The 55567-nt window shown below is 64.3% G+C and carries 56 protein-coding genes (2 of these 56 cut by a window edge); 29 read left to right on the forward strand and 27 right to left on the reverse strand.

From position 1 onward, the window contains the following. From I3J27_RS31115 to I3J27_RS31130, 4 genes are all read right to left on the reverse strand, one after another. Nucleotides 1-299 carry the beginning of a sulfonate ABC transporter substrate-binding protein gene (locus I3J27_RS31115; protein WP_270162678.1) on the reverse strand. 655 nt of this gene lie to the left of the window's left edge, so only the first 299 of its 954 coding nucleotides appear in the window; it begins with the start codon at nt 297-299; its stop codon lies off the left edge, out of view. Between the two features lie 38 nt (nt 300-337). After that, nucleotides 338-1288 carry an aliphatic sulfonate ABC transporter substrate-binding protein gene (locus I3J27_RS31120; protein WP_270162679.1) on the reverse strand — a complete coding sequence of 317 codons (951 nt, stop codon included), beginning with the start codon at nt 1286-1288 and terminating at the stop codon, nt 338-340. Nucleotides 1289-1806: 518 nt separating this feature from the next. After that, the gene (locus I3J27_RS31125; protein ID WP_270162680.1) at nt 1807-2973 is read right to left on the reverse strand and encodes a cytochrome P450; all 1167 of its coding nucleotides are present in this window, start codon (nt 2971-2973) and stop codon (nt 1807-1809) included. A gap of 133 nt (nt 2974-3106) precedes the next feature. Further along, nucleotides 3107-5860, reverse strand: coding sequence for an ATP-binding protein (locus I3J27_RS31130; protein ID WP_270162681.1), 2754 nt, complete (start codon nt 5858-5860; stop codon nt 3107-3109). A 497-nt stretch (nt 5861-6357) separates the two neighbouring features. Between I3J27_RS31130 and I3J27_RS31135 the strand changes: the two genes are divergently transcribed. Next, nucleotides 6358-7116, forward strand: a complete 759-nt coding sequence (locus tag I3J27_RS31135; RefSeq protein ID WP_270162682.1) for an alpha/beta hydrolase — start codon at nt 6358-6360, stop codon at nt 7114-7116. A gap of 143 nt (nt 7117-7259) precedes the next feature. Here the strand turns inward: I3J27_RS31135 and I3J27_RS31140 are convergent, their stop codons facing one another. Both I3J27_RS31140 and I3J27_RS31145 read right to left on the reverse strand, forming a co-directional pair. Further along, on the reverse strand, nt 7260-7832 hold the full coding sequence (locus I3J27_RS31140) for a hypothetical protein (RefSeq protein WP_270162683.1): 573 nt from the start codon (nt 7830-7832) through the stop codon (nt 7260-7262). A gap of 359 nt (nt 7833-8191) precedes the next feature. Next, nucleotides 8192-9064 carry a L,D-transpeptidase gene (locus tag I3J27_RS31145; RefSeq protein WP_270162684.1) on the reverse strand — a complete coding sequence of 291 codons (873 nt, stop codon included), beginning with the start codon at nt 9062-9064 and terminating at the stop codon, nt 8192-8194. A 392-nt stretch (nt 9065-9456) separates the two neighbouring features. On the opposite strand from I3J27_RS31145, the gene I3J27_RS31150 reads away from it, so the two are divergent. Next, complete coding sequence (locus I3J27_RS31150) at nt 9457-9780, forward strand: DoxX family protein (RefSeq protein WP_270162685.1); 324 nt, start codon at nt 9457-9459, stop codon at nt 9778-9780. On the opposite strand, the gene I3J27_RS31155 is transcribed toward I3J27_RS31150, so the two are convergent. Next, nucleotides 9728-10195 (reverse strand): DoxX family protein, encoded by a 468-nt coding sequence (locus tag I3J27_RS31155; protein WP_270162686.1) that lies wholly within the window; start codon nt 10193-10195, stop codon nt 9728-9730. The genes I3J27_RS31150 and I3J27_RS31155 overlap by 53 nt on opposite strands. Nucleotides 10196-10663: 468 nt before the next feature. On the opposite strand from I3J27_RS31155, the gene I3J27_RS31160 reads away from it, so the two are divergent. Then, a complete protein-coding gene (locus tag I3J27_RS31160) occupies nt 10664-10957 on the forward strand; it encodes a hypothetical protein (RefSeq protein WP_270162687.1) in 294 nt (97 codons plus the stop codon). Nucleotides 10958-11247: 290 nt separating this feature from the next. Here the strand turns inward: I3J27_RS31160 and I3J27_RS31165 are convergent, their stop codons facing one another. The 3 genes from I3J27_RS31165 to I3J27_RS31175 form a co-directional block, all read right to left on the reverse strand. Then, a complete protein-coding gene (locus I3J27_RS31165) occupies nt 11248-12030 on the reverse strand; it encodes a helix-turn-helix transcriptional regulator (protein WP_270162688.1) in 783 nt (260 codons plus the stop codon). Nucleotides 12031-12607: 577 nt separating this feature from the next. Further along, the gene (locus tag I3J27_RS31170) at nt 12608-13102 is read right to left on the reverse strand and encodes a septal ring lytic transglycosylase RlpA family protein (protein WP_306417076.1); all 495 of its coding nucleotides are present in this window, start codon (nt 13100-13102) and stop codon (nt 12608-12610) included. Between the two features lie 213 nt (nt 13103-13315). After that, nucleotides 13316-14521, reverse strand: a complete 1206-nt coding sequence (locus tag I3J27_RS31175) for an LLM class flavin-dependent oxidoreductase (RefSeq protein ID WP_270162690.1) — start codon at nt 14519-14521, stop codon at nt 13316-13318. A 267-nt stretch (nt 14522-14788) separates the two neighbouring features. On the opposite strand from I3J27_RS31175, the gene napE reads away from it, so the two are divergent. The 6 genes from napE (at nt 14789) to I3J27_RS31205 (ending at nt 20348) form a co-directional block, all read left to right on the forward strand. After that, entirely contained in the window at nt 14789-14974 is a 186-nt protein-coding gene (napE, locus tag I3J27_RS31180) for a periplasmic nitrate reductase, NapE protein (protein ID WP_027532529.1), read from the forward strand. 26 nt (nt 14975-15000) lie between these two features. Continuing rightward, nucleotides 15001-15315, forward strand: a complete 315-nt coding sequence (locus tag I3J27_RS31185) for a chaperone NapD (RefSeq protein ID WP_270162691.1) — start codon at nt 15001-15003, stop codon at nt 15313-15315. A 17-nt stretch (nt 15316-15332) separates the two neighbouring features. Continuing rightward, the gene (napA, locus tag I3J27_RS31190) at nt 15333-17846 is read left to right on the forward strand and encodes a nitrate reductase catalytic subunit NapA (RefSeq protein WP_270162692.1); all 2514 of its coding nucleotides are present in this window, start codon (nt 15333-15335) and stop codon (nt 17844-17846) included. Next, a complete protein-coding gene (locus I3J27_RS31195) occupies nt 17843-18313 on the forward strand; it encodes a nitrate reductase cytochrome c-type subunit (protein ID WP_270162693.1) in 471 nt (156 codons plus the stop codon). The genes napA and I3J27_RS31195 overlap by 4 nt, the downstream gene beginning before the upstream one ends. After that, nucleotides 18310-18963, forward strand: coding sequence for a NapC/NirT family cytochrome c (locus I3J27_RS31200; protein WP_270162694.1), 654 nt, complete (start codon nt 18310-18312; stop codon nt 18961-18963). The genes I3J27_RS31195 and I3J27_RS31200 overlap by 4 nt, the downstream gene beginning before the upstream one ends. A 269-nt stretch (nt 18964-19232) precedes the next feature. Further along, nucleotides 19233-20348, forward strand: a complete 1116-nt coding sequence (locus I3J27_RS31205; protein WP_270162695.1) for an ATP-dependent DNA helicase — start codon at nt 19233-19235, stop codon at nt 20346-20348. 117 nt (nt 20349-20465) lie between these two features. Here I3J27_RS31205 and I3J27_RS31210 read toward each other — a convergent pair whose 3' ends face one another. Then, nucleotides 20466-22151, reverse strand: a complete 1686-nt coding sequence (locus tag I3J27_RS31210; protein ID WP_270162696.1) for a tetratricopeptide repeat protein — start codon at nt 22149-22151, stop codon at nt 20466-20468. 260 nt (nt 22152-22411) lie between these two features. On the opposite strand from I3J27_RS31210, the gene msrA reads away from it, so the two are divergent. The 4 genes from msrA (at nt 22412) to I3J27_RS31230 (ending at nt 24349) form a co-directional block, all read left to right on the forward strand. Further along, a complete protein-coding gene (gene msrA / locus I3J27_RS31215) occupies nt 22412-23122 on the forward strand; it encodes a peptide-methionine (S)-S-oxide reductase MsrA (RefSeq protein WP_270162697.1) in 711 nt (236 codons plus the stop codon). 30 nt (nt 23123-23152) lie between these two features. Further along, nucleotides 23153-23572 (forward strand): peptide-methionine (R)-S-oxide reductase MsrB, encoded by a 420-nt coding sequence (msrB, locus tag I3J27_RS31220; protein ID WP_270162698.1) that lies wholly within the window; start codon nt 23153-23155, stop codon nt 23570-23572. Between the two features lie 107 nt (nt 23573-23679). Continuing rightward, nucleotides 23680-23844, forward strand: coding sequence for a DUF3309 family protein (locus I3J27_RS31225; RefSeq protein ID WP_270162699.1), 165 nt, complete (start codon nt 23680-23682; stop codon nt 23842-23844). Between the two features lie 211 nt (nt 23845-24055). After that, nucleotides 24056-24349: a hypothetical protein gene (locus I3J27_RS31230; RefSeq protein ID WP_129275288.1), complete on the forward strand. Its 294-nt coding sequence runs from the start codon at nt 24056-24058 to the stop codon at nt 24347-24349. Between the two features lie 91 nt (nt 24350-24440). Here I3J27_RS31230 and I3J27_RS31235 read toward each other — a convergent pair whose 3' ends face one another. Both I3J27_RS31235 and I3J27_RS31240 read right to left on the reverse strand, forming a co-directional pair. After that, on the reverse strand, nt 24441-24977 hold the full coding sequence (locus I3J27_RS31235; RefSeq protein WP_270162700.1) for a DUF4112 domain-containing protein: 537 nt from the start codon (nt 24975-24977) through the stop codon (nt 24441-24443). Between the two features lie 62 nt (nt 24978-25039). Next, nucleotides 25040-25465 (reverse strand): DUF5413 family protein, encoded by a 426-nt coding sequence (locus I3J27_RS31240; protein ID WP_270162701.1) that lies wholly within the window; start codon nt 25463-25465, stop codon nt 25040-25042. A gap of 164 nt (nt 25466-25629) precedes the next feature. Here I3J27_RS31240 and I3J27_RS31245 point away from each other — a divergent pair, with 164 nt between their 5' ends. Both I3J27_RS31245 and I3J27_RS31250 read left to right on the forward strand, forming a co-directional pair. Further along, complete coding sequence (locus tag I3J27_RS31245; protein WP_270162702.1) at nt 25630-25869, forward strand: hypothetical protein; 240 nt, start codon at nt 25630-25632, stop codon at nt 25867-25869. A 274-nt stretch (nt 25870-26143) separates the two neighbouring features. Then, nucleotides 26144-26440, forward strand: coding sequence for a hypothetical protein (locus I3J27_RS31250; RefSeq protein ID WP_270162703.1), 297 nt, complete (start codon nt 26144-26146; stop codon nt 26438-26440). Nucleotides 26441-26620: 180 nt separating this feature from the next. Here the strand turns inward: I3J27_RS31250 and I3J27_RS31255 are convergent, their stop codons facing one another. Together I3J27_RS31255 and I3J27_RS31260 are read right to left on the reverse strand one after the other, a co-directional pair. Continuing rightward, nucleotides 26621-28255 (reverse strand): hypothetical protein, encoded by a 1635-nt coding sequence (locus I3J27_RS31255; RefSeq protein ID WP_270162704.1) that lies wholly within the window; start codon nt 28253-28255, stop codon nt 26621-26623. A gap of 37 nt (nt 28256-28292) precedes the next feature. Then, the gene (locus I3J27_RS31260; RefSeq protein WP_270162705.1) at nt 28293-29585 is read right to left on the reverse strand and encodes an adenylosuccinate synthase; all 1293 of its coding nucleotides are present in this window, start codon (nt 29583-29585) and stop codon (nt 28293-28295) included. Between the two features lie 368 nt (nt 29586-29953). Here I3J27_RS31260 and I3J27_RS31265 point away from each other — a divergent pair, with 368 nt between their 5' ends. After that, nucleotides 29954-30886 (forward strand): DMT family transporter, encoded by a 933-nt coding sequence (locus tag I3J27_RS31265; RefSeq protein WP_270162706.1) that lies wholly within the window; start codon nt 29954-29956, stop codon nt 30884-30886. 52 nt (nt 30887-30938) lie between these two features. Here the strand turns inward: I3J27_RS31265 and I3J27_RS31270 are convergent, their stop codons facing one another. Continuing rightward, on the reverse strand, nt 30939-31343 hold the full coding sequence (locus I3J27_RS31270; protein WP_270162707.1) for a VOC family protein: 405 nt from the start codon (nt 31341-31343) through the stop codon (nt 30939-30941). A 116-nt stretch (nt 31344-31459) separates the two neighbouring features. Next, on the reverse strand, nt 31460-31864 hold the full coding sequence (locus I3J27_RS31275; RefSeq protein ID WP_270162708.1) for a hypothetical protein: 405 nt from the start codon (nt 31862-31864) through the stop codon (nt 31460-31462). Between the two features lie 73 nt (nt 31865-31937). Here I3J27_RS31275 and I3J27_RS31280 point away from each other — a divergent pair, with 73 nt between their 5' ends. After that, a complete protein-coding gene (locus tag I3J27_RS31280) occupies nt 31938-32561 on the forward strand; it encodes a TetR/AcrR family transcriptional regulator (protein WP_270162709.1) in 624 nt (207 codons plus the stop codon). Nucleotides 32562-32597: 36 nt separating this feature from the next. On the opposite strand, the gene I3J27_RS31285 is transcribed toward I3J27_RS31280, so the two are convergent. Beyond that, entirely contained in the window at nt 32598-32987 is a 390-nt protein-coding gene (locus tag I3J27_RS31285; protein ID WP_270162710.1) for a DUF1330 domain-containing protein, read from the reverse strand. A gap of 103 nt (nt 32988-33090) precedes the next feature. Between I3J27_RS31285 and I3J27_RS31290 the strand changes: the two genes are divergently transcribed. Further along, nucleotides 33091-34026, forward strand: a complete 936-nt coding sequence (locus I3J27_RS31290; protein WP_270162711.1) for a DMT family transporter — start codon at nt 33091-33093, stop codon at nt 34024-34026. 90 nt (nt 34027-34116) lie between these two features. After that, on the forward strand, nt 34117-35109 hold the full coding sequence (locus I3J27_RS31295; RefSeq protein WP_270162712.1) for a Bug family tripartite tricarboxylate transporter substrate binding protein: 993 nt from the start codon (nt 34117-34119) through the stop codon (nt 35107-35109). Nucleotides 35110-35254: 145 nt separating this feature from the next. Here the strand turns inward: I3J27_RS31295 and I3J27_RS31300 are convergent, their stop codons facing one another. Further along, on the reverse strand, nt 35255-36940 hold the full coding sequence (locus I3J27_RS31300; protein WP_270162713.1) for a methyl-accepting chemotaxis protein: 1686 nt from the start codon (nt 36938-36940) through the stop codon (nt 35255-35257). A 254-nt stretch (nt 36941-37194) separates the two neighbouring features. Between I3J27_RS31300 and I3J27_RS31305 the strand changes: the two genes are divergently transcribed. From I3J27_RS31305 to I3J27_RS31325, 5 genes are all read left to right on the forward strand, one after another. After that, on the forward strand, nt 37195-38238 hold the full coding sequence (locus tag I3J27_RS31305; protein ID WP_270162714.1) for a C-terminal binding protein: 1044 nt from the start codon (nt 37195-37197) through the stop codon (nt 38236-38238). A 99-nt stretch (nt 38239-38337) separates the two neighbouring features. Then, the gene (locus I3J27_RS31310) at nt 38338-39678 is read left to right on the forward strand and encodes an ABC transporter substrate-binding protein (protein ID WP_270162715.1); all 1341 of its coding nucleotides are present in this window, start codon (nt 38338-38340) and stop codon (nt 39676-39678) included. 172 nt (nt 39679-39850) lie between these two features. Continuing rightward, nucleotides 39851-40807 (forward strand): carbohydrate ABC transporter permease, encoded by a 957-nt coding sequence (locus I3J27_RS31315; RefSeq protein ID WP_270162716.1) that lies wholly within the window; start codon nt 39851-39853, stop codon nt 40805-40807. Next, a complete protein-coding gene (locus tag I3J27_RS31320; RefSeq protein ID WP_270162717.1) occupies nt 40800-41699 on the forward strand; it encodes a carbohydrate ABC transporter permease in 900 nt (299 codons plus the stop codon). Before I3J27_RS31315 ends, I3J27_RS31320 begins: the two co-directional genes overlap by 8 nt. Before the next feature lie 85 nt (nt 41700-41784). Beyond that, entirely contained in the window at nt 41785-43140 is a 1356-nt protein-coding gene (locus I3J27_RS31325; protein ID WP_270162718.1) for an esterase-like activity of phytase family protein, read from the forward strand. A 40-nt stretch (nt 43141-43180) separates the two neighbouring features. Here the strand turns inward: I3J27_RS31325 and I3J27_RS31330 are convergent, their stop codons facing one another. The 6 genes from I3J27_RS31330 to I3J27_RS31355 all read right to left on the reverse strand — a co-directional run bounded on the left by I3J27_RS31330 (nt 43181) and on the right by I3J27_RS31355 (nt 48576). Then, nucleotides 43181-44008 carry a TonB family protein gene (locus I3J27_RS31330; protein ID WP_270162719.1) on the reverse strand — a complete coding sequence of 276 codons (828 nt, stop codon included), beginning with the start codon at nt 44006-44008 and terminating at the stop codon, nt 43181-43183. Next, on the reverse strand, nt 44008-44454 hold the full coding sequence (exbD, locus tag I3J27_RS31335) for a TonB system transport protein ExbD (protein ID WP_270162720.1): 447 nt from the start codon (nt 44452-44454) through the stop codon (nt 44008-44010). Before exbD ends, I3J27_RS31330 begins: the two co-directional genes overlap by 1 nt. 3 nt (nt 44455-44457) lie before the next feature. Continuing rightward, on the reverse strand, nt 44458-45234 hold the full coding sequence (gene exbB / locus I3J27_RS31340) for a tonB-system energizer ExbB (protein ID WP_270162721.1): 777 nt from the start codon (nt 45232-45234) through the stop codon (nt 44458-44460). A 23-nt stretch (nt 45235-45257) separates the two neighbouring features. Then, nucleotides 45258-45773 (reverse strand): heme utilization cystosolic carrier protein HutX, encoded by a 516-nt coding sequence (gene hutX / locus I3J27_RS31345; RefSeq protein ID WP_270162722.1) that lies wholly within the window; start codon nt 45771-45773, stop codon nt 45258-45260. Nucleotides 45774-45800: 27 nt separating this feature from the next. Continuing rightward, the gene (hmuQ, locus tag I3J27_RS31350) at nt 45801-46136 is read right to left on the reverse strand and encodes a heme-degrading protein HmuQ (protein ID WP_270162723.1); all 336 of its coding nucleotides are present in this window, start codon (nt 46134-46136) and stop codon (nt 45801-45803) included. 97 nt (nt 46137-46233) lie between these two features. Continuing rightward, complete coding sequence (locus I3J27_RS31355; protein WP_270162724.1) at nt 46234-48576, reverse strand: TonB-dependent hemoglobin/transferrin/lactoferrin family receptor; 2343 nt, start codon at nt 48574-48576, stop codon at nt 46234-46236. A 258-nt stretch (nt 48577-48834) separates the two neighbouring features. Between I3J27_RS31355 and I3J27_RS31360 the strand changes: the two genes are divergently transcribed. From I3J27_RS31360 to I3J27_RS31375, 4 genes are read left to right on the forward strand one after another with little or no spacing between them, the layout of a single operon-like run. Then, nucleotides 48835-49041, forward strand: coding sequence for a hemin uptake protein HemP (locus I3J27_RS31360; protein ID WP_270162725.1), 207 nt, complete (start codon nt 48835-48837; stop codon nt 49039-49041). Between the two features lie 6 nt (nt 49042-49047). Further along, nucleotides 49048-49998 carry a heme/hemin ABC transporter substrate-binding protein gene (locus tag I3J27_RS31365; RefSeq protein WP_270162726.1) on the forward strand — a complete coding sequence of 317 codons (951 nt, stop codon included), beginning with the start codon at nt 49048-49050 and terminating at the stop codon, nt 49996-49998. Continuing rightward, nucleotides 49995-51089: a FecCD family ABC transporter permease gene (locus I3J27_RS31370; protein ID WP_270162727.1), complete on the forward strand. Its 1095-nt coding sequence runs from the start codon at nt 49995-49997 to the stop codon at nt 51087-51089. The genes I3J27_RS31365 and I3J27_RS31370 overlap by 4 nt, the downstream gene beginning before the upstream one ends. Then, on the forward strand, nt 51086-51892 hold the full coding sequence (locus tag I3J27_RS31375) for a heme ABC transporter ATP-binding protein (RefSeq protein ID WP_270162728.1): 807 nt from the start codon (nt 51086-51088) through the stop codon (nt 51890-51892). Before I3J27_RS31370 ends, I3J27_RS31375 begins: the two co-directional genes overlap by 4 nt. Nucleotides 51893-52065: 173 nt before the next feature. Here I3J27_RS31375 and I3J27_RS31380 read toward each other — a convergent pair whose 3' ends face one another. Continuing rightward, a complete protein-coding gene (locus tag I3J27_RS31380; protein WP_270162729.1) occupies nt 52066-53742 on the reverse strand; it encodes a mucoidy inhibitor MuiA family protein in 1677 nt (558 codons plus the stop codon). A gap of 166 nt (nt 53743-53908) precedes the next feature. Next, on the reverse strand, nt 53909-54529 hold the full coding sequence (locus I3J27_RS31385; RefSeq protein WP_270162730.1) for a response regulator transcription factor: 621 nt from the start codon (nt 54527-54529) through the stop codon (nt 53909-53911). Nucleotides 54530-54731: 202 nt separating this feature from the next. Between I3J27_RS31385 and I3J27_RS31390 the strand changes: the two genes are divergently transcribed. Further along, nucleotides 54732-55567: the 5' portion of an AraC family transcriptional regulator gene (locus I3J27_RS31390; RefSeq protein WP_270162731.1), read on the forward strand. It continues 202 nt past the right edge of the window; 836 of the gene's 1038 nt are visible here — the first part of the coding sequence; the start codon lies at nt 54732-54734; its stop codon lies beyond the right edge, outside the window.

Here is a 55567-nt window from a genome sequence, read left to right on the forward strand (position 1 = left end):
CCGGCGGCCTGCGCGAAGATCGGCGGGGCTTCGCCGGTGTTGCCGAAATCGATCGCGCCGACATTGAGCGCTTCCAGCAGCGGCGGGCCGGACGGAAATTCGGTCCACACCACCTTGTAGCCGTCGGCGGCGAGCTTCGGCTCCAGCGCGCCCTTACTCTTGAGCAGCACCAGCTTGCCGTATTTCTGGTAGCCGATGCGGACCACCTTGTCCTGACCGTAGGAGGTGCCGACGGCCGCGGCGACGATGCCGATCGACAGCATGATGGCCGCGATCAGACGCTGGATGATACGCCTCATGTTCAAACCCTTTTGGATGGGAAGATCGGTCGGCACGGTCAGGCTGCCGGGTTGCGCCAGACGATGTCGCGGATGACGATCGGCTTCGGGATCAGGCCGAGCCTGGTGAAGCGGTCGGCGACGCCCTGCTGGGTCGCGACGATGTCGTCGGTGACGGGACCGACCTCGAAGTTTGCGCGGTTGGCGGCAACGGTCTGGATGTCGAGCGGAATGCCCGTGACGGCGGCGAGCGATTTTGCGACCTCGTCGCGATTCTGCTCGGCCCATTTGGCCGTTGCGGTCGTGACGTCGACGATCTGCTGCAAGATCGCGCCGTGGTTCTTCGCGAAGTCGCGGTTGGCGATGTAGAAGGAGTTGGTCTTGGTGACCTCGCGCGCATTGATCAGGATGCGGCCGCTCTGCCTGGTCTCGCCGATCGCGAAGTAAGGATCCCAGATCGCCCAGGCCTCGATGCTGCCGTTGGCAAACGCAGGGCCGGCGTCCGGCGGGGTCAGATAGACCGGAATGATGTCGGCATAGGTGAGGCCGGCCTTTTCCAGCGTCTGCACCACGATGTTGTGCGCGCTGGAGCCCTTGGTGAAGCCGATGCGCTTGCCCTTCAGTTCGGCAATCACGCGGATCAGAGAATCCTTCGGCACCAGGATGCCCTGGCCGTTGGTGATGGGCTGGCCGGCGGCGTAGACGATCGCGGCGCCTGCGGCCTGGGCGAACACCGGCGGAGAATCTCCGACCGCTCCGTAATCGACGCTGCCGACATTCATCGCCTCCATCATCGGCGGCCCCGAGGAGAACTCGATCCATTTCACCCCGATGCCTAAGGCTGTGAAATGCTTTTCCAGCGCGGCCTGCTGGCGCGTGATGACCAGCACGCCGTTCTTCTGGTAGCCGATACGAATGTCCTTCACCGCGCCTTGCGCGTTGGCGCGCGAAGCGAATGCGGCGGCGGCCGCTGTTCCAACGGACAGTTTCAAGAAGTCGCGACGTTGCATTCCACACTCCCGACCGCGCGCGGCCGTCATCATTCACGTTTCGAACAATGATGGTGCGGGTTATCGGAGGTGTCGAGACGGCCGGAAAAATAGCGATGCAAGCACTGCGCGCGCGGCAACGCGCATGATTAATCTTTCAAGCGGCGGAGCGAATGAGGATGGAATTTTTCTGCACGCGAATGTGAGAGCCGCAGGGACTTGGCCTGGCGCCGTCAGCGCCGGAACAGGAAATGTGAAAAACAACCCCATGCACAGTAGACAGGACGTGCGAAATCAACGACTTACGTATTATCCGAAGTTGGTTTGACCCGTCGGGCAAAACAGGAGCATGATGGCATCATGGCGGGCTGGGGCGGTCGGCCAAAACGCCTCCCACACCCTCTGCTGTCATTCCCCGCGAAGGCGGGGAATCCAGTATTCCAGAGACGCCAATGCTTCACACGACTGCCGCGGCGTACTGGATCGCCCGGTCGAGCCGGGCGACGACACCGCCTTTATGGCGAGGGCGCGCCTTGTAACTAATGCAGCCATTTCACCGGCAGATTCTGCAAGCCCCTGAACGCCCAGCCGCCGATCCGCACCGGCTCGCCATCAGCGATCTCGAGCTGCTTGGCGCGCGCGAACACGGTCGGCAGGGCGACGTCGGCAATCATCGCGCGCGAGGCGAAGGCGCCGGCGCAGAAATGCGGGCCGGCGCCGAAGGCGACGCTCTTGGTGGTGTCACGCCGGACGTCGAACGCATCGGCGCGCTCAAAATGCTTCTCGTCGCGATTGGCGGAGCCGAACATCAGGAACACGCGCTCGTCCGTCTCGAACGAGACATCCCGGATGCTCCACGCCTTTGCGATCCGCCGCGGCGACATGCCGATCGGCGAGATCCAACGGGCGTATTCCTCGAACGCCTGCAGCCAGGTCACCTCGCCCCTGCGCACGAGATCGAGCTGGTCGTGATGGGTCAGCAGCGCCCAAACCGTGCCGGCGATCGCCTTGCGCGGCTCGTTCTGGCCGCCCGATATCGCAAGTTTTACATTCGCGCGCACGCTCTCCATGGCCATGCCGGACGCGAGGAGCACGCCCAAAATGCTCTGGTCCGGATGCTTGCGCATCACCGGCAGGATGTCGTCGATCGCGGCATCGATGCCCGACGTCGCCGCATGGCAGCGCGCCTCGACCGCGGGATCGCCGCTGTAATTGGCGATGCCCTCGATCATGCCTTGCGACCACGCGTCCATGTCCTCAAAGCCGATATTGGTGAGGCCGGTGATCGACTTCAGGCATTCGCCGGAGAACGGCAGCGCGAAGTCGCGCATGAAATCGATCCGGCCGGGCTCGATCTCGTTGATGATGCGATCGGCGTGGGCCTGGAACTGCGCGGTCCAATGCGCCTTCACCGTCTTCGGCGACACCGTCGGAAACATCGCGCGCCGCTCGACCTGATGCGCCTCGCCGTCCTTGCGCATCATGTTGTGGCCCATCAGCCGGTTCATCAGGCCCGCGGGCTGGTGCGAGGAGAACACGTCGATCTGCTTCTCCGAGATCGAGATGTCGTCGCGGCTGGTCAGCAGCGTCGAGCCGAGCTGCGGCACGAAGGCGATCGGCGCTTCTTTCCGCATCTTCGCGAGCATCGGATAGGGGTCGGCCCAGAATGCGGCCGGGTCGATGTCGATGCGCGGCGCGGTGCTCAAGAGGGTTTCCCTGGGTTCTGGTTTCCTCGATGCCAAGGCTATCGTATTCGTGCGCCGCCGTCTGTCCCCAGCGCTTGGGACAGACCAGCCCAAGGGCGTGTCCTTCACAGGGCCAGTGCACGATCGAATTGCCCTACCGGGACGCTCGCGCACGCTCCAACAGGTGCGAGGCAGCGAGCAGATCCTGAGTTTCGAAGCCCTCAGTGAACTCTTGATAGACCGGAGTGAGCAATCGGACGGCCTTGGGTCTGCGCCCGGCGGCGATCCAGTGCGCGGCGAGATCGGTGGCTATGCGCAGCGCGAAGGTCTTTGCCCCTATCGCGCGCGCTTCGACGAGTGCCTGCTCCAGTCGGCTTTCGGCCAGCAGCGGCTCACCGGCGTGAAGGAGGACGGATGCCTCGACCCGTTGCAGTTCCGAACGGCACCAACGCTCTCCCTGACTTTCCTGACGGTGGATGGCTCCTGCGATGGCCTTATGCGCCTCCTCGATCCGCCCCTGCCGCAGATAGGCGCGGGCGAGGGTCGCGAGATAGCTGCCAATTCGCATCAGAAAACGACATTCGATCAGTTCCTCAATCGCGGCACGAATGTCCTCCACCGCGTGCGGATCGCCGCGCAAATCGCGTAGGCAGGCGGAGAAATAGCGTTCGACCGGGATCCAGCGCGAGATACGCTCCCGTTCCAGATTGCGACGCAGCCGCGCCGTGTAATTTTCGAGGGCCGCCAAATTCCCGGTCTCGAGTGAGACCGGAAGCGCGGCGAGCCCAAGCGCGTTGGACTGCGACACCCAATGACCACCGCGATCGGCAGCTTCCACGGCGTCGTGGGCCAGCTTCGCCGCATAGGCGGCTTGTCCTTGCATCCACGCGACGAAGGGCAGGTTGAAACGAACGGTGATGAACCGATAGACCTCGTTCGCATCCTTGCGCGACCGGCCGTCGGCCAGCGAATAGGTGGCCGCAAGGCGGTCGAGAACCGGGCGGCTCTTGCTCAATTCGCCGGCGAAGGCGTGAGCCCAGGCCCAGGCTCGATCGGCTTCCGACGTCGACGTCAGGTCGCGGTCCCGATCGGCCAGTGCCGTTGCTTCTTCAAGATGGGTTATCGCACGCGGGATTTGGCCGATCTGGAGCAGGTAAAAAGCAAACCCCACCAGTGCGCGTTGCTGATATTCGATGTCGCCGGCGCGCCTTGCAAAGGCGATGGCGTCGAGCCACGCAAGCTCGTTTTCGTTCGAGAGCTTGCGGGCGTAGAACAGACTCCAACCAAGCGCACAGGCAAGCTTTGCCTTGAGCAGATCGTCGCATGCAATGGACCTGGTCAAAGCGAGCGCGGACTCCAACCGCGCCTGGGCTTCGGACAGGATCGAGGTCTCCGACCACAGGGTAATGCCGGCAACCGTCAGCCTGATCCCGAGGAGAGGGTCCCCTCCCTCGCCGAACGCCCATGACAAAGCCGCCCTCAAATCGGCGATGCGACCAAGGTAGCGCTGTGTCCAATCGGACGGTTCGCGCCAGTTCCACTCCTCCTCGGACAACTCGAACAGCGCGAGGACGCGCTGCGCGTGACGGCTCAGGGCCTGGCCCGAAGCAGGATCAGCCAGACGGCGCTCGGCCGCATAACGCCGTGTGCTGTCGAGCAGCCGGTAGCGAAGGGTCCCTCCTCCCGCCTGCGCGTTCAGCAGCGATTTGGCAACGAGGCTGCCGAGGCCGGTGACGACGTCGACCGGCGTGAGGCCCGCCGTCTCCGCGACAAAAACCGCATCCTCCGTCTCGAACGCGTCGTTGAACACCGACAACACGCCGAATAGCCTGGCGTCCCTCTGCGACAGCAGCCTGAAGCTCCAGTCGATCGTCGCCATCAGGGTCTCGTGACGCGGTGTTGCGCCGTCGAGGCTCGGGGCACGAAAACCCAGGTTCTGGTCGAGCAGCGTCACCAATTGGCGAGGACTGAACCTGCCAATCTGGGCGGCCGCCAGTTCGATGGCCAGAGGAAGGCCGTCGAGCGAGTGGCATATCCGGGCGACGGCGTCGCAATCGTCATCGACGAACTGGTAGTCCGACCATTCCACGGCGCGCTGGACAAACAGCTGCACCCCGGGAAATCTGGCGGCCTGATCAGTCGTGAGGGCAGAGCCCGGTCTGGGCGAGCCAAGCGAACCAAGGCGCACGAGATGCTCGTTGGCGGTGCCGAGCGGCTCGCGGCTGGTGGCAAGCAGCCTGGAGAACGATGTGTCCGTCGCGAACCGGCCGGCAAACATGGTGGCCGCAGGCAGCACATGCTCGCAATTGTCCAGAACGACCAGCATCTGCCGCGCCCTGAGATAATCGAGCACCGCTGTCATGTTGTTGTCCGAATTGCCCCTGATGCCCAGGGCCGTGACCAGCGCGGTGCCGAAAAGCATCGGATCGGAAATCGTCGCGAGATCGACGAAGCAGACACCGTCGCGGCAATGTGGTGCGAACACCTGTGCTGCTGCGATGGCGACCGTTGTCTTGCCGACCCCACCTGCGCCGACCAGGGTGACGTGCCTCGTCTCGATCAAAGCCTTGGCAATGGCGGCGATTTCGGCTTCGCGGCCAACGATGCCTCGCACCACGGGCGGCCTGGGACGGGCCGGTGCCACAGGTGCCGGATCATCCTCGATCTCGCCGACGCTGGCCTGCACATCCGCAATGAACTTGTAGCCGCGCCGCGCCACGGTCGTGATGTAGACCGGCTCAACCTGCGTATCGCCCAGCGAACGCCTCAAGCTCCACATGTTGACCTTGAGATTGCTGTCGTGGAGGAAGGTGCCCGGCCAGGCGGCCTCCATCAACTCATCCTTGCTGACGAGCTCGCCCGAGCGCTGGACCAGCAGTTGCAGGAGCTCGAAGGCGCGGCCGCCCATTTTGACGGGGCGGCCATCGAGAAGAAGAACCTGGCGGCGCGGAACCAGTCGAAATGGGCCGAACGAGAATGTGAGTTCACCTCGACGTCGGGCCTCTTGCAGTGTCTCCGTGCTAGCCCGCATTGATCATTGCCAACCGATCCGACAGATCCTCTGAATATCACGCACCGCAATCCTGCTGAACACGGCGATTTTGAAAAAGCACGATTGCAGCGAGCATTTCGTCGCAGGACGTCCAAAGCCCTCCCTTCAGCTTCGCTCAAGCGCTGCCGCGAGCCGAGGCTTTACCTGATTTAACCGGCCTGCGTCGCCTCGCCAGATTATAGTCGCTGGATCGAAGTGAGAATGACGCCTGGACGAGCCGCCTGGCGTGGAGCGTCGATACTCAACTGAAGAGGAAGCAGGATGTCGAAAGGAAAAGTGCTTGTGGCCGGGTCCAATGCCACCCGGATCGAGATCAGAGGCGGCGGCTTTTCGTCTGTTCAAGAGGTATCGCAATGAAACATCTGATCCTGGGAGCGCTCCTCTCCATGGCCGCCAGCCTTCCTTCCTCGGCGCAATCGAGCGCAAGCAAACCGATCTCGATCGTTCTCGTGCACGGCGCCTTTGTCGATGCCTCCGGCTGGAAGGCGGTCTACGACAAGCTCACCGGCGACGGTTACGAAGTGCTCGTCGTCCAGAATCCCACTGTTACGCTCGAGGGCGACGTCGCCGCGACCAGGCAGGTGATCGCCAGGGCGACAAATCCGGTGCTCCTCGTCGGCCACTCCTATGGCGGGGCTGTCATCACGGAGGCGGGCAGCGACGCAAAGGTTGCCAGCCTGGTCTACCTGGCGGCGTTCGCGCCCGAGGCCGGAGAGTCGGTGTCCGATCTGGCGTCGAAACCACCGCCCGGCGAGCCGAGCGCGCCACTGCTGCCGGCCCGAGACGGCTTCCTGCTTGTCGACCAGAGCAAGTTTCCTGCCGCCTTCGCGGCGGACGTCGATCGTTCGCTGACGACGTTCATGGCTGCGGCGCAGATGCCCTGGGGGACCGCCGCGGTGCAGACCAAGATCACGAGCCCGGCCTGGAAGCAGAAGCCGACTTACTTCATGCTGACGACGCACGATCATATGATCCCACCCGGAACGCAGCGCGCAATGGCGAAACGAGCCGGCGCTCAAGTCCGCGAAATCCAGAGCAGTCATGCCGTGATGCTCTCGCATCCCGACGAGGTCGTCGACTTCATCAAGACAGCGGCGGAGGCTGCGAAATAGGGATCGCCCGGGAAGGCGGCAAAGCGCATACGCCGCGGTCGCTGTCCAGCTTCGTCTGCGGAAAGGCAAGCGTGCTGAGGAGCAGGTCTAACGCGGCAACGGTCCTTGCCGCGTTAGACGTCATCGATTGCGACCGCCAGAGATTACTGGGTCGGCGGCAGCACGGCCTGCGAGGTCTGCTGCGGCAGGTTGGTGTAGGTCGCGCTCTCCTTGGTGCAGATATCCCTGAACACCACGACGCCGGCCTGGGGATATTCCTTCACGAGGCAGTTGCAATTGTTGTTGACGACCGGAGCGGGGGCCGCCGCCACGACGGGCGCCGGCGTGCTCGCAACCACGGTCGCGGGCCGCTGAACGACGACCGTCTCCTTCACCACCGGCGCGGTCGGGATATAAACTGGCCGGTTGACGACGACCGGCACCGGCCTGACGACGACCGGCGGCGGCACATAGACCGGGGGCGGCGCGGGGCGAGGATAGACCACGACTTGCGGCTGCATCGGCCGCGGACCGGGAACCAGGACGGCGGGGGGCTGGCCGCCGTTGCCGCCATAGCCGCCGAAGTGGGGACCGATTTGAGGCCTGGCCTGGGGCGCATTGCCGTACTGCCCGTTCGTGCCCCAGCCGGCCTGCGCGGAGTTGCTCATAACGCCAGCCGCCACGCTCGCCAACACCATCGCGGCCGCCGTTTTCGTGATCATCGCAATCTTCGTCATGGTCCACCTGTTTGTTTGTTTTGCAGCAGATTGTCGTCGTGGGATGAGTGATAGCCCGGCCTGACGCGCCCATCCGTGACGCCGCACACACAAGCGGCGGTGGCCTCCTCCGATGGAATGAGCCCAGGCAACATGGCGCCGCGTCGGCGTGGTGCTCTCGCGGGGTCGCCTGCATCGCGCGCAGGCGTGAGAGAGGCTTTTGGCAGCCCGCGTTAAAGGCGTCAGGTCCCGCGTTGCAGCAGCCCGAATCTTCGCTGGCATCCTCTCAAGGATGGCGCGGAGGAAACGGCCGCTACAGTCGGCTTTGCAGATCGGTCAGCCGATTCCGCAGATGGATTTTTTCTGGACGGAGGGCTGAGCTACTGGGCCTCGGCGATCTTCGGTCCAGACGACGGCATCTGCGCGTTGGCCGCCAAGGGCCGCTTCGACGGCGATGCCGGCTCCGGCAAGCGGAAAGCGGCGTCAGGCGGCGCGCCCTGGGATGGTCGACGTGCAACGCTTGCCGGAAGCACGATCACTTTCGCTCCGACTTTCACCCGCTCATAGAGGTCCACGACGTCGTCATTGGTCAGCCGGATACAACCGGACGAGACCCGCTTGCCGATCGTGTCGGGCTTGTTGGTGCCGTGAATGCGATATTCAGTCTCGCCGAGATACATCGCCCGGGCGCCGAGCGGGTTGCCGGGACCGCCTGCCATGAACCGCGGCAGATAGGGCTGACGCCCGATCATCTCGGTAGGCGGATGCCAATCCGGCCACTCTGCCTTACGGGCCACGGTCTGCTCACCGGACCATGTGAAACCTTCGCGGCCGACACCGATGCCGTAGCGCAGCGCTTGCCTGTCGTTCAGAACGAAATAGAGGAATGTGTTTCCGGTATCGATGATCACGGTGCCCGGCGTCTGGCGGCTGGCGTAGTCGACCACCTGCCGAACCAATGCTCCGGGACCCTCAGCGGCTTTTGGCGGTTCGACCAGAGGCGCCGGGGCCGGAGCCGGTGCCGGAACTGGCGCCGCTGCATGAACTGGCGTTGCCACATAAACCGGCGTTGACGATGCCTGGGCCTGGACTTGGACTGGTTGCGCGGACGGCTTCTTTATCGGTTGCACGCTCGCCGGCGGAGATAACAAACCGTATCCCACCACGGCGACGGCCACGGCGCCAATCGCAACTCTCGCGACCAGAGGTATTGCGAGCGTCTCTGCCCTTCCGCGTTTGGCCCGCTTACCCATACTCTTTCCCCTGGTCGCCATGCCCAAGAGGTACCCAGCAAAATTTAAGAAACATCGAAGCGATGCCGCCCGGGCAGGAACCGTTGGCGATGGTTAACGCCGCACTCTTGTTCGGCAATTGGGAGCACCGCTTGATATTTAGGGAGCGACGTGGATGACGCGCTGCTGCGTCGCGGCCATGTTCGACCTTGGTTCGCTCGCGCACCGTTAAGCCGACGTCGGTGCATAGAAACGGGGAGGCAGCTAAGGGCCATAACCGGACGCATGCTCCGCAAAAGAGCAAACCAAGCCCCAACAATCGTGGCAGCAATTGGTTCGCGTGCGTCACGGCTTCCGGCGATGTTCGCTCGATGCTGAGCTGCGGTTTCGCTCCGTTTGCAGGTGCATGTTGTTTGCTCCACAACGGGAATAGCGAAACCGGTGTGGTGTTACGTGAGCAATCTGCGCTGCTATCGCAGGAAGACGCCTACCTGAGATACTTTGCCGAATCGGTCGCCGCCGCTTGCCTCGCCATCGGATTGTTCACGCGGATCGCCGCCGCCATCGTCGGGATCGAGATGATCGTGATCGTGTTCCTATTCCAGTGGCAATTCGGATATTTTTGGACCAATCGTGGATATGAGTATGCATTGCTGTGGGCCGTGCTCTGTATCGCGGTTTTCTTCAAGGGCGGTGGCCGTTATTCGATCGACCGGCTGATCGGCCGCGAGTTTTGAGGCCGACGCCGCTCGCGCCTATTCCCGACCTGCGGCCGAGCATTGCATCGAGGCCGATTGGCCCTCCGCCAGCGACGGCAAGATAAAGGCAGCCGAAGCTAAGCACGATAGCCAGTCCGCCGTCATTGACTGCTGGGTAGAAACTATGCGGCAGATGCTCAAGGAAATATGCGAAAGCCATTTCTCCCGACAGGATAAAGGCCGCTAGCCGCGTCAGCAGGCCTAACATAAGCATGCCGCCGAGCACGAGTTCGAACATGCCTGCAACACCCCAGAGCGAGAACGGCGTGACATCCGCGAAGATCTCAACCGGCGGAAACTTGAACAGCTTCGCGACGCCGTAGTGGAAGAGAATGAGCCCGGCAATGAACCGGAATAGGCTCAACACGTAAGGCTTAAGGCGATCGGCATTCATCGCTCTGTCTCGTCAACATGCCCACGATGAAGAGCAGTCTATTTCAAGCCAATGTAATGACTTTGGATCACGTAAATCAGACAGGCTGTAGCTACCGCAGTTGCAATATAGCCCAGGCTGCTCGGCTGAAATATGAGGGTGAACGCCGTCCACACCGCAGCCAGCCCGAGAGAGGCACACGAGGAAATTATCTTTCCCCTATAGCGCAACCAAACACTGAGCACGATTGACCACCGGCTCCAAAATGGAACCGTAGCGTGGGACCAGCCGCTAAGCAAGGGTGGAGTCGATTTGGCCACCCGGTACCCATCCTCTGTCCGTGCTTTGATCACGCCACGAAGATCGCCTCGGTGTGAACTACTTCACCAATCACGATCGTGGAGGTGCACTATATCGAATTTTCAGGTGTTTCGTATTCGGGAGGTCGCAAATGACTCCTCGGCTCTAGGCCAATTTCGGGAAGTAATAATGTCCGATGTCAGACTGGCGAACACTCGATCAATTTCACCTTTCTCTTTGATAGTTGCTACCGTCGCGATGCTTGCCTGCGGCCTCTATGCCCTCTTGATCACAGGCCCCGCCATGCGTATTGCAGCGGCAGCGCAGCCGGCCCGGGAAATCAGCAACGAAAACACGGGATTTTGCGAGAAGTTCAGTGTGCGCGCAGGTACGCCCGACTTTCTCAAGTGCGCAGACGAATTGAGTTTGGTTCGGCAAAAGCAGACTGAGCGCGATGGTGCGGCAGAGGCGGGTATTTTGTAGTTGCTTCACTGCGTGACGGTTGTGAGAGCATTGGACGCTCTTGGCCGGGTAGTAGAGGGCAATACAACAGCTCCGTGCGCCGCGTGGCGACTCAACACAGCCGCGCGGAGCGTCACCGATAAGCGCTGCCACCAATAACCGACAACGCCTCGGGTCGGAAGCGGAGCACGCCTCAACATGGCGTTCTAGGCCGGCCGCGTCCGCTTCGGGGTCAAAAGGCGACGATCCCAGCCGACGGACTGTGTGTCCGCTTAGCTCTCGGAAGCAGATATCGCGGACTTCAAGTCCCGTCAGTTCAGCCCGCGCGGCCCCGCCAGCAGATCCAGCACGATTCCGAACAATTCATTCTGCGAGGAAATCCCAAGCCGCTCATAGGCGCGCTTGCGGTAGGTCAGCGTCGAATGCAGGCTGATGCCGAGTGTTTGCGAGATCGCTTCGGAGCTGAGACCGCGCAGGATATGGCGGCAGACTTGCTGCTCGCGCGGTGTGAGGTTGGCGAGCGGCGCGCGCGTTGCGAACAACGCGGCGAGGTTCTGGTCAGGCGTCGCGGCCTGCTGGAAATGACGTGCGACGCTGGCGCCGATCACGGGCGCGATAGCCTGAAGTCGCGCGCGCTCGATGTCACCAAAACGACCCTGGGACGTGATGCGGTAGAAATTGACATAGAAGCAGGTAGCGTCCGTCCAGATCGCGGTGGCGCATTTGTCGACAATGTCGGAGTCGTTGAAGAAGATTTTCCGGTAGCGCGCGCCGTACATGCGCGGCGCGAACGGGGGCAGCATGATCGGGGCGCTGGTCTCGGCTTCGAACAGTGCATCGCGGTTGGGATCGGATTCGTGGAACTGCCCGGCATAGGCCGCGCCGAGATCGGCGCCGATCGGGATGTTGCCGGCGTCGAGCAGGCAACGCGCCGCGCCCGTGCGCGTCAGCGCGAACACCATGCAATGGCCGACGCCGGCCTGCCGGCGCAGCGTGTCGATGAGGATGTTCGGGAAGTCGGGGCGGCCGATGGCGAGCACCGCGGGCGTGACATCGCCTGCCGCAAAGGCTGATATTGTCCCGTGGGGCCGCATCGTTGTCCTCCGCCTAACGTCTTTTGACGGAGGATAGCAGCAAGGGGCATTCACCGGAAGCCGGCGGGGACGGCGTACGCCGCTGGGTCGACTGATCCGATTCACCAGTCCAAGCCAACCTAGGTATGCCCCCTTCATACCCGTGCGCAATGGCGCCATCCGAGTGGCGGATGCTACCAATAAATCCAGAGTGAAAAGCAACGGAACCGGTCTTGCGAGCCGGCAGCTGCGGGGCAAGGTCGGCGGCGTAGTGCCCGCCGGCCTTTCTCGACCGAGCGGCGCATTGCCGCTCAATTGGTGTCTACAGTCACGCTTGGCCGCAGCGAGTACGCCATGAGAAACATCGCCGATCTCCTGATGCGGTTCTGGCAAGGGGCCCAGTCCACATCCCATACCGAGGTTGCGGCTATTGCCGAAAACCGAGATCGATCCAGCATGGCTGATTTTGTCCGGATCCTGCAGTCCTACGATCAAGTTCAGCACGGCAGGAGCTAGGGGCCGACCGCATCAGTCCTTGATACGATTGTTCGAGCAAACCATCGTCCGGGACGTGGACGACCTCTTTCGCGTCGGATGCTCACCCCACCGGCCCCGGTGTCCAATCGTCCCCTGAAAGTGGGCTGACTTTTACGTCCTCAATGACTCCGAGATCCAGGCTTGGATCGAAATGGCGCATGGTGCGCTCGTTGAAGTCGATGATGCGGCCGGGCCTGAGCGGTCCCACGTCATTGATCTTGACGATGACCTTCTTGCCGACGGCCTCGACCAGGGCATATTTCGGCCTCTCGCCAAATTGGACTCCACCAAACTTGCTGCGCAGACTCGTCTTGATGGCAGCCGCCCAGACGGAGGGATCATAACGCTCGCCCGAAGCTGTGCTCGGACCGCCCTCCTCCTTGCCGGGCTTGAACGGATTGTACATGGACGCAGCGCCGACGACTGCATGTCCGGAGGCGGCATCGACGGCGGCGCTTGAGTGAACTCCACGTGTTTCTCCACGAGCAACGGCAACAGAAACGGCAAGCGTGACCAGGGCGCCGCAAAGTGCGGCGCTCGAGCGGAACAGCATCATATCTCCTGTGATTTTTTCGTCGTCGGTTCCCGACACCGCAAACAGGCAAGCGAACGCGGCAGCGTTCATGAAGCTTGCACCGGATTTTTGCGGGTTCGCGCCAACCCCTCGGCTACGGAACCGTCGTGCGAACCAGAGTGGTTCCCACGCAGTGTTTTAAGTTGTCACCGACTAAGACAGAAATTGCGTCAGCAGCATGACTTGACGAACAGCCTATCCCACCGCCGCTTTGGCCGGCGGAACGTTGATCGCGAGCTTGCCGTAGCGGTCGGTGAACGCCTCGGTGTCGATCTCTTCCAGCTTGATCTCGCCGCTCATCACGCCTTGCTTCCAGGCCGCCTGCGCCGGATCGTTCTGGAATTCCGGCATCACCTCGCGGCCGAACAGTTCGAGCGATTCGCAGATGTGCTCGTGGCTGTTCTTGCCCGCTTGATTCAGCAGGATGACCTGGTCGATATGCGAGGACTGGAAGCGCTTCAGCTTCCTGCGGATCGTCTCGGGTGAGCCGATCAGGCCGCCGCGCAGCGCCGCCTCCTGCGCCTCGGGATTGTCGCGCTTCCACTTGTTGTACTCGTCCCACATGTTGACGGTGTAGGGCGCGGGACGCTGGCGGTTCTGCGAGGCGCCGTAGAAGCGTAGCGCGAACTGGAAGAAGGTGGCGCCGTCGGCGCGGGCACGCGCCTCTTCGTCGGTTTTGGCGCACATGAAGAACGACACCAGCGCCATGTTCGGGTTGATCTCGTAATCGGCGAGCTTGGCGAGACGCTTGGTCATCGCGTTGTAATAGGCGTGCACCCAGGCATGCGCAGCGTCGGCGCTGACGAACTGGAATCCGAGCGCGCCAAAGCCGTGGCGGCCGGCGCGCTCGATGGTCGGCAACTGCGAGCAGGCCATCCACAGCGGCGGATGCGGCTTTTGCACGGGCTTGGGCACGACATTGCGCAAGGGGATGTCGAAGTATTTGCCGTGATACTCGCTGCCCGCATCCTTGAACATCGGGAAGATCGCAGCGACCGCCTCCTCGAACACCTCCTTCTTGGTCTCCATGTCGCGGCCGAACGGCGTCAGCTCGGTGATCGAGGCGCTCTCCCCCATGCCGAATTCGCAGCGGCCGTTGGAGAGCAGATCGAGCACCGCGACCCGCTCGGCAACGCGCGCGGGATGGTTCGTCGTGAGCTGGAGGATGCCGTGACCGAGCCGGATGTTTTTGGTGCGCTGGCTCGCGGCCGCGAGGAAGGATTCCGGCGAGGGCGAGTGGGAATATTCCTCGAGGAAATGATGCTCGACCACCCAGGCGTGGTCGTAACCGAGCCTGTCGGCGAGCTCCATCTGCGAGAGCGCGTTCTGGTAGAGGGCGAGCTCGTCGCCGGCCACCCAGGGCCGTGGCAGTTGCAGCTCATAGAAGATGCCGAACTTCATGGCGTCGCTCTCCCGCTTATTCTTGTTGCGCTCATCTTAATGAGCGAGGCGGCGCTGTCTACGCAGTCGCAATTCCGCCATGCGGGAGAACAATTTCTCGACTGCAAATAGCAATGAAGGCCCGATTCCGGCGCGCACGACGGGGTGCGTCCAACTCGACAGGTTGATCCAGATCAACGCGTTAGCGGCCCTGCTGCATTTAAATTGGGACAAGGCAACGGCCCGGATGCCGTCCCGATTCCCCAGACCATTTCAGAGAGACCGAATATGTCGGCCCCTGACGACACGACGTCCCGCGTGCGCCGTAAGCGCATGGAGATTTTTGCGTTCCTGTTCCTGACCGCGGTCGTGATGCCCGTCCTCGCGGTCGGAACGGTCGGCTCCTACGGGCTCGGCGTCTGGATCTACCAGATGTTTGCCGGCCCTCCCGGCCCGCCGCCCTCCCCGCATTGATCCCCGACAAGCGAAAGACAGGCATCATGGCACACGCCACACTCAACCGCCGCGCATTGATCACCGGCCAGGTGCTCAGCACCGAGCGCATCATCTCCCCGCCCGGCTGCGAGATCGCCAGCATCATCGTGCAGGCGCGCCCGGAGCGCCTCGCCGAGCTGGAAGCGGCAATCACCGCCCTGCCCGGCTGCGAGATCCACGGCCGCGATCCGCGCGGCAAGCTCGTCGTCGTGACCGAAGCGCCGGATGCCGGCAGCCTCGGCACCATGCTCAACACCATCCAGTCGCTGCCGGACGTCTATTCCGCGGCGCTCGTCTTCCACGCCATCGAAACGGCTTAAGGGCCCGGAGAGCCATCATGACATCGCCAAAGCTCGACCGCCGCCAGATGCTGAAGCTGGAGGCTGCCGCGATCGCGGCGGCCGCCGCCGGCATGCCGCGACCTTCGCTCGCCGCCAACCTCGTCGCCGAACGCGAGACATCCGAATTGAAATGGGACAAGGCCGCCTGCCGCTTCTGCGGCACCGGCTGCTCGGTGATGGTCGCGACCAAGAACAACCGCGTCGTCGCCACCCACGGCGACATCAAGGCCGAGGTCAATCGCGGTCTCAACTGCGTCAAGGGCTACTTCCTCTCCAAGATCATGTACGGCCATGATCGCCTGACACAGCCGATGCTGCGCAAGACGAACGGCAAATACGACAAGAACGGCGAGTTCACGCCGATCAGCTGGACCGAAGCGTTCGACATCATGGAGCTGAAGTGGAAGGAGGCGTTCAAGAAACGCGGCCCGAACGGCGTCGCCATGTTCGGCTCCGGCCAGTGGACGATCTGGGAGGGCTATGCCGCCTCGAAGCTGTTCAAGGCCGGCTTCCGCACCAACAACATCGATCCCAATGCGCGGCACTGCATGGCCTCCGCCGTCGCCGGCATGATGCGCACCTTCGGCATCGACGAGCCGCCCGGCTGCTATGACGACATCGAGGCGACCGACGCCTTCGTGCTGTGGGGCTCCAACATGGCGGAGATGCACCCCATTCTGTGGACGCGCCTCGCCGACCGCCGGCTCTCCGCGCCGCATGTCCGCGTCGCCGTGCTCTCCACCTTCGAGCACCGCTCGTTCGACCTCGCCGACATCGGCATGGTGTTCAAGCCACAGACTGATCTCTACATCCTCAACGCCATCGCCAGCCACATCATCAAGACCGGCCGCGTCCACAAGGACTTCGTCGCCGCGCACACCGTGTTCCGGCGCGGCCAGACCGACATCGGCTACGGCCTGCGGCCCGAGCATCCGCTGCAGAAGAAGGCGACGGGCGCGGCGAAACCCAACGACTCCACCGACATGAGCTATGACGAGTTCGTCAAGTTCGTGTCCGAGTACACACTGGAGAAGGCAGCCGAGATGTCCGGCGTGCCGCTCAATCGCCTTGAGGCGCTCGCCGAGCTCTATGCCGATCCCAAGACCAAGGTGGTCTCGTTCTGGACCATGGGCTTCAACCAGCACACCCGCGGCGTCTGGTGCAACAACCTCGTCTACAACATCCATCTTCTGACCGGAAAGATCTCCTCGCCCGGCAACAGCCCGTTTTCGCTGACCGGCCAGCCTTCCGCGTGCGGCACCGCGCGCGAGGTCGGCACCTTCTCGCACCGCCTGCCCGCCGACATGGTCGTCACCAACAAGGCGCATCGCGATCACGCCGAGCATCTCTGGCTGCTGCCCGAAGGCACCATTCCCGACAAGAACGGCGCCCACGCCGTGCTGCAAAGCCGGATGCTGAAAGATGGCCTGATCAATGCCTATTGGGTGCAGGTCAACAACAACCTCCAGGCCGGTCCCAACGCCAACGAGGAGACCTATCCGGGCTTCCGCAATCCCGACAATTTCATCGTGGTCTCGGACGCCTATCCGTCGGTGACGGCGCTCGCCGCCGATCTGATCCTGCCGACCGCGATGTGGGTGGAGAAGGAAGGCGCCTATGGCAATGCCGAGCGGCGCACGCAATTCTGGCACCAGCTCGTCAACGCACCCGGCGAGGCCAAGTCCGATCTCTGGCAACTGATGGAATTCTCCAAGCGCTTCAAGATCGAGGAAGTCTGGCCGGAGGAGCTGATCGCCAAGAAGCCGGAGGTGCGCGGCAAGACGCTGTTCGACGTGCTCTACAAGAACGGCCAGGTCGACAAATTTCCGACCTCGGACATCGAGGAAGGCTATTCCAACGAGGAATCGAAGGCGTTCGGCTTCTACGTGCAGAAGGGCCTGTTCGAGGAATACGCCTCGTTCGGCCGCGGCCATGGCCACGACCTCGCGCCGTTCGACACCTATCACCGTGAGCGCGGCCTGCGCTGGCCGGTCGTCAACGGCCAGGAAACCAAATGGCGCTTCCGCGAGGGCAGCGACCCCTACGTCAAGCAGGGCACCGACGTGCAGTTCTACGGCCATCCGGATGGCAAGGCGCGCATATTCGCGCTGCCCTACGAGCCGCCGGCGGAATCGCCTGACGGCGAATACCCGTTCTGGCTCTCGACCGGCCGCGTGCTGGAGCACTGGCATTCCGGCACCATGACGCGCCGCGTGCCCGAGCTCTACAAGGCGTTCCCCGAGGCCGTGTGCTTCATGCATCCCGATGACGCGCAGGAGGCGAAGATCCGGCGCGGCGACGAGGTGAAGGTGGTCTCGCGCCGCGGCTTCATCCGCGCCCGCGTCGAGACGCGCGGCCGCGACCGGCCGCCGCGCGGCCTCGTGTTCGTGCCGTGGTTCGACGAATCCAAGCTGATCAACAAGGTGACGCTGGACGCCACCGATCCGATCTCGCTGCAGACCGACTACAAGAAATGCGCCGTGCGCATCGAGCGGGTGAACCTGTCATGATGAAACGATTTGGCATAGCCGTGCTCGCGGTCGCGATCGCCGCCGGCGCGAGCTCACTGACCGCGCAGACGGTGTCGTCAGGCCTGCGCGGCTCGACGCCGCTCAATGACGAGGGCCCGGCGCCGCCGATGCTGCCGAACCGCAACACCTCCGAGAAGGAGGTGCGCAACTATCCCGAGCAGCCGCCGGTGATCCCGCATACGATCGACGGCTACCAGATCGACCTCAACGGCAACAAATGCCTGTCCTGCCATGCGCGGGCGCGCACGGCTGAATCGCAGGCGCCGATGGTGTCGATCACGCATTTCATGGACCGCGACGGCCAGTTCCTGGGCTCGATATCGCCGCGCCGCTTCTTCTGCACGGAATGCCATGTGCCGCAGAACACCGCCAATCCGCCCGTCAGCAACGACTTCACCGACATCGACACGCTGCTGTCGCGCGCAAGCCCCGGTGGCCGCCGATGACGACGACCGCTGACGAGCCCAAAGCCAAGCGGGAGACGAAGCGCGGCTTCATCGCGCGAAGCTGGGCCTTCCTCGTCGAGCTCTGGCAGGTGCTGATCCGGCCGAGCTCGGTGTTCGGGCTCGGCGTGCTGGTGCTGGCCGGCTTTGCCGCCGGCGTGATCTTCTGGGGCGGCTTCAATACCGCGCTGGAAATCACCAACACCGAGAAGTTCTGCACCGGCTGCCACGAGATGAAGGACAACGTCTACGCCGAGCTGAAGTCGACCATCCACTTCTCCAACCGCTCCGGCGTGCGCGCGACCTGCCCGGACTGCCACGTGCCGCACAACTGGACCGACAAGATCGCGCGCAAGATGCAGGCCTCCAAGGAAGTCTGGGGCAAGATCTTCGGCACCATCGACACCCGCGAGAAATTTAGGGATCACCGGCTCGAGCTCGCCGCGCATGAATGGGCGCGCTTCAAGGCCAACGATTCGCTGGAATGCCGCAACTGCCACAGCGCCGATTCCATGGACATCACCAAGCAGTCGCCGCGGGCCTCGGTGGCGCATCAGCGCTTCCTGTTCACCAAGGAAAAGACCTGTATCGACTGCCACAAGGGCATCGCCCATCAATTGCCGGACATGCGCGGCGTTCCCGGCTGGCAGTAGGGTGATCTAGGCCTGAGCGAGCGCCTCGTCCTTCGAGACGCCCGCTGCGCGGGCTCCTCAGGATGAGGCCGGGCGGCACCTTTGCCTTGTCGATACTGCTGCCGCGCACTCCGTCCTCATCCTGAGGGCCCGCCAAAGGCGGGCGTCTCGAAGGATGGCCGCAGGGGAGCGGCCTTGAAATGCGATGGCCCTGAGCTTGAACCCTTGGGGCGAATGGTTAGTTTTGGGGATGGCGAATCGCTTCGTTTCGCCCCCTCCTCAAGACAGACATGGCCACTTTCACCCCGCATCAGGACGCCGCGCTCAAGGCCGTTGGCGACTGGCTCAAGGCAAAACCCGGCCGCAACGGCACGCCGCCGGTGTTCCGGCTGTTCGGCTTTGCCGGCACCGGCAAGACCACGCTGGCACGGCACATCGCCGAGGGCGTCGACGGCGAGGTGAAATTTGCCGCCTTCACCGGCAAGGCGGCCCTCGTCATGCGCAACAAGGGTTGCGACGAGGCCTCCACCATCCACTCGCTGATCTACCGCGCCCGCGAATCCGGCGAGGAGCAGCCGAGCTTCGAATTGTGGGACGACGCGCCCGCCTCGAAGGCCAAGCTGATCGTGATCGACGAATGCTCGATGGTCGACGCCGAACTGGGGCGCGACCTGATGTCGTTCGATTGCCCGCTGCTGGTGCTGGGTGATCCCGCCCAGTTGCCGCCGATCCAGGGCGGCGGCTTCTTCACCAATGTCGAGCCCGACGCGATGCTGACCGAGGTGCATCGCCAGGCCCAGGACGATCCGATCGTGCGGATGTCGATGGACGTGCGCGAAGGCCGCGAGCTCGACATCGGTCGCTACGGCGAGAGCGAGGTGGTGTCGCGGAAAGAGCTCGATCCTGATCGCGTCATGGGCGCCGACCAGGTCCTGGTCGGCCGCAACAACACGCGCCGCGCCTACAACATGCGGGTACGCCAGCGCCAGAACATCGAGGACGTCTTCCCGGTCGCCGGCGACAAGCTGGTGTGCCTGCGCAACAACCGCAAGAAGGGCCTGTTCAACGGCGGCCTGTGGCGCGTGAAATCGCGCAACGCCTCGCGCTCGAAATCGCGCATCCTCTCGATGCGGCTGTCGCCCGACGAGGACTTTGGCCACAAGGTGACGAAAGTCTCGGTCCGGGCCGATTGCTTCGAGGGCGGCGTCGAGGCGATCGCCTGGGAGCAGCGCAAGCCCTATGACGAGTTCGACTACGGCTACGTGCTGACCGTGCACAAATCACAGGGCTCGCAATGGGACGACGTCGTGTTGTTCGACGAGAGCTTTGCGTTTCAGGACAGCCGGGCGAGATGGCTCTACACGGGCATCACGCGCGCGGCGAAAAGATTGAGTATCGTGGTTTAATACTCCGCTGCCGTAGGGTGGGCAAAGCGAAGCGTGCCCACCATCTTTGGGATGCGGAGAGAGATCGTGGGCACGGCGCGTTGCGCCTTTGCCCACCCTACGGCACCGTCGTAGCCCTCACTTCCCCGCCACAAAATAAAAATCCTCGCGCCCCGGCGGCGAGCCATAGGTGAACGGCTGCTGCTCGCGCCTGGTCGCGGACCAGACGTCGTCGCGGATGATGTCGAACAACTTGCGGATCTCGACTTTCGGCACCTTGATCTCGCGGGCGAGTGCGGTGGCGAAGGGGCTGTCGGCGCCGCCGTCGCCGTCCATCGCGGTCTCGCCGTGCTTGGCGGCGTAGACCACCATGAAGCCGGCGCCGGGCTCGATGTTGGAAAAGCCCTTGTCGACCAGCTTGAGCGACAGCGTGCGCTGCATGGTCGGCGCGAACGGATTGTCGCGGCAGGCATCCAGCATCACCAGACGCACTTTGCGTGCAGCACCGACGGCTGCGATCACCTGCTCCAGCGCGACGGCTTGCGTCTCGGCGTCCCTGTCGGCGGCGAGCTTGGCATCGACGGGGACGAGATAATTCACGCCGCCGATCTCGAAACCATGGCCGGCGTAATAGACCACGGCCCAATCCGCCTTCTCCGCCTCGGCGGCAAACGTCTGCAACGCTTCGAAGAACTTGTCGCGGGTGAGGTCGCTGACGGAGATCACGGTCTGGAAGCCGACATCGCGCAGCACGTCTGCAATCAGTTTGGCGTCGCGCGGCGGGTTGGGCAGAGCGTGCACGTTCTTGTAGGCGCCGTTGCCGACCACGAGCGCGACCCGGCGCCCGGAGGAGCCGGCCGGCGCCTGCGGCGTCAGCGCGGCGAGCCGCTCCTGCGCGATGGCGCGGGCGCGCGCCACGTCGAACTCGTCGAACCTCGTCAGCGAATAGGCCGCCGCACGGTAGTCGGCGCGGGCCTGGGCGAGATCCTTCTTCCGCTCGTAGATCTGGCCGCGGCCGGAATGGGCGCGGACATTGTTCGGGTTGATCTGGATCGCGGTGTTGTAGTCCTTCAGTGCGGCGTCGAGATCGCCTTTCAGCATATAGACGTCGGCGCGATTGTTGATCGCGTAGACGTTTTTCGGCTGCTTTTCGATCAGGTCGCCACAGTCGGCAAAGGCCTGATCGAACTTGCCCATCAGGCCGTAGGTGATGCAGCGGTTGCTGGCGATCTGCGGCGCGGCCGGATCGATCTTCTCGGCCTCCGCGAAATCGGCGATGGCGCCGTCATAATCCTTCGTCAGCGTGCGCACGCGAGCCCGGTTGGTCCAGCCGAGCAGGAATTTGGGCGTGTATTTGATCGACAGGTTGAAATCGTCGAGCGCGCTTTGCAGCGCCCCCCTTCGGAGCTGGATGACACCGCGGTTGTTGTAGGGAACGCCGTAGGTCGGACGCTTCTGGAGCGCGAGGTTGTAGTCGGCCATCGCGAGATCGTCCTGGCCCGTGCGCTCATAGGCGAGGCCGCGGAGGTTGAGCGCGATGACATAGTCGGGATCGAGGTCGACGGCCATGGACAGGACTTCGATCGCGTGGACGTAGTCGCGCTTGTTGATCAGCGTGTTGCCGCGCGACGAGAGCGCGATGCTCTTGTCCTTGCCGGTGACCTTATCGGCGTTCAGCAGATTGTCGCAGGCCGTCGCGCGGGCCTGGACCTCCGCCTGGCGGTCGCGGCAAATGGCGAGGTCGTCGCCGGCTTGCGGCGCGGCCGCGGCGATCGCGGCGCCCGAGATCAGGATGGCGAGGGTCAGGGGAATGACGCGCAGCATGTTGTCAGGTCGGCTCCAGCCACCACATTTTTATGTCGATCACCGATCGCGCGGGTTCATCTAGCGCGGAGTTCCCGGCTTCGCCAAGCCGGGCCACAGTCCGACGATCCCGGGCGGCTATCTTTCACGGCCTCGTGTTCGTCCCGCCGTAACAATCACCGCCTGCGCCCGTATTTCAGGTGACCCAAACGCGGCCAAACAGGCTGTTCGCCCGTCCCCGGCCGCCCTAGACTGTCATGCCATCCGAAAGAGGATCCGCCATGCGCCGCCCCGCCCTCCTGTCCTTGCTCGCCGCCGCCGCAACCACCGCCGTGGCGCTGGCCTTCGCCATGCCGTCCCGGGCCGCGGAGGATGCGGTTGTGATCCCCGCCCCCGCCATGGACGCGGCACCCGCAACCGGGATCCAGACTGCCGTCATCGCCGGCGGCTGCTTCTGGGGTGTGCAGGGCGTCTTCCAGCACACCGCGGGCGTCGTCAACGCGGTCTCCGGCTATGCCGGCGGCACCAAGGCGACCGCCGACTACCAGACTGTGTCGAGCGGCCGGACCGGCCACGCCGAGTCGGTCGAGATCAAATACGACCCGAAGAAGATCTCCTACGGCAAGATTTTGCAGATCTACTTCTCGGTCGCGCACGACCCGACCCAGCTCAACCGCCAGGGGCCGGACAGCGGCACGCAATATCGCTCGGCGATCTTCACCACCTCCGACGAGCAGAAGAAGGTGGCGGAGGCCTATATCGCCCAGCTCAACGGCGCCAAGGTGTTCGGTAGGCCGATCGTGACCAAGGTCGGTGCGCTCGAGGCGTTCTATCCGGCGGAGGCCTATCACCAGGACTATCTGACGCTGCACCCGAACCAGCCCTACATCGCCTACAACGACATTCCGAAGGTCGAGAACCTGAAAAAGCTGTTCGCGGATAACTACATTGAAAAGCCGACGCTGGTGAGCGCCAGCAAGGCCACCAACTGATCGCGAGATCACCCAACAAACGGGAGACCCATGCCCGACACCAAAATGAAAACCACCGACGACAAGGTCATCAAGAGCGAAGAGCAGTGGCGCAGCGAATTGTCGCCGATGCAGTACGCGGTGCTGCGCGAGAAGGCGACCGAGCGTCCCTTCTCCGGCGAGTATGAGCACGACCACCGCGCCGGCACCTATGTCTGCGCCGGCTGCGGCAATGTGCTGTTCGAGTCCGATGCCAAGTTCGATTCCGGCTGCGGCTGGCCGAGTTTCACCCAGCCCGCCGTCGAGAGCCATATCGACGAAGAGCACGATGCAAGCCACGGTATGGTCCGCACCGAGGTGCTCTGCTCCAAGTGCAGCGGCCATCTCGGCCACGTCTTCCCCGACGGGCCCGGGCCGACCGGCCTGCGCTACTGCATCAACTCGGCGGCGCTGAAGCTCGAACCCAAATAACATTGCGCAGCGCCGGGTTCCGCCGTGGAACCCGGCGGCGCAATGTGCTTTTCTCCCTTGGCGGGACGGCCGATGAGCGTCGTCGGGCGTCCCCCAGGGAGGACGCCATGGCGCTTGGGACCATCCTGATCATCCTGGTGATCATCTATCTCATCGGCGGCATGTCCGGCCGGATCGGTGGCTACGGCTATGGCATGGGCCATTCCGGCATCGGGATCGGCGGCCTCGTTCTGGTGGTGCTGATCGTCCTGCTGCTGCTTGGCAAATTGTAAACCATCTAACACATTGAATTTACTTTGTTTATTGCATCTGCGGGGCTGCCATGCGTGGATTCATCATCTCCCATCGCAGGGGTCGCAATTTTGTCAAATCGGCTTATATTAGAGGGCGAAAATGATGTGCGGCGGGCCCACCCGATCGTGGCCCCTGCCTTCCAAACCCCACGCGCTTAAAGCCCCAGACAAGATCACGAGGTCTTTGACCATGCGTCCACTGCGTCCGTTCAACTTCAACACCTCCGCCGAGCTCTTCCCCGCCGCGATCCGCAAGAAGAAGCGTGCAGGCTTCACCTATCGCCGGTTCGGCACCGCGGCCGAGGCCGTGCAGTTCGCGATGGAGCAGTTGCCGACGGATTCGCTGAACGGCGCCTATCTTCAGGTCGAGGAAGCGCGCTTCGACCAGAACGGCATCCGCTCGCTCTACGAGAGCGAAGCCTTCCCGCTGGAGCGCCACCGCAAGCCCGAGCCGGTCGCAGAGACCGACGCCGACGCGGCGTAAGTTTTCGCCAAGCCCGATGTGCGCTGAAAGCGCGATGGCCGAAAGGCTGTCGCGCTTTTTGCGTTTGTGGGCAACGCCCTAGCTTTCGCTTTTAAATCCGCGGCTGCTTGTCGAGCCAGCGGCGCAGCATGCGCACGTTGCGCATGTTGGCGCGGAACATGACGTCAAAGGCATCGCCCGCGAACGGGACCATGCCGACCACGCCGTCGACCGCGACATTGCCGAGCATCCGCGCGGTGAGATACCAGGGCGCGCCGAGCGCTCTCGCCTCACGCACCAGCCAGAGCGAGATTGCGGTGGTGATGATGTCGCCGACGACGGGGATCAGGCCGATCAGCCCGTCGATGCCGTAGCGGATATTGGTGCCTGGCAGGATGAAGGCGACGTCGAGCAGCTTTGCGATGACCTCGATGCGTGCGATCCGCTGCTCGCGCGTCAGATTGCCGAACGGACTCCCTTGACCGAATTCGAAGCGGAACTCGCGAAATCCCTGCTCCAGCGTTTCGGGGCGGATCTCGTGGCCGTCCTGGTCGATGATCGGCCCGCGCGCCTGCGTGCCGGTCGCATCGGCGCGGCCTCCCGAACGGGATTTGCGTGGGGCTAGGATATCATCGTCGGACATGGTCATCGCCTGGAGGAAACGCGCTTATGCCGACAGGGTTGCTGCGCTGCGCCCGAACGTCGCGCAAGTCAGGTCGGGGCCGCCGCCGGTTGCGGCTCCTCGACATATCTGTGTACGAGCCAGGACGAAATCACCGACGGCACGAACCCGACCAGGCCGTAGAGGATGAACTGCACCGCGCCCGAATCCGGGCCGCGCGAGCTGTAGGTCAGCGACGCCAGCACGAAGGCGAACAGCCCGACCAGCAACATCCGCAACGCCGGGCGGATCCGCTTGACGTGGATCAGGATGTCGTCGACCGCGCCGATCATGAGCGAGGGCAGAAAGCCGAACAAATAGCTGTATTGCAGGGTCTTGAAGAAGACGGCGAACAGCTTGCCGACCTCGCCGAGACTGGTCTGGGTCCAATAGCCGGACTGATAGGTCGTCGTCAGCAGCAGCAGGAACCCGCCCACGAACGGACCGACCAGCGCAAATACCAGATAGCGTTTCATCAAATACCCTCACCCACCGCCACATTTATAGCAGCGCGGCGGGAAGCTTGGATAGCGGGTTCCGATGGGTGCGCCGTGCCCGCCCTTTCGGGAACGTCTGGCAAATCGGCGAGTTCTCACGAGACTGCGAATTCTTACTTGTATCAGCACGATTGGATCCAATGATGCGTAGGACAGCCCTGCTTCTCGCAGCGGTCACGTTGACCGCCGTCGCCTCGAGCGTCTCCGCTTTCGCACAAGGCCACATGGGTACGCCGCAGGAACAGAACGCGTGCTCGCGCGACGCGTCGAAGTTCTGCCGGAAGGACCTTGGCAATGACGGCGCCGTGCAAGGCTGCCTGCAAGCCAACCGCGCCAAGCTGTCGAAGTCGTGCAGCAAGGTGTTTCAGGGCCATGGCATGTAACATCGGCTCGTAAGGTCGGGGCGTCCGCGCGTTTTGCGTGACGGACGCGCAACATCTGCGAATTCCTTTGCGCCGCCCATTGCAGCTCTTTGACAATGGCGCATACTTCGCTCGGGCGGCGCAGCACTTTTCGATTCGAACATCACGAGAGATCGAGCGACCACATGCGGGATTAAGTTCCCGACGTGAAGGCTGTGACATGCGGCAGATCAAGCCGCGTGCGGCGCCCCAAAACCAAGTGGTTCAACCCACGGAACTCGGGGACGCATTCCGCATGACACGCTACCAGACCATCGCTTCGCGCTTCAAAGCTACCGCTTCGCTTTTGGCCTTCGCCGCCACCGCCATCGCACTCCAGACATCACCCGGCCTCGCCTTCTCGTCCGAAGCCCAGCAGATGTGCTCGGGTGACGCGATGCGGCTGTGCTCCAGTGAAATCCCGGACATCCCGCGCATCAGGGCCTGCATGGTGCAGAAGAAGGCGCAGGTCAGCCCCGGCTGCCGCGCCGTGATGGACCGCGAGCACGCGGCCGCAGCGGCCTCGCGCAAGCGGGAAGCGGCGGCGCAGTAAGAGAGCGTACCTGCGGCCATCCTTCGCGACGCCCGCCCAAGGGCGGGCCCTCAGGATGAGGTCTCGTTTCGTGGCGAGATATCAATCCCTCATGGTGAGGAGCCCGCCAAAGCGCGCGCCTCCGGACGATGCTCTGCATCGCCGGGCGAAACATGCAGGCCGAGGTCTATCTGAGCAGACCTAATCGCCCCACTGCGCGAAGGCGTCGTTGAAGGCGCGCTCGCCGGGGGCGCCCTTCTCGATGGCGATGATGGCGCGGCGCTGGTTGGCGTAGACCAGCGGCACGTCGAACCAGGAGCGCTCCTTCAGGAGCTGGACGTTGCGGGCACGGTCGGCGTCGACATTGGAGAGGCCGACCAGGAAGAAGCCGTCGGTGACCTTGACCGCGAGGCCGGCGAGCGGGGTGCCGCGCGCCTGCTCGTTCGACTTCATCAGGATGCCCGGCACGTTGGAAACGCTGCCGCCCGGAAAATCCGGCGGCAGGATGAAGGTCAGCTCCGCCGTGTGGCTCGCCGGCAGCGACGAGTCGGTATTGCGGCGGAACGACATCGTCATCTTGAACTTGCGGTCGGGGATCTCGATGTCGGCGCGCACGGCGACGTCGGCCTTCTGGTTGCCCGTCGCCTTGATCGGCTCCAGCCGCCACACCACCGAGCCGACATATTGCTTGCCCTTCGGATCGGACGGATCCTCGTCATAGAGCACGACCTTCTGCGCCACCGGCGCGACCGGCTGGTCGCTGGCCGAGGGCTGGCCGACGCGATCCGGAATCTTGGGCTTGCTCTGCGGCTGGGCCGGATCCTTCGGCGCTTCCACCACCTGGGTCGGCGAGGACTTGAAAAAGTTGGTCGCAGTCTGGAGCAGCGGCTTGCCCCAGAGGATGCCGGCGCCGACCAGGATCAGCACGATGCCGACGGCGATCGCGCTCTTGAACGGAAAGGACGAGCGGGCGCGCTTGGGCTTCTTGCCGTCGCGGTCGAGGACGGGAATGTGCGGACGCCCCGACGGCGGCCGTGGCGCATAGCGCTCGGCCTCCTCGATCGACTCGTCGTAGGAATAGGGCGCGTCCTGCTCACCGGCGCGGTTCTCCAGGCTCGGCTCCAGCCGGTCGAATTCCGGCGAGGGCGAGGGCACGTTGGCGTAGGTGCGGCGCGCGGCGCGGTTGGCCTGCGCGGCGGCGCCGCCGAGATCGTTGACGTCGGCGGTGATGTCGCGGAAGCCGCGGACGCCCGGGGCCGGCGGCAATGGCGGCGGCGGACCGACGTCGGGCGGGCGGCGACCGGCTTGACGGTCGGCTTGGCGGTCACGACCGGACGGCGGCGCAGGCGGCGGCTCCGGCATCGGCGGCGGGGCCGACGGACCCGGCTGGCGCGGCGCGTCGAAACGCGGAGCCCGCGGCGGGCGCGGGGCATCGCCCTGGTCATCGACGTTGAAGGACGGGCGGTCGGCACGCGGCGGCGGCGGAGCCGGACGGGCGCGGGGAGCGGCCGGCTGAGACGGAGGCGGGTTGCCCTCGGCGGCGCGGGTGCTGGCCCGGCGGAAGGCGTCACCGCTGCCGCTGCTGCGGGTACCGCCACCAGGGCGCGAGGCCTCGCGGGCGCGCTGGGCGGCCTCCGATTCGACCTTGCGGACGGCCTCTTCCAGCGACAGCCGTTCGCGGGTGATCTCGGATTCGGACAGCGGCGGCTGAACGCTGCGGAGCTGCGCGATCAGGGCCGTGCGCGCCCGCTCATAGAGCGCGCGACGGCTTTCGCCGGGAGCATTGGGGTCCAGGGCGGCAATAGCGCGGGCGATCAGCGGATAGTAATCAGCCATTTCAACTCAACTATACGCACGTCCCGGTAAGATTTCGTTAAGCCTCAAACGGGTTTTGCACGAGGATAGTATCTTCGCGTTCGGGGCTGGTGGAAAGCAGTGCGACCGGGCACCCCACCAATTCCTCGATCCGGCGGACATATTTGATGGCCTGGGCCGGCAGCTGGGCCCAGGACCGTGCATTGGCGGTCGGCTCTTTCCAGCCCTCGATGGTCTCGTAGATCGGCTCGACCCGGGCCTGGGCGCCCTCGCCGGCCGGGAAATGGTCGATCTCCTTGCCGTCGAGCTTGTAGCCGGTGCAGACCTCGATCGAATCGAAGCCGTCGAGGATGTCCAGCTTGGTCAGCGCCAGGCCGTTGATGCCGCAGGTCCGGACGGTCTGGCGGACCAGCACCGCGTCGAACCAGCCGCAACGGCGCTTGCGTCCGGTATTGACCCCGAACTCGCGGCCGCGACGGCCGATCTCCTCGCCGATCTCGTTCAGAAGCTCGGTCGGAAACGGACCCTGGCCGACCCGCGTCGTATAGGCCTTGCAGATACCGAGCACGTAACCGACCCCGCTCGGGCCGATGCCCGTTCCTGTCGCGGCCTGCGCCGCCACAGTGTTCGAGGAGGTGACGTAGGGATAGGTGCCGTGGTCGACGTCGAGCAGCGCGCCCTGCGCGCCCTCGAACAGAATGCGCTTGCCGGCGCGCCGCTCCTGATCGAGCAGACGCCACACGGTCTCGGCATAGGGCAGAAGCTGGGGCGCAAGCGCGCTCAGCTCCTTCAGGATCTCCTCGCCGTCGAACTCAGGCAGGTTGAGGCCGCGGCGGAGTGCGTTGTGGTGGGCCAGCAGCCGGTCGATCTTGTGGGGGAGCGTGTCGAGGTCGGCGAGGTCCATCAGCCGAATCGCGCGGCGGCCGACCTTGTCCTCATAGGCCGGTCCGATGCCGCGACGGGTGGTGCCGATCGCGGTCGTCGAGTTGGAGCTTTCGCGCAAGGCGTCGAGCTCGCGATGCAACGGCAGGATCAGGGTGACGTTCTCCGCGACGCGCAGATTCTCCGGGCCGACCGCGACGCCCTGCCCGCGCAGCTTGGCGACCTCGTCGAGGAAGGCCTGCGCATCGAACACCACGCCGTTGCCGATCACCGCCAGTTTCGACGGGCGCAGCACGCCCGAGGGCAACAGCGCGAGCTTGTAGGTCTCGCCGTTGATGACCAGCGTGTGGCCGGCATTATGGCCGCCCTGGAAGCGCGCGACGATGTCCGCCTGCTCCGACAACCAGTCGACGATCTTGCCCTTTCCTTCGTCGCCCCACTGGGCGCCGACGACGACAACATTGGCCATTCGCGGGTAATCCTTCGAAGATTTTAGATGCGCCAGCCCAGCCGACGGCCGGAGCCGTTCGCACGCGAGGCAGCCAACCGGATAAAGGAAGCAGCCTCTCTAGGCAAGCAAGAACGGGGCTTTTTCGGGGCTCAAGAGGCACTTTAAGCCTTTGATATCCCCGGAAAATCCAGAACCCTTCCAGGGGGATCGCAAGCCTTCGACCAAAGCGTGAGGCGCTGATCGGCCGCTGCATGGACGCGATGCGTCCGCACCCCGTTGATGCAGGCTCGATTTCCGTGTCTTTGGGTAGCCGCCGCCGGGCACTCAGCCGGTCCGACCTCGTCGGGCCGGGGCCTCGGCGTACTCGCGGGGCCACAACAATCACAATGTCCGCCACCGGCCAGACCACGGGCGCCGAATCATCCGGCCACAGCTGGATCGCCAACCAGCCTTATCTGCTGCTCAGCATCACCTCGCTGTGCTGGGCCGGCAACGCCATTGTCGGGCGGCTCGCCGCCGGCCACATTCCGCCCGTCACACTGTCGTTCCTGCGCTGGAGCTTCGCCTTCCTGCTGGTGCTGCCGTTCGCCTGGAAACATCTGGCGCAGGACTGGCCCGCGATCCGCAGCAAGCTCGGCCTGATGGTCACGCTCTCGATCACCGGCATCGGCGCCTTCAACACGCTGCAATACTGGGCGCTGGAGCATACCCAGGCGCTCAACACGCTGCTGCTGCAGTCGGCCGCGCCGCTGGTCGTGGCGCTGTGGTCGCTCGCCATCCTCGGCGTCCGCCTCACCGCGGCCCAGGCGTTCGGCGTGCTGCTGTCGATGTGCGGCGTGCTGACGATCCTGCTGCACGGCGATTTCACCACGCTGTCGAACATCGCGTTCAACAAGGGCGACCTCATCTTCATCGTCGCGCTGATCATTTTCGCGCTGTACTCGGTGCTAACCCTGAAGCGGCCGCCGATGCACGGCCTGTCGTTCCTCGCCTTCACCTTCGGCGCCGGCGCCGCCTGTCTCATCCCGCTGGAGATCTGGGAATTGTCCGCGCGGCCGGTGATGAAGCTCGACGGGCCGAATTTGCTGACCCTGTTCTATGTCTCGGTCTTCCCGTCCGCCCTTGCCTATCTCTGCTTCAATCGCGGCGTGCGCCTGATCGGGGCCAATCGCGCCGCGCCGTTCTTCCACGTCGTGCCGGTGTTCGGCTCGATCATGGCGATGGCGTTCCTCGGCGAACACCCGCAGGCGTTCCACTTCATCGGCTTCGCACTGGTGCTGGCCGGCGTGTTCGCAGCGTCGCGGAAGCAGACGAGCTAGGCTCGGGGCTCATCAAGCATTCTGTCAAAGGTCTTTGCAAGTCCACCTGCGATCAAGCGTCCGCTGACGCGTTCATCCATACCATCTCCCAGACATAACCATCCGGGTCTTCGATGTGCCGGTTGTACATGAAGCTGAGATCCTGCGCCGGGTTGGGATCGGCGCGCCCGCCCGCAGCCACCGCGCGAGCCAACGTTGCATCGACGGCATCGCGGTCGTCGACCGTGAGAGCGAACATGGCCTGGCTGTGGCGCCGCGCGTCGCCGATCTCGCGCTGGGTGAATTCACGATACTGGTCGTGGGTCAGCAGCATCACGCCGATCGCGTCGGTGAACATGAGCGAGGTCGAGTTTGCGCCGGAGAATTGGGGATTCACCACGCCGCCGAGCGCCACGTAGAACGCTGTCGATGCGGCGAGGTCGCGTACAGGCAGGTTGACCAGAATCATCTTGGACATTGCTCTTCCTTCAAAAGCGGCCGGAAGCCGCGCAACGGTCCGACATCCGGACCAGAAAACTCTCGACGCTCCAGATCAGAGCTGCCTATCGGCCTCTCGGACACCCTGAACCGCATTCAAATGTAGCGGGCAGCACCCATGCAGAGCGCAGCGATGCCCAGCAGGGCCGCCGCCGCGCGTTGGGCGGCGGCGACACGTGAACGCAGTTCCTCCGGATTGCCCGCGCCACGACGCAATGCCATGAGCGCACGGGGACCGATGGCCGCCTGCACACCGGCCGCGATCAGTGCGCAGATCGCACCGGCCGCGAGCACCTGCTCGGTCGTGCCGAAACTGCCGGAATGAGCGAGATGCCCGAGATAGCCGCCGGTCAGGATGGCGATCGTCGCCGCACCGAGTTGTGGAAAGACCAGTTGCTCACCGCCGATCCCGCCGATGCGGGCCAGCGCAAAGCTTGATCCCGCCCAGAACACGGACGACAACACATGAAGCGACAGTGCGATCACGAGGGCAGTCTGCATGGCAAGCTCCAAACCTGCTTCTGAATTTAATATACAATATGTATAGTCAATACGTCAACAGAATGGCAAGGCCATGCCGAAGCGCAATTATGTGAGCTCCGCGCGGGCTTCCGCGGCGGCGGCGACGCGCGAGCGCATCATCGCGGCCGGGGCGCGGCTGTTGCGCAAGGATGCGAGCATTGCGAACTTCTCCCTCGACGTCGTCGCGAAGGCGGCCGGCGTCACGCGGTTGACCGTCTACAACCAGTTCGGATCGCGGCGCGGATTGCTGGAGGCTGTGTTCGACGACATCGCCCGCCAGGGCGGGCTGTTCGAGCTTGCCGAGGTGATGACGATAGCGGATCCGCGCGCCGCGCTCGACCGCGTCGTTGAAATCTTCTGCGCGTTCTGGGGGCACGATCCCGCCATCGGCGGGCTCAACCAGGCCATCGCGACCGATCCCGAATTCGGCGAGGCACTGATCGAGCGTAACGAGCGACGGCGCGAATTGCTGACCGCGCTGTTGTCACGGATCGTCGGCAAGCCTGCGGCGAAGCGCGCCGTGCGGGACACGGTCGATTTGATCTTCGTGCTGACGAGCTATCCGTCTTTTGCGGCGCTGAGCCCGCAACGGTCGACGGAGGAGGTCTGTGCCCTGTTGCAGACGGCTTGCCACGCCGCGGTGGATGTGATGGCTCAGAATGAGCGAAAGAAATGAGTGTCGCAGCACCGCGGCCTAACTGAATGCCAGACGTCAAGCGATCTTGAGCTTGCTGTACGCCTCGTTCGTCGCAATGATGACATGCTCGGCGCAGGCGTTGACGCGATGCGGGTCGGCCTCACGCTCGTAGGCTTCCGACGTCATCATGTCGAGGAAGGCCGCGACCGACGGATAAAACACCAGCGCGACGAAATCCCATTCGTTGCCGGCGTGCGGGCCGAGCGCGACCGCCTTGGCCTCCCCGGTCCAGAGCAGCGTGCCGCCGCGGGCCCGGATCATGGGCACCGTGATCGCACTGTAACGCAGATAGGCGTCCCAGCCCGAACCGTTGCCGTCGCGCGAGTGCGCATGAAAACGCATCAGATTCAGCATCACCACCGGTGCGTTCCGGTCGAGCCCTTCCAGGCCCGCGATGTTCAACATATTAACCGCCAATGGCGCCTCCCGGGGTCATGCCTGCATTGTAGCATTGCGGCCGCGTGACTTGTGTCACCACGGCAATCCGGCGCAATCTCATCCGACGTCAATGACGATTGCTTCGCCCGCGCCGAAGGCCTCGAATCCGGCCAGCTGGCTCAACAACCAGCCTTATCTGCTGCTCAGCCTGAGCTCGCTGTTCTGGGCGGCCAATATCGTGCTCGCGCGCCATGTCGGCGCGCATGTGCCGCCGCTGACAGTGACCACGATCCGCTGGTACGGCGTGTTCCTGATCCTGCTGCCGTTCGCCTGGCCGCATCTGAAGCGTGACTGGCCGAATTTGCGCAAGAGCCTGCCCTTGATGCTGTTCCTGTCACTGGTGGGCTTTGCCTTCAACAACGCGATCTCCTACTGGGCGATGCAATACACCGAGGCGCTGAATGCGCTGCTGATCCAGTCGGCCGGACCGCTGTTCGTGGCGCTGTGGTCGCTGGTGCTGTTCGGCGTGCGGCTGACGGGTGCGCAGCTCGGCGGCATCGCGATCTCGCTTCTCGGCGTGCTGATCATCATCCTGCGCGGCGATCTGGCCGCGCTCGCCAGCATCAGCTTCAACCGGGGTGACATCATGTTCGCCGCCTCGCTGGTGGCGTTCGGGCTCTACTCCGCCTTCATCCCGCGGCGGCCGAAAATCCACCAACTCTCCTTCCTGTCCTTCACCACCTGCTGCGGCGCGACCATGCTGCTGCCGACCGCGATCTGGGAGGCGGCAAGCGGCCGCGTGCTGCAATTCGACACGGTGACGCTGGCAACGCTGGGTTACATCCTGATCTTTCCCTCGACGCTGGCCTATCTCTTCTTCAATCGCGGCGTAGCGCTGATCGGGCCGAACCGCGCGGCGCCCTTCTTCCATCTGGTGCCGGTGTTCGGCTCGGCGATGGCGATCGTCCTGCTCGGCGAAAAGCTGCAGCCGTTCCATCTGATCGGCTACGCGCTGGTGCTCGCCGGCGTCGTGATCGCCTCGCGCCAGGGCTCTGCGGTGAAGTAATTCCGCAGAACGGGCGTCAAACTGCCGTCTTCCGATTTGGGCGAAGAGAAGCTAGGTTCCCCGCCAACGAAAAAGAGGGAACGTCCAGACATGCTGTCATCACTGATCCGAGCCCTGCGCACGGCCGGCGCGGCCGCGCTGTGTTTTGTCGCGCTGTGTCTTGCCACCGCGTCCACCGCGCAGGCCGACAATTATCCGAGCCGCAACATCACGCTGGTGCTGCCGTTCGCGGCCGGCAGCGGCACCGACACCACGACGCGGCTGATCTCGCAGCATCTCGCGCAGGCGCTCGGCGTCGGCATCGTGATCGAGAACAAGGCCGGCGCCAACGGCATGATCGCCGCGACCTATGTCGCGCGCGCCGCCCCCGACGGCTACACGCTGCTGGTGACGACCAACACCACACATTCGGCCAATCCCTATCTGCTCAAGAGCCTGACCTACGATCCCGTGAAGGACTTCACCCCGATCGCGCGGACCGGCGACCTGCCCTTCATGCTGGTCATTCATCCGGAGGTGCCGGCCAAGACCGTCGGCGAGCTCGTCGCCTATGGCAAGGCCAATCCGGGCAAGCTGAGCTACGCCTCGGGCTCGTCCTCGGCGATCGTGTCGGGCGCGACCTTCGCGCACAATGCCGGGCTCGACCTCCTGCACGTGCCCTACAAGAGCTCGCCGCCGGCGCTCAACGACGTCATGGGCGGCCGCGTCTCGATGATGTTCGTGGACATCCTGACCGGCCTGCCCCACGTCAACGGCAACGCGCTCAAGGCGCTCGCCGTCACCACCAAGGACCGTTCGCCGCTGGTGCCGAACCTGCCCTCGATGCAGGAGGCGGGCGTGCCGGATTTCGACATCTCCTCGTGGCAAGGCTATTTCGGCCCGGCCGGCATGCCCAAGGAGATCGTGACGCGGCTCAACGCCGAGATCCGGAAGATCGTCGAGAAGCCCGAGATCAAGGCTCAGCTCGCCACCCTCGGCATGGACGCCTTCTCCGGGACCCCGGAAGAGCTCGGCAAATTCGTGAACGAGCAGCTCGTGCTGTGGGAGAAGCTGATCACCAACGCGAAGATCGAGAAGCAGTAGGACGGTCTCGTAGGGTGGGCAAAGCGTAGCGTGCCCACGGAGACTTCATCGCGAACCAAAAACGAAAGGTGGGCACGACGCTTCGCGTCTTTGCCCACCCTACGAATTCAGTGCAGGATTTTGCACCCACGCAACTCAGAAGAACTTACGCAGCGCGCACCTTGGCGAGGAAGCTGTCGACGGCGCTGCGCAGCGCGCCGGACTGGCTGTCCAGCTCGCGGGCGTTGGTGAGCACGTCGGTTGCCGCGCTGCCGGTCGCTTCGGCGGCCGAGGTGACGCTGCCGATATTGGCGTTGATCTCGCTCGAGCCGGCCGCGACCGACTGGATGTTGCGGGCGATTTCGCGGGTCGCCTCGCCCTGCTGCTCGATCGATGCGGAAATGCCTGCCGTGATCTCGCTCATCTCGGCAATCGTCTGGGTAATGCCGCCGATCGCGGCGACAGCATCGCTGGTCGAGGTCTGCATCGCCGCGACCTGGGCCGAGATTTCCTCGGTCGCCTTGGCGGTCTGGTTGGCCAGCGCCTTGACCTCGGAGGCGACCACGGCGAAGCCGCGGCCTGATTCGCCGGCGCGTGCCGCCTCGATGGTGGCGTTGAGGGCGAGCAGATTGGTCTGCGCCGCGATCGAATGGATCAGCTTGACCACCTCGCCGATCTTCTCGGCGCCGGTGGAGAGCTCCTGCACCGTTGCGTTGGTGCGCTCGGCATCGCTGACCGCGCGGCTCGCCACTTCGGTCGAGCGTGTCACCTGGCGGGAGATCTCCGCGACCGAGCTCGACAGCTCTTCAGCGGCGGCGGCAACGGTGCCGACATTGCCGGAGGCTTGCTGCGAGGCCGCACCGACGGTCGCCGCACGCGACGAGGCGTCGCTGGCGGTCGCGGTCATCGACTGTGCCGTGGTCTGCATGCCGGCCGCAGCCGAGGAGACCGAGCGGACGATGCCGTTGACGCTGCGTTCGAAGTCGCTGGCGATGCCCTCCATCGCGCTGCGACGTTCGGCCGCGGCGCGCTCCTTGGCATCCGCCTCGGTCTTCTCGAGGTCACGGATACGAACTGCGTTGTCCTTGAAGATCTGGACGGTCGCAGCCATCGCGCCGACCTCGTCGCCGCGGCCGACGCCGGGGATGTCGCCCTCGAGCTTGCCGTCGGCGAGCTCCTTCATGCGCGTGCCGAGCAGGGCCAGTGGACGGCTGATGCCGCGGCCGATCAGCCAGGCAACACCGCCGGCGACGAGGAGGATGCCGAGCATGGCGAGGCCGAGCAGCCAGAACACCGGGCCCATCTTGGCGTCGATGTCGTCGAGATAGGCGCCGGTGCCGAGATACATGTCAAAGCCGGGGATTGCGACTGCATAGCCAATCTTGCGGATCGGCGTTTCTTGGCCGGGCTTCACATATTCATAATAGAGCAGGATCGAGCCGCTGGCCTTGACGCCGTTCATCAGCTCGAGGGACAGCTTGCGGCCGTTGGTCACGACGTCCATGCGGTTGGTGCCGATCTGCTTCGGATCGGGGGCGAGCTGGGTGATGCCGTCATAGGACGTGCCGAACAGATAGCCCGAACCGTTGTCATAGGTCATCGCGTTGCCGTAGCGGCGAAGATCGGCCATCGCCGCATCCTTCGTCAGCTCGCCGGCATCGACGCGTTTCTTCAGCGCAGCTGCGTAGTTGCGACCGAGATCGACGATCGCCTTGGCCTGGTCGATGCGCGCATTCACCATCTCGCGCTTCATCAGATAGCCGGCGAGAACACCGGAAATGCACAGGCCGAGCAGGGTGACGCCGACAAGGATGCCCAGCTTGGGGGCGATCTTCAGATTGCTCAACTTCACGATGGGCTCCTCGAACGCGCAGATCCGGCGCTGGTTATTTCTGATTTGAATCAACTTTTAGTGTGGGACCCCTTAGCAAGTTACTTACGTGCCTCCGTAGAAGCCCGGACGACGCCGCCAAAACCGGCAATAAACATCACACCGGACAACCTGGAATTGTACGCGTGCGCATCGATTTCGCGTAAAAGACGCAAAGGCCCGCCAAGAAGGCCGGGCCCGCAACAAGAACCGACAAACCAAATCGGGAGCAGGAAATGCCGAAATACAGGGTGGTGACGCCGAAGGGCGCGAGCTTCACGGTCGCGGGCAGCGATTATTCCTACGAGCGCGAGGCGCTCGATCCGATCGACGCCGAAATCGTCGAGGCCCCCGCCAACGAGGCCGAGTTCATCGCCGCCGCGAAGAACGCCGACGCCATCTATGCCAAGGGCATCCCGATCACCAAGTCGATCATCGACGCGCTCGAGAGCTGCAAGGTCATCACGCTCGGCTCGGTCGGCGTCGACAGCGTAGACGTGAAGGCCGCAACTGCCCGCGGAATTCCGGTGACCAACATTCCCGACACCTTCATCGAGGAGGTCGCCGACCACGCCATGATGCTGCTGCTGGCCGGCTTCCGCCGCCTGGTCGAGCAGGACCGGATGGTGCGCGACGGGCGCTGGGCCGAGGGCCGGCCGGCGCTCTTGAAGATCCCGCGGCTGATGGGCCAGACGCTCGGCTTCATCTCGTTCGGCCGCGTCGCGCGTGCGGTCGCGAAACGCGCGGCTCCGTTCGGCCTGCGCATGATGGCCTACGATCCCTTCATCCAGGAAACGCTGATGTACGACCACGGCGTGATCCCGGCGACGCTGAACGAGGTGCTGTCGCAATCCGACTTCGTCTCGATGCACGCCCCGGCAAGGCCCGAGGTGCATCACATGCTGACCGAGAAGCACTTTCGGCAAATGAAGAAAGGCTCGGTCTTCATCAATACCGGCCGCGGCGCCACGGTCGACGAGGAAAGCCTGATCAAGGCGCTGCAAGAAGGCTGGATCGCCCACGCCGCCCTCGACGTGCTGGAGACGGAACCGCCCTCACACAACAATCCCATCCTCAGCATGGAGAATGTGACCCTGACCGCCCATGTCGCCTCGGCCTCGGCACGGTTCGACGAGGCGCGCAAGCGCCGGGTGGGCTACGAATTGTCACTGGTGCTTCAGGGCATGTGGCCGGTAAGCTGCGTCAACCCGTCGGTGCTGCAAGGCACCGCGCTCCGCCGCTGGCAGCCCGTCAGCATGGACCGCGGCCCCAACAGCTAAGGCGGACGGCCACAAGCCGCGCCGGAAACCGGCAAAAGACCGAAACGACCCTTCACCGGCGATCAACGCCGGGAAGGGAGACATCATAGGGAGGTACTGATGAGGAACGACATCACACGTCGTGATGCCTTGGCGCTGGGCCTGTCCGCTGCGACGTTTGCCGCCACCGGTGCTGCAGCGCAAACATCCAATATCAAAGCCGCCGATGTGGCGGCGCCCAAGCGCGAGATCGAGAAAGGCGCAACCTTGCGCATGCTGCGGCCGGTCCGCTTCGTCCAGGCCGACGAAGACGTATTCCGCGCCAATGCGGCCAAGTTCACCAAGGACACCGGGGTCGAGGTCAAGGTCGACTTCGTCGGCTGGGAAGACATCAACCAGCAGACCGCGGTCACCGCCAATTCCGGCGCCGGCCCCGACATCATCATCGGCTTCTCCGATGCACCGCACATCTATATCGACAAGCTGATCGAGCTGACCGACGTCGCCGACTATGTCGGCAAGCGCTATGGCGGCTGGCTGCCGCTGGCGCAGCGCTACGGCAAGAAGAACAAGAGCGACGCCTGGATCGGACTGCCGTTCGGCGCCACCGCCGGTCCCCTGATCTACCGCAGGTCGATCCTGCAATCGGTCGGCTTCGACAAGGTGCCGGAAGACCATGCCGGCATCCTCGACCTCTGCCAGAAGCTCCAGAAGGCCGGCAAGCCGGCGGGCTTCGCGCTCGGCAACGCCAAGGGCGACGGCAACGGCTTTGCGAACTGGGCGCTGTGGTCGCACAACGCGGCCCTGCTCGATGAAGAGGGCAATGTCGTCATCAACAGCAAGGAGACGATCGCCGCGCTGAACTGGGTCAAGCAGCTCTACCCGACCTTCATCCCCGGCACGACGTCATGGAATGACGTCAGCAACAACCGCGCCTATTCCTCGCAGGAGATTGCGCTGACCGCCAACGGCGTCTCGCTGTACTTCTCGCTGAAGAACGATCCGGCGACCAAGGCGATCGCCGAGGACAGCGAGCATCAGTTGCTGCCCAAAGGCCTGGCCAAGGTCTCGCCGATGGCGGGCCTCACGCTGAATGCCATGTTGTTCAAGCACAGCCAGTATCCCAACGCCGCAAAGGCCTTCCTGCAATACATGCTGGAAAAGGACCAGTACGAACCGTGGCTCAACGCCAACTCCGGCTATTGGGCCCAGCCGCTCGGCGCCTATGCCGAGGCTGCAGTGTGGTCGCAGGACCCCAAGGTGAAGCTGTTCAAGGACACCATGAACAGCACCTATTATGACGGCTATGCCGGCCCGATCTCGACGGCGACCGGCGCCGTCAGCGCCGACTACGTGCTGATTCAGATGTGCGCGTCGGTTGCCACCGGCGCGGCCACGCCGGAGGCCGCCGCCGCGGAAGCCGAACAGCGTTGCAAGCGGTACTTCCGGCGGCAGAGGTAGCGCCGGACGATCGAACTGCCGTCATTGCGGGCGGAGCGAAGCAATCCAGAATCCCTCCACGGAGACAGCCTGGATTGCCTCGTCGCTACAGTGCAAAATTGCTCCGCAATTTTGTCGCGAGCTTCCTCGCAATGACGGCGTGGTTCCTTTCACAGACAGGACAATAAACCCGATGTCCGTGACCACGCTCTCCGCTCCAATCATGGCCCACCGGCAGCAATCCTGGCTGGTGCGGTTGTTCGACTACAAGCCGTTCCTGGTCGTGATGTGCCTTGCGCCTGCGATCGGGCTGCTCGCGGTGTTCCTGACCTATCCGCTCGGCCTCGGCATCTGGCTCGCCTTCACCGACACCACGATCGGTCGAAAGGGCATCTTCGTCGGCCTGGAGAACTTCCAGTATCTGCTCACCGATTCCCTGTGGTGGAACGCGGTGTTCTACAGCGTGGTCTATACGGGAATCGCGACCTTCGGGAAGTTCGCGCTGGGCTTCTGGCTCGCGCTGCTGCTCAACAACCACTTTCCGTTCAAGAGCCTGCTGCGCGCGATCATCCTGCTGCCATGGATCGTGCCGACCGTGCTGTCGGCGCTGGCGTTCTGGTGGATCTACGATCCGCAATTCTCGATCATCTCCTACCTCCTGGTCGACGTGCTGCATTGGCGCTCGAGCAATGTCGACTTTCTCGGCTCGCCCTGGCCGGCGCGATTTTCGCTGATCGCCGCCAACATCTGGCGCGGCATTCCCTTCGTCGCGATCTCGCTGCTGGCGGGCTTGCAGACCATCTCGCCTTCGCTCTACGAGGCCGCGATGCTCGATGGCGCCAGCGCCTGGCAGCGCTTCCGCTACATCACCTTCCCGATGATGATGCCGATCCTCGCCATCGTCATGACCTTCTCGATCATCTTCACCTTCACCGACTTCCAGCTGGTCTACGCCATCACCCGTGGCGGCCCCGGCAACTCGACGCATTTGCTGGCGACGCTCGCCTTCCAGCGCGGCATTGCCGGCGGCGAGCTCGGCGAAGGCGCCGCGATCGCGGTGTCGATGATCCCGTTCCTGGTGTTCGCGACGCTGTTTTCCTATTTCGGCCTGGCGCGCCGCAAATGGCAGCAGGGAGAGAGCAATGACTGATACCGTCGCCCGACCCGCCGTGGCCGACGCGAAGGCCGCGCCAGACACCATGGCCTGGGATTCCGGGCTGCGGCGGCTGATGATGATCTATCTGCCGCTCGGCTGCTTCGTGCTGATCCTGCTGTTTCCGTTTTACTGGATGGCGATCACCTCGTTCAAGCCGAACGCGGAGCTGATGAACTACAAAGAGCACAACCCGTTCTGGATCTCCTCGCCGACGCTGGCGCACATCAAGCACCTGCTGTTCAACACAGCCTATCCGCACTGGCTGTGGACGACGATGCTGGTGGCGATCGGCTCCACCACGCTGTCGCTGATCGCGAGCACGCTGGCGGCCTATGCGATCGAACGCCTGCGCTTCCGCGGCAGCCCCTATGTCGGCCTCGGCATCTATCTCGCCTATCTCGTGCCGCCGTCGATCCTGTTCATTCCGCTCGCCACCGTGGTGGTGCAGTTCGGCCTGTTCGATTCGCCGATGGCGCTGATCCTGGTCTATCCGACCTTCCTGGTGCCGTTCTGCACCTGGCTCTTGATCGGCTATTTCAAGTCGATCCCCTACGAGCTCGAGGAATGCGCGCTGGTCGACGGCGCCACCCGCCTGCAGATCCTGCGCCGCATCACGCTGCCGCTCGCGGTGCCCGGCCTGATCTCGGCCGGCATCTTCTCCTTCACGCTGTCCTGGAACGAGTTCATCTATGCGCTCGCCTTCATCCAGAGCGGCGCCAACAAGACCGTGCCGGTCGCGATCCTGACCGAGCTCGTCACCGGCGACGTCTACCAGTGGGGCGCGCTGATGGCAGGCTCGCTGCTCGGCTCGCTTCCGGTTGCAATCTTCTACTCGCTGTTCGTGGATTACTACGTGTCTTCGCTCACCGGCGCGGTAAAGGAATAACCTGGCACTGCGGCCTTTCGTCCGATTTCACAAAACTGCAACAGGCTATCCGCATAACGCGTGCGTCCGCCAACAGGAGACGCACATGCGCGCGACTTTTCTCAGCACCGTCGCAACGATCATTCTCACCGCGAGCACCGCGCTCGCGCAGAGCGAAGGTGAATTTCCCGCCAAGCTCGCCGGCCACGTGGTGATGCCGGCCGCGACCTTCATCGACGCGCCGGCGGATGCGCCCGCCGATCTCAAGACGTCAGGCAAATACACCACCGGCAAGCGCGTCGACGCGCTCGGCACCGTGATGGGCAAGTCCTTTGAGCGGGCGACCGGCGTGTCGCTGCCGTTCAAGGGGCAGCCGCTCCAGGGCCATTCCGGCATCAAGACCATGCCCGACGGCACGTTCTGGGTCATCACCGACAACGGCATGGGCGCGCGCGCCAACTCGCCGGATTCGATGCTGTATCTGAACCGCTACAAGATGGACTGGGCCGGCGGCAAGATCGAGCGGCTGGAGACCATCTTCCTGCACGATCCCGACAAGAAGGTGCCGTTCCGCATCGTGCACGAGGATACGGAGAAGCGTTACCTCACCGGCTCCGACTTCGACACCGAAGGTTTTCAGATCATCGGCGATACCTTCTGGATCGGCGACGAGTTCGGTCCCTACATCCTGAAGGCCGACAAATCAGGCAAGATCCTCGGCGTGTTCGAGACAATTGCCGACGGCAAGCCGGTGCGTTCGCCCGACAACTGGGCGGTGGCGACGCCGGGCGCGCCGGGCGCGACCTACACCAACGTCAACCTCCGCCGCTCCAAGGGCTATGAAGGCTTCGCCTCGTCGAAGGACGGAAAATTCCTGTACGGGCTGCTCGAGGGGCCGCTGTGGGACGCCGAGAAGAAGGATTGGGAGAAGGTCGACGGCAAGGAAGCCTCCCGCATCCTCGAATTCGACGTCGCCGCCGAAAAATTCACCGGCCGCTACTGGCAGTATGTGTTCGAGCAGAACGGCAATGCCATCGGCGATTTCAACATGATCGATCAGGCCTCAGGCCTCATCATCGAGCGCGACAATGGCGAAGGCACCGCCGACAAGGCCTGCCCGCAAGGCCAGCGCGGCGAGAACTGCTTCCCTGATCTCGCCAAGTTCAAGCGCGTCTACAAGATCGAGCTCTCGGACGCCAATGTCGGCAAGCCCGTGCGCAAGATCGGCTATATCGACCTCATGAAGATCCAGGACCCCGACAAGAAGGCGCGGAAGCCGCTCAACGACGGCGTCTACACCTTCCCGTTCTTCACCATCGAGAACGTCGATCGGGTCGACGAGACCCACATCATCGTCGGCAACGACAACAATTTGCCGTTCTCGTCCAGCCGCGATCCCAACAAGGCCGACGACGACGAGTTCATGCTGCTCGAAGTCGCGGATTTCCTGAAGGCGAAGTAAAACTCTCTCCCTCTCCCCGCTTGCGGGGAGAGGGAGACCACTACCTCACCGTAAACTCCACCGGAATCGAAAAGCCCATCGAGCTGTTCTTGATCTCCGGCGGGATCGGCGGAAACGGCGCGGCCTGCTGGATCATCGACTGCGCCTTGGCATCGAACGCGGCAACGCCGGACGGGCTGATGCGGCTCGACATGATCTGGCCGTTGCGGCCGATCGTGAAGCTGACCCGGACCAGCCCTCGCTGACCGTTGCCGCCGGACGGATAGGCGTGAAAGCGCATCAAATGCGCGCGGACGCGCTGATTGTAGGTCGCAACCAGCGACGCGACTGCGCCCGCGTCCATGGCGGACGCCGCCGGCGCCTCGCGCTCGGCGCGTGGCGGTGCGCTGGTGCGCGGCGCGGGCGGCGCATCCGACGGCTTCCTGGCCTCGCGACGAACCACCTTTGGCTTTTCAGGCGCAGGCTTTTCTTGCGGCACGACCTTCGCCGGCTCGGGCTTGGCCGGCGTCGGCTCCAATTTCTGCTCCGGCGGCGCAACCACATCCGGCTTTTCCTGCGGCAGTGTCGGCGCGATGGTCTCCTCGACCGTCTGCCGCTGCATGGGCTCCGGCGGCGAGGCGTCGGCTTCCTGCATCACCGGCCCCGGCGCAGCGTCTTCCGGCGTGGACTGCGGTGCCGAGGTCACCGGCGACATGTCGACCATGATCGCCGGCAGGCTGACGCCCTGCTCCGGCTGCGACCTGAGCCAGTTCATCGCCAGCAGTGCCGCGGCGACATGCAACGCCACGATCACCGCCGCCGACACGCCCCAGCGCGCGCTCTCGCGTTCGCCAAGCGGCTCGTGCAGGGCAAAGGCGTTCGCGGCCATCAGCTGCGTCCGTCGAGGCCGACCAGGGCAACCTTGAGGTAGCCGGCATTGCGCAAGGTGTTCATCACCTCCATCAGGTCGCCATAGGAGACGGCCTTATCGGCGCGCAGATAGATGCGTTCGTCCTTACGGCCCTTGGTGGCGGCATCGAGCGCGGCAGGAAGACTCTCACGGCCCATCGTATCCTCGCCGACGGCAATTGTGAGATCCGGCTTCACCGTCACGAAGGTCGGCTTGTCCGGCCGCGGTTGCGGTTCGGCCGCGGTCGCGGGCAGCTCGACGCCGATGTCGACGGTGGCGAGTGGCGCAGCCACCATGAAGATGATCAGCAGCACCAGCATCACGTCGATGAACGGCGTGACGTTGATCTCATGGGTGACGTCCAGATCGTCAAGGCCGCCGCGCTTGCGCGGCGATCCCGAGTGTGTACCGAGCTTCGCAGCCATGGCCTACTCCGCCGCCCGCGCCAGGCGAAAGTCCCTGTGATCGCGCTGCCGGCTCACCAGCAGCATGAGCTGCGCCGAGGCGTCGCCCAGCAGCGCGCGGTAATTGGCAATGCCGCGGACCAGTTGATTGTAGGTCACCACCGCCGGAATGGCGGCGACGAGGCCGAGCGCAGTCGCAAGCAGCGCTTCGGCAATGCCGGGCGCGACCACGGCGAGGCTGGTGGTGTGGCTCTCGGAGATGCCGATGAAGGCATTCATGATGCCCCAGACCGTGCCGAACAGGCCAACGAACGGCGCGGTCGCGCCGATGGTCCCGAGCACGCCGGTGCCGCGCGCGATCTGCCGCGACATTGCCGCCTCGACCCGCTCGAGCCGCAGCGCGACACGCTCCTGAAGGCCGTCGTCGAGCACGCCGCCGGACAGCTCTGCCTCCCTGGCGCAGGACTGGATGAGCTGGGCGACCGCGTCATGCGCGTCGCCGGCACGCTCGGCGGCCTCAGCCAATTTGATATGGCCCTCGAGCGCGCGCGTCCGCTGCAAGGCCAGCGCGCCCTTGCGGCGCAGCTCGATGGTTTTGGCGAGCCAGATCGTCCACGTCACCAGCGAGGCGACGGCAAGCCCCACCATCACCGTCTTCACGACGATGTCGGCGCCGAGGAACATGCCCCAGGGCGACAGATTGCGCGGCAACAGCGCCTCGTCGATCGCGAAGGCCGGCGCCGGCGCGAGCGCTAGCGCGATTGTCATGATCACATGCCGAAGCCGAGAATTGCCCTGCATCCTGATCTCCCGACAGATAGAAGTTACGCCACGGGCGAAGCTGCGGTCCGGTCGGCTAGCTGCCGGAAGCGCGCCAGCTGATCGCCGCGCAGCGCCCGGGTCTCGTCGCGGCCCACGAACACCTTGAACATGACGCCGCCGTCGGCATTGACGAACGCGACGAAGGCCGAGCTCTTGCCCATGAAGGGCCGCTCGACGAACGCAACGGCCGCACAGCGCTCATGGCGCAGATGGCCGTGCAATCCCTTCGGCTGCATCAGGTTGAAATAGCCGCGGCCGATCTCGCCCGCGGGGACGACGCCCGTGAACTCGAAGATCGCGTCATCCGTGTGCACGATCAGCGTGACCTCGCCCCATGCCGCGATGTCCTGCATGGTGGCGGCGAAATGCTCGCCGCCTGCGATGCGCACCATCGACGGCGGCAGCGCCTCGATCGCCGCACGCGGCGTGACCCTGCGCTCGCGCGCAACGTCCTCGATCACGGCGCCGGGATTGTCAGCCATATACGTCTTGAGATCGGCGAGATCGGTGCTCAACATGTCCGGCTCCTCATCTGCGCTGCCGCCTCAGGCCGCCGCGTTCGTCTTGCGCTCAGTCAGGATGACCTCGAACCCTTCGAACCTGGGATGGCCGAGATAGAGGCTTTCGCCGGTCTTGTTGTCGGCGCGCGCGTGAGCGCGGCGGAATTCGTCCGACTTCGTCCAGGCCTCGAAGGCGGCCTTGTCGACCCACACCGTGTGCGAGGAATACAGCGTGTGGTCCTCGAGCAGCGGGCCCTTGAGCAGATGAAACTCAACAAAGCCGGCCATGCTGCCGAGATAGGATTCGCGCGTGCGCCAAACGGTCTCGAACGCGGCTTCCGAGCCGAGCTTCACCTGGAAACGATTCATGGCGATGAACATAAAGTCTCTCCTTCTTATCAAGACGAAAACGCGCCGAAGCCGCGCTGGAGCATCAGCGCGGCCCGGCGGAGATTGCTGGTGTTGCGATGCCCTGGGCTTACGCACCTCCAAAGTGGATCTTCAGGCCAGCCTTGTAGACCCGGCCCGCGCCTGCGCTCGTCCACAGCACGTCGTTTTGCGTGGTGCCGTCGGTCGAGTTGCCGGGAATGGCATAAGGCCGGTAGTACTGGTTCAAGAGGTTGTCGATCGACGCCGAGAACACGATGTCCTTAGTTGCGGCGTAGGTCATGTAGAGGTTGACCAGCTCGTAGCCGGTCGAAGGGACATAGCCTGTTGGCACATCGTTGTTCGCACCGTAGGAAGCCCACTGTGCCGACAGGATCAGGGTGCGGTCGAGCAGGCGGACACCGCCGGTCGTGACGACCTTGCGCGGGGTGATGGTCGCGAGCCCGATATTGGTCTGGACGTTCTTGCCCTGGATGTAGTGACCGGCAACGCCGATGAACCAGTCGCCGGCATCGTACATCGTCTCCGCCTCGAAACCCTGGATCCGGGCATTGGCGATGTTCTGGTACTGATAGAACTGGCTGAACGAGCCGAACCCGGTCGGGACCGGCGTCGAGGCGACGAGGTCGATGTAGTCGGACACGTCGTTGCGGAACAGGTTGATCTTGCCGCGAAACGAGTCGGAGGCCGAGAAGATGTTGTCGTACTTCAGGTTGAAACCGACTTCCTTGTTCTTGCCGACTTCAGGGCGAAGGTTCGGGTTGGGCAGGAAGCAGAACAGGCCGCTGGTGCCGTCCGGGCAGACGAAAAAGGCCGGACCGCCGCCGGTCGCATGCGCACCCGAAATCACGGTCTCGGTGATCGACGGCGCGCGATAACCTTCGGCGTAGCTGACATAGGGCTGGAAGCCTGCGACCGGCGTGACGCCGAGCGTGATCTTCGGCGAGAAGCGGTCGCCGCTCGCGTTGGTCTTGCCGGATTCCAGGTCGTAACGATCGTAGCGGATCGCACTGACCGCCTCGAACCAGGTGCTGTAGTTCTGCTTCAGCTGGATGAAGCCGCCGGACACCGTGCGGATGCCGCTCGGCGTCGTGACGTTGGAATTGCCGCGGCTGTCGGTCGTGATCACGTCGTCCTGGAACGCATCGACGCCGTAAGTCACGGCATTGCGCCAGTCACCAACATTGAAGCGCGTGGTGTTGTTGGCGTCGAAGCCGACCGTGTTGAGGACATAGCCGCGCTTGTCGCCGACGCAGCCCGAGATGTTGTTGCCGAAATTTCCGGCGCCGCAATAGGCCGCGCCTCCGGTCGAATAGTGATAGGCCTTGGTCTGGTCCTGGTCGGTGCGGTTGCCGTAGACCGACACGTGCGAGTCGAACAGATTGTCGCTCGGCAGCGAATAGTTCCAGGTCAACGTGCCGGTATAGTTCTTGACGTCGGAGGCGTAAACCGACGAGCCCTGATAGAGTGCGCGCTGTGCTGCCGTCGCGACCGGACCGGTGTTCATCTGGCCGATATTGTATTGATAGTCCTGGAAGGTGGCGCCGAACTTGACCTCGTGACCGAGGGCGGGGCGCACAGTGAGCTTCAGCAACCCGGCCTCGACCTCGTTGCCGGTGTTGCCTATCACGGTGCCGTTGCCGTCCTTGTAATTGCCTTGGGTACGGTAGACCGCGCCGCCGAAGATATCGACGTCGGGCGTGGCGCGTACGCCGCCAAACACCGAGCCGAGACCGCGATTGTTGTTGGAGCCGTAAGAGCCCGAGAGATCGACGCCCCAGCGCTCGCCGGGACGCAGCACGTCGTCGATGTCCTTGGTGCGGAACGACACCAGGCCGCCGATCGCACCGGAGCCGTAGATGTTGGCGGTCGGACCGCGCACGACATCGACGCCGCCGATCAGTTCGGGATCGAGGAAGAAGGAGCCGTTGGCGTTGTGGCCGGTGCGCTGGTAGTTCTGCCGCGCACCGTCGACGACCACCGCAACGCGGCCGAAATCCTGCAAGCCGCGGACATTGATGACGGTCGCCGGGTCGTCGCCACGCTCCTGGAACGACACGCCGGGAACGGCGTAGAAGATGCCCGAGAGCCGGTTCGGCTGGAGACCCTGGATCTGGTCGAGCGAAATGGAGCTGACGGGCGCGAGCGCGTCGATCGCGCGCTCCTTGGTCTTGGTGGCGGCAGCCGTGATGGTATCGAGCGCCTGGACGCCGACAACCACCTGCGCGCGCGCATCCCGCACGCCGGCGCTGGCCTGCTGCGCGACCTGCGGCTTGGCCGGCTTGCGCTTGGCCTGCTTCGGCCGTTCCGATGACGCATTCTCAGCCTGCGGCGATGCGGTCTGCGCGAGACTGCTCTCCGTCACCAATGCCGCAATTGAAACCACCGACGCGCCCAAAATCAAGGCGCGCGAATACCTAGCCCCGTCAGCCATATCAGCCCCAGCCTGCACTTCACTTTAGTTTTTGGCGTCTTTGGCTGGCGTGCGTTCGCAAGGCGAACGACTGGCTGGCTGGTTTTCGACACGCGGCAAGTCACCGCGCTGCCATAATTGGTTACGTGGCAACACTCTGACGGTCAATGACATCAGGTTGCAGTTTATATCGATTGTAAATTGCCGCCGTTGGAATGCGCCCGATGCCGCTTATACAAACAGTCAGCATCTGAATTTCGAAAGTGCATCACACCCGCCATGTCAGCAGCGTCCGAAGACAGCGGCAGCGATGCGGCAGGGCCGACACAAAGCCCTTCTGCAACAACGAGAACTCTGACCATGCGCGGGAGCCGGATCGACAGCCGCGAGCTGTTTGCGGCCGAGCGCGAGATCATCATCGTCCATGGCGAGGACAGCTATCGGCTCCGGCTGACCTCGCAGAACAAGCTGATCCTGACTAAGTAACCTGTCATGGCATTTTGTCGCACCCTCGCAAACCTCCTGCTCTCCGGCACGATCGCGCTCGCGTCCACCGCGCACGCCGCCGGCATCACGGTGCATGATGCGCGCAACCGCGACGTCACTGTTGCCGACTTCGCGCGGACGGTCTCGATCGGCGGCGCCATTACCGAGATCCTCTATGCGCTCGGGCTGGAGAACCGGCTGGTCGGCGTCGACACCACGAGCCTTTATCCGGCGGCGGCGCTGCACGACAAACCCAATGTCGGCTACATGCGCCAGATTTCGGCCGAGGGCGTGCTCGGCCTCAACCCGACATTGATCCTGGCGATCCAGGGTTCGGGCCCGCGCGAGACCATGGACCTGCTGGAGACCGCGAAGGTGCCGCTGGTGCTGGTGCCCGAAACCTTCTCCGAGGACGGTCTGATCGAGAAGATCAAGCTGGTCGGCCATGCCATGGGCGTCGATGCGCGCGCCGAATGCCTGAGCGCCGCCGTCAGTGCCGATCTCGAGCAGCTCCGCGCATTGCGCGCCAAGGTGACGAAGCCGGTGCGCGTGATGTTCGTGATGTCGCTTCAGAACGGACGGGCGATGGTCGCCGGCCACAAGACCGCGGCCGACGAGATCATCCAGCTCGCGGGCGCCACCAATGCCGTCGACGATTACGATGGCTACAAGATCATCGGCGACGAGGCGATCGTGGCGGCCAAGCCCGAATTCGTACTCTCGATCGAGCGCGGCAAGGACTCGCTCCAGGCCGACGCGGTCTACACGCATCCCGGCTTTGCCCTGACGCCGGTCGCCGCCAGCAAGAGTTTTATTACGATGGACGGGCTCTATTTGCTCGGCTTCGGGCCGCGCACGGCGGCGGCGGCACGCGATCTCTCCGTCAAGCTCTATCCGGCATTGACCGATGGCGGCGCGTTCGCGTCGGCTCTTTCGGCGGCGAATTGCCGGCAATGAGCGTGGGGGTCGGGACGGACGCGCGGAGCCCGCGACGAGCGGGCGCGGGACGCCGGTCCGCGCCCTTCGCGCTTCCCCTTCTGCTCGCGGTGCTCATCGTCACTGCCATCATTGCGCTGACCGTCGGTGCAGCGGGCATTCCCCTCTCTCGCTTGCCTGCTGCGCTTGGCTTTGCCGGCAACGCTCCCTCCGATCCCATGACCGCGCGCGACCAGCTCGTGCTGTGGTCGATCCGCATCCCCCGGATCGCGGCGACTGCCATGGTCGGCGGCCTGCTCGCCGCAGCCGGCGCGATCATGCAGGGACTGTTTCGTAATCCCCTCGCGGATCCCGCCCTGGTCGGCGTCTCGAGCGGCGGCGCGCTGGCGGCCGCAAGCGCGATCGTCTTCACGGATTCACGCTTCGGCGAGACGCTGCGCTTCCTCCAGACCGAACTGTTGCCGATCGCGGCCTTCGCCGGATCGCTGGTCACGACTGCCGTCCTCTACGGCATATCGAGCCGCGCCGGACGAACCTCGATCGCGATCTTCCTGCTTGCCGGCGTCGCCATCACCGCCATCACCAATGCCGGCATCGGCCTGCTCGTCTTCATCGCCGATGACCGCCAGCTGCGCGACATCACGTTTTGGCTGCTGGGCTCGATGAGCGGCGCGACCTGGACCAAGGCCGCCGTGCTCGCGCCGATCCTCGTCATCGGGCTTGGCGCCTGCGCGTACATCGCGCGCGGCCTCGACTTGCTGGTGCTTGGCGAAGCCGACGCCTTTCATGGCGGCGTCGATGTCGAACGTCTCAAGCGGATCTCGATCGTGATGGTTTCGGCCATGACCGGGGTTGCGGTGTCGATCAGCGGTGTGATCGGCTTCGTCGGCATCGTCGTCCCGCATCTGCTCCGCCTCGTCATTGGACCCGCGCATCGCCTGCTGCTGCCGGCCTCGGTGCTATCAGGCGCCATCCTGATGGTCGGCGCCGACACGCTGGCGCGCACCATCGTGGCGCCGGCGGAGATGCCGATCGGAATCCTGACGGCGGCCGTTGGCGCGCCGGTCTTCCTCGGCATCCTGCTGCGGCAGCGTGGGCTCGCCTCGCTATGAGCGCCGTCATCGAGGCGCGAGGCTTAAGCAAGCGCGCCGGCCGCGCGACGCTGCTCGACGGCGTCGGCCTGACGGTTGCCCCCGGCGAGATGGTCGCGATCATCGGTCCGAACGGCGCCGGCAAATCGACGCTGCTGCGGCTGCTGTCCGGCGATCTCCGCCCCAGTGAAGGCGACGTGCGGCTGAAGCAGCGCGACATCGGCAGCTACACGCCGCGCGAGCTTGCCGCACGCCGCGCGATGCTGTCCCAGCACATCAACGTCACCTTCCCCTTCACGGTCGAGGAAATCGTGCTGATGGGCGCCGGCGAGCGCAGCGCGCGCGACGCCGGTCCGCTGGTCGAGGCCGCGCTCGACGAGGTCGGGCTATCGCATTTCCGCGAACGGCAATTGCCGACGCTGTCGGGCGGCGAGCAGCAGCGCACCCATTTTGCCCGCGTGCTGGTGCAACTCGCCTGCGGCGAGGCCGAGCATGGACCCGGGCTCCTGCTGCTGGACGAGCCGACATCGAGCCTCGATCTGCGCCACCAGATCGACCTCGTCGAAGCCGCGCGCCGCCGCGCGGCGGGTGGCACGGCCGTCATCGCGATCCTGCACGACATCAACCTCGCGATCCGTTTCGCCGATCGGCTGGTGGTGCTGGCTGGCGGCAGGCTCGCCGCCGACGGTCCGCGCGCCAAGATCATCACGCGCGAGATCATCCGCGACATCTTCGAGATCGACGCCGTCGTCCACCAAGGCGACGACGGCGTGCCTTATGTGCTGCCGCAATCGATGCGGGCAAGCTCAGCGCCGCCGCGATAAAGGTGCGCTCCCTCCCCCGCTTGCGGGGGAGGGTTGGGGAGAGGGTGTCTCGACAACGAAGACTCCCCCAGAGGAAAGAGCCCTCACCCGGCGCTTCGCGCCGACCTCTCCCGCAAGCGGGAGAGGTTAAGAGAGACCGCGGCCAGGTCGCCCGCCTGACAGTCAACGTCTGCCTAACCCGCCGGCACGATCACCATGCTCTTGTCTTTCGGCCAGCGGATGCGCCAGGCGAAGTTGATATCCTTGACCTCACCTGGCTTGGCGTCGAACGACCATTCCAGAACGCCACGCCGATCGCGGATGTTGCTTGCGGTCGGCGGCGTGGTCGCAGGCAGCATCTCGACCACGATGTCCTCGCTCTCGCTGACCGGCAACTGATCCTCGATGGCGACCTTGATCGGAAAGTCGTGACCGTTGCGGATCGTGGTCTTGAACGAACGCTCGTCGGTCTTCGACGTCGTCACGAGCAGGCCGGCCGAACCTTCGTTGCGCTTGAGCACCGCGCGCTCGATCTTGACCTTGTCGTCGGCGCCGAAGCCGAGCCGCACGATGTCATCCTTGGCCGAAGCCGAGAGCTTCCCACGGCCGACGAAGACGCCGTCGCGATAGATCGCGACCTTGCCCGGCAGCAACGTCGTGTCGTCGGTCTGCTTGAAGCTGGCTTCGAGGAAGGCGGTCGGGTCCATCACCGGTGCCGCGCGCACCATCAGGTCGGCGGGCACGCTCATGGACGCAATGCGCAGGCTCTTGGCGCCCTCGGCGGCGCCGAGGCTGACGCGGCCGGGAATCCTGAAGGTCGCCTGGAAATCGCCGATCTCTGCGACGGCCTGCTGCTCATCGGCACGCTCGCGTGGCTCGGCCGCCTCTGCGATCTTGGACGAAAGATGGGGTTGCATCTGGCGTGCGACCGGTGCGGGCCGCGCCAAGTCAGAGACCGCACCTGCTGCCTGGGGCTTCGGCACCTGCGGATATTGCGCGACCAGCGAGTTCAGCTCCGGCGCGCTGCCGCCGCGGCCGATGCGAACCGTGGAGACGCCGAGCGTGACGTTCGACCAGTCCTCGCCGGTCGATTGCGTGATCTCGGCGCGGCGGACCAGCTCCAGCTGCGGCTTGCGGTCCTTGGCGCCGGTGTCGAGCCGGGCGTCGTAGAGCGGCAGCCAGCGTGCATTGCGCACATTGTAAGTGACCCGCAGCGTCGCCTTGGTCGCGGCCGGCGCGGCGATGTCCATCCGAACCTCGAGCTTGTTCGGCGGCTTGGCCTTGCGCTCCACGTCGAGCTGAGCGATCTGCCGATCGATCTCGCGCAACTTGCGCGTGGCGTCGCGGACCGCGGTATCCGCGCTCGCAATTTCCTCGCCGACCGCGGCAAAGGCCGTACGCCATTCGGCGATCGGCCGCGCCTCGCCCTTCTCGCCGAGGCCGGCAGGGGACGTTTCGGCAAACCGCTGGGCGAACTTGCGCCGCGCATTGGCCGAATCGATCGCGCCTTGCAGATCGGCGCGCTGGTCGTTCAGCGCCTCGATCCGCTTGTCCAGTTCGGGCAGGTTGACCGGCGCGGCGCGCGGCGTTCGCGCATCGATCGTGCCGATGGTGAGTTTTGCGCTCCCTTCACCCTCCACGCGGATGGAGGACGTATCGAGACCGAGCGGAAAATCCTTGGCGACCAGCGTCGAGTCGCCGGACGGCAGGTCGATCGCGATGATGCGGGTCACGGTGGCGCCGTCGGGGTAAACCGTGACGGTGTCGATGGCCGATGTGGCGTCCACGTCCGCGGCCCATGATGGCGATGCCATTGCCATGGTCACCAGAACCAGGCTCGTCGTCGCCAAATATCTTGCGGTGATGCGCATAAAGTCCCTCCTGCCGTATCGCCGCGCCGCCAGCCGGACGCGCGATCAAATGCCTCGCCAACATGGTTGGACGCGGCAGCGAAGGAACTGGTTCGATTGGGGTTTCCGTGGGGCGCCGGTACGGCGGCACCATGGCCGCGGAACGTATCGGCCCCACGGCTGAATGCTAGGCCTGGGTGGGCGTAACCTGGCCGAAGATGCGGCGAAGCAGGTCGGTCACGTTCCTGGCGCCGGCCTTCCTCAAGATGCCGGCACGATAGCCTTCGACCGTCCGTGCACTCAGATGCATGCGCCGGGCGATTTCCTTGTTGGTAAGACCGGCGGCGAGATGCCCGAGGACGTCGCCTTCGCGCCCGGTCAGGGGTTCGCATCCGGGCAGCCAGCGTTGCCGGTTGGAGCTGGGCTGGGCGAACTCGTCGATGGCCGCATCGATCCGGCCGACGATATCGTGGGTGCGAAACGGCTTCTCGATGAAATCGGCCGCGCCGCTCTTGATGGCGTCGACCGCCATGGCGATGCTGCCGTTCGCCGAGGTCACCAGGACCGGCGCCGTGCAGTTCTCCTCGCGCAGCCGCTTGAGCACGTCGAGACCTGAGCGATCGGGCGGCATCTCGAGCAGCACGCAGGCCGGCATCCGCGCCTTCGCTTCGGACAACAGAGACGCACCATCCGCAAAGCAGATCACGTCATAAGCACTCTGTTGGAGTGCGTTGGAAAGTTGTTCGCGGGAGGCGGCGTCGGTTTCAACGACGAATACCTCACCCTTGGAAAGCATGTTCCCCGGCATAATCCCGATCCAGCAATGTCTTGGTCAAAATGGCCCGAGACGGCAGCGGGCTCCGTCGCGCCGCGCCGTCATGAGCACGGCATTCACGCCGGTGCTTCGGTTTCCCTTATGTATGTTCCGCCCTGTTCCAGGATTTGACGGACCGGGACAGAAACTTTACATTTCGGGACATCTGCGGGAATGGCTGGCAGGAACGGGTCGCATGACCGACCTCATTCGCAGCGCAGGCTTGAGCTATTACCCGGAAATCGCCCGGTCGGTCGGGCTCGACCCCAGGCAGATGATGCGCAAGGTGAGGCTGCCGCTGGCCTGCCTCGACAAGCCCGATATGCCCATTGCCGTCACCGGCCTGCGCCGCCTGCTCGAATTGTCGGCAGAGGCCTCGGGCGCCGAAGATTTCGGCTTGCGCCTCGCCGAGCGCGGCGGCCTGACCAATTTCGGCCCAGTCGGTTTGATCGTGCGCGAACAGGCGACCGTCGGCGAAGCCATCGAGGCATTCTCGCGCTTCATCCCCGTCCATCACGACGGCATGAAGCTCGACGTCACACGCGACAGGCAGACCGTGACTGTCACGCTGCATCTGCGCGGCCGGCAGCCGCGCGCGCCGCGCCAGGCAATCGACATGACGCTCGGCAGCGTCCACCGCATCATCCAGTCGCTGTTCGGCCATGACTGGCGGCCGCAGGAGGTGCACCTGCATTTTCCGCCGCCGCACGACCGCAAGCGATACCGCGAGTTCTACGGCTGCCGCGTGACCTTCAATGCCGATGACGATGCGATCCTGCTGTCGGCGCACGACATGGAGCGGCGGATCCCGAGCGCGCATCCGTTGATCGCGAGCTATCTGCGCAAGCGGATCGAGGCGATCCAGACGCGGCCCGCAAGCTGGGAGGGGAAGGTCGACGAGGTCGTGCGGATCCTGCTGGCCGACGGTGACTGCTCGGTCGAACGCGTCGCCGAACATCTCGCCTGCACCCGTCGCACCGTCCATCGGCGCCTCGCGGAAGCCGGCACCAGCTTCTCGGCCATCCTCGATGC

Source organism: Bradyrhizobium xenonodulans, assembly GCF_027594865.1.
Lineage (GTDB): Bacteria > Pseudomonadota > Alphaproteobacteria > Rhizobiales > Xanthobacteraceae > Bradyrhizobium > Bradyrhizobium xenonodulans.

Bases quoted from the DNA above. Each gene is read 5' to 3' on its own strand.
- I3J27_RS31120 (WP_270162679.1), bottom strand. From the start codon at position 1,288: ATGCAACGTCGCGACTTCTTGAAACTGTCCGTTGGAACAGCGGCCGCC.
- I3J27_RS31130 (WP_270162681.1), bottom strand. From the start codon at position 5,860: ATGGGCGGCCGCGCCTTCGAGCTCCTGCAACTGCTGGTCCAGCGCTCG.
- I3J27_RS31135 (WP_270162682.1), top strand. From the start codon at position 6,358: ATGAAACATCTGATCCTGGGAGCGCTCCTCTCCATGGCCGCCAGCCTT.
- I3J27_RS31140 (WP_270162683.1), bottom strand. From the start codon at position 7,832: ATGACGAAGATTGCGATGATCACGAAAACGGCGGCCGCGATGGTGTTG.
- I3J27_RS31145 (WP_270162684.1), bottom strand. From the start codon at position 9,064: ATGGGTAAGCGGGCCAAACGCGGAAGGGCAGAGACGCTCGCAATACCT.
- I3J27_RS31155 (WP_270162686.1), bottom strand. From the start codon at position 10,195: ATGAATGCCGATCGCCTTAAGCCTTACGTGTTGAGCCTATTCCGGTTC.
- I3J27_RS31160 (WP_270162687.1), top strand. From the start codon at position 10,664: ATGTCCGATGTCAGACTGGCGAACACTCGATCAATTTCACCTTTCTCT.
- I3J27_RS31165 (WP_270162688.1), bottom strand. From the start codon at position 12,030: ATGCGGCCCCACGGGACAATATCAGCCTTTGCGGCAGGCGATGTCACG.
- I3J27_RS31170 (WP_306417076.1), bottom strand. From the start codon at position 13,102: ATGATGCTGTTCCGCTCGAGCGCCGCACTTTGCGGCGCCCTGGTCACG.
- I3J27_RS31175 (WP_270162690.1), bottom strand. From the start codon at position 14,521: ATGAAGTTCGGCATCTTCTATGAGCTGCAACTGCCACGGCCCTGGGTG.
- napE (WP_027532529.1), top strand. From the start codon at position 14,789: ATGTCGGCCCCTGACGACACGACGTCCCGCGTGCGCCGTAAGCGCATG.
- I3J27_RS31185 (WP_270162691.1), top strand. From the start codon at position 15,001: ATGGCACACGCCACACTCAACCGCCGCGCATTGATCACCGGCCAGGTG.
- napA (WP_270162692.1), top strand. From the start codon at position 15,333: ATGACATCGCCAAAGCTCGACCGCCGCCAGATGCTGAAGCTGGAGGCT.
- I3J27_RS31195 (WP_270162693.1), top strand. From the start codon at position 17,843: ATGATGAAACGATTTGGCATAGCCGTGCTCGCGGTCGCGATCGCCGCC.
- I3J27_RS31200 (WP_270162694.1), top strand. From the start codon at position 18,310: ATGACGACGACCGCTGACGAGCCCAAAGCCAAGCGGGAGACGAAGCGC.
- I3J27_RS31205 (WP_270162695.1), top strand. From the start codon at position 19,233: ATGGCCACTTTCACCCCGCATCAGGACGCCGCGCTCAAGGCCGTTGGC.
- I3J27_RS31210 (WP_270162696.1), bottom strand. From the start codon at position 22,151: ATGCTGCGCGTCATTCCCCTGACCCTCGCCATCCTGATCTCGGGCGCC.
- msrA (WP_270162697.1), top strand. From the start codon at position 22,412: ATGCGCCGCCCCGCCCTCCTGTCCTTGCTCGCCGCCGCCGCAACCACC.
- msrB (WP_270162698.1), top strand. From the start codon at position 23,153: ATGCCCGACACCAAAATGAAAACCACCGACGACAAGGTCATCAAGAGC.
- I3J27_RS31225 (WP_270162699.1), top strand. From the start codon at position 23,680: ATGGCGCTTGGGACCATCCTGATCATCCTGGTGATCATCTATCTCATC.
- I3J27_RS31230 (WP_129275288.1), top strand. From the start codon at position 24,056: ATGCGTCCACTGCGTCCGTTCAACTTCAACACCTCCGCCGAGCTCTTC.
- I3J27_RS31235 (WP_270162700.1), bottom strand. From the start codon at position 24,977: ATGACCATGTCCGACGATGATATCCTAGCCCCACGCAAATCCCGTTCG.
- I3J27_RS31240 (WP_270162701.1), bottom strand. From the start codon at position 25,465: ATGAAACGCTATCTGGTATTTGCGCTGGTCGGTCCGTTCGTGGGCGGG.
- I3J27_RS31245 (WP_270162702.1), top strand. From the start codon at position 25,630: ATGCGTAGGACAGCCCTGCTTCTCGCAGCGGTCACGTTGACCGCCGTC.
- I3J27_RS31250 (WP_270162703.1), top strand. From the start codon at position 26,144: ATGACACGCTACCAGACCATCGCTTCGCGCTTCAAAGCTACCGCTTCG.
- I3J27_RS31255 (WP_270162704.1), bottom strand. From the start codon at position 28,255: ATGGCTGATTACTATCCGCTGATCGCCCGCGCTATTGCCGCCCTGGAC.
- I3J27_RS31260 (WP_270162705.1), bottom strand. From the start codon at position 29,585: ATGGCCAATGTTGTCGTCGTCGGCGCCCAGTGGGGCGACGAAGGAAAG.
- I3J27_RS31265 (WP_270162706.1), top strand. From the start codon at position 29,954: ATGTCCGCCACCGGCCAGACCACGGGCGCCGAATCATCCGGCCACAGC.
- I3J27_RS31270 (WP_270162707.1), bottom strand. From the start codon at position 31,343: ATGTCCAAGATGATTCTGGTCAACCTGCCTGTACGCGACCTCGCCGCA.
- I3J27_RS31275 (WP_270162708.1), bottom strand. From the start codon at position 31,864: ATGCAGACTGCCCTCGTGATCGCACTGTCGCTTCATGTGTTGTCGTCC.
- I3J27_RS31280 (WP_270162709.1), top strand. From the start codon at position 31,938: ATGCCGAAGCGCAATTATGTGAGCTCCGCGCGGGCTTCCGCGGCGGCG.
- I3J27_RS31285 (WP_270162710.1), bottom strand. From the start codon at position 32,987: ATGTTGAACATCGCGGGCCTGGAAGGGCTCGACCGGAACGCACCGGTG.
- I3J27_RS31290 (WP_270162711.1), top strand. From the start codon at position 33,091: ATGACGATTGCTTCGCCCGCGCCGAAGGCCTCGAATCCGGCCAGCTGG.
- I3J27_RS31295 (WP_270162712.1), top strand. From the start codon at position 34,117: ATGCTGTCATCACTGATCCGAGCCCTGCGCACGGCCGGCGCGGCCGCG.
- I3J27_RS31305 (WP_270162714.1), top strand. From the start codon at position 37,195: ATGCCGAAATACAGGGTGGTGACGCCGAAGGGCGCGAGCTTCACGGTC.
- I3J27_RS31310 (WP_270162715.1), top strand. From the start codon at position 38,338: ATGAGGAACGACATCACACGTCGTGATGCCTTGGCGCTGGGCCTGTCC.
- I3J27_RS31315 (WP_270162716.1), top strand. From the start codon at position 39,851: ATGTCCGTGACCACGCTCTCCGCTCCAATCATGGCCCACCGGCAGCAA.
- I3J27_RS31320 (WP_270162717.1), top strand. From the start codon at position 40,800: ATGACTGATACCGTCGCCCGACCCGCCGTGGCCGACGCGAAGGCCGCG.
- I3J27_RS31325 (WP_270162718.1), top strand. From the start codon at position 41,785: ATGCGCGCGACTTTTCTCAGCACCGTCGCAACGATCATTCTCACCGCG.
- I3J27_RS31330 (WP_270162719.1), bottom strand. From the start codon at position 44,008: ATGGCCGCGAACGCCTTTGCCCTGCACGAGCCGCTTGGCGAACGCGAG.
- exbD (WP_270162720.1), bottom strand. From the start codon at position 44,454: ATGGCTGCGAAGCTCGGTACACACTCGGGATCGCCGCGCAAGCGCGGC.
- exbB (WP_270162721.1), bottom strand. From the start codon at position 45,234: ATGCAGGGCAATTCTCGGCTTCGGCATGTGATCATGACAATCGCGCTA.
- hutX (WP_270162722.1), bottom strand. From the start codon at position 45,773: ATGTTGAGCACCGATCTCGCCGATCTCAAGACGTATATGGCTGACAAT.
- hmuQ (WP_270162723.1), bottom strand. From the start codon at position 46,136: ATGTTCATCGCCATGAATCGTTTCCAGGTGAAGCTCGGCTCGGAAGCC.
- I3J27_RS31355 (WP_270162724.1), bottom strand. From the start codon at position 48,576: ATGGCTGACGGGGCTAGGTATTCGCGCGCCTTGATTTTGGGCGCGTCG.
- I3J27_RS31360 (WP_270162725.1), top strand. From the start codon at position 48,835: ATGTCAGCAGCGTCCGAAGACAGCGGCAGCGATGCGGCAGGGCCGACA.
- I3J27_RS31365 (WP_270162726.1), top strand. From the start codon at position 49,048: ATGGCATTTTGTCGCACCCTCGCAAACCTCCTGCTCTCCGGCACGATC.
- I3J27_RS31370 (WP_270162727.1), top strand. From the start codon at position 49,995: ATGAGCGTGGGGGTCGGGACGGACGCGCGGAGCCCGCGACGAGCGGGC.
- I3J27_RS31375 (WP_270162728.1), top strand. From the start codon at position 51,086: ATGAGCGCCGTCATCGAGGCGCGAGGCTTAAGCAAGCGCGCCGGCCGC.
- I3J27_RS31380 (WP_270162729.1), bottom strand. From the start codon at position 53,742: ATGCGCATCACCGCAAGATATTTGGCGACGACGAGCCTGGTTCTGGTG.
- I3J27_RS31385 (WP_270162730.1), bottom strand. From the start codon at position 54,529: ATGCCGGGGAACATGCTTTCCAAGGGTGAGGTATTCGTCGTTGAAACC.